Source organism: Rubritalea tangerina (genome assembly GCF_042683245.1).
Taxonomy (GTDB): Bacteria; Verrucomicrobiota; Verrucomicrobiia; order Verrucomicrobiales; family Akkermansiaceae; genus Rubritalea; species Rubritalea tangerina.
The window spans coordinates 57,672-115,342 of sequence record NZ_JBHUJB010000089.1 but is presented as its reverse complement, the minus strand read 5'-3'; the positions used below and the strand labels follow the sequence as shown (position 1 = coordinate 115,342).

Below are 57,671 nucleotides of genomic sequence, written 5' to 3'. Positions count from 1 at the left end.
TTCCCCTTCCACGGTGTAGCCGGCCTTAGCAAATGCCTCACGCGCTTTAGCTACTGAGAACCTCCTTGCGGTCACCTCCTCGTTGGTAAATTCCCCGAAGCCACGGCTGAAGCTCTCGAGTCGATCATAGTCAGCTCGAAACAGAGCATTGATCACCTTCTGCAGGTTCATCGCATACGCCAGCCCGACTCGCACATCCTTATTATCCATCGGTGCCTTAGTCACATTCGGATAGAAGCCCCATGGCACGCGCGGATAGATGTTATAGAACGTCGCTTTCTCAATGTAGCCCTTGAATACTGGCTCCATCTCAGTCTTCTCATACCAATACTCAGGTTGTGACACTGGAAAATAATCTAACTGCCCGATGCGGAATAACTCAAATGCCTTCGAGGTATCCTGTACCAGATGGTAAACAATTTTGTCTACGTTGTACCCGTATTTCAACTGCGGCAGGTCTGCAGCCCACCAGTCCTTCACACGGGATAAGGTGATTGAGCGCCCCTTCTTAATGTCTTCAGGATGCACCGTGTACGCCCCGGTCGTTGGCTCTACCTTCCATTGGTATCGCTGAACAAAGTCCGGCCCATACTCAGCATAAAAATGCGACGGCGAAGGCGTGATCGAAGCATAATAGGTCATCTTCGGCTTAGCCTCCGGCAAAGTCACTGACAACAAGTGGTCACCATAGGTCGTGAAGTTCGCAAATTGTTCACGAAGATAGACTTTATAAAATGGGTCTTTAACATTGTCGGAGAGACGCAAATACGCAAAGACCAAATAGTCCTGGGCCTTCACAGGGTGACCATCCGAATATGTCGCCTCCTCACGTAACTTGTAGTAAACCGTCCTACCATCTTCCGAAATCGCCCATTCCTTTGCGAGAATTCCAAATGGTTGCCCTGTGAGTGAATGCTCGCCCACCAAAGGCATTTCAATGTTATCGTAGATTTCTGATCGAAACGAATGATTTGAGCTTTTGCCAAAGCGGCGTGTCGTAGCGGGAAATGTTGTGATAAAATAATTCATCACCCCACCTTTCTTGGCCTTTGGATCACCCATTGCTGGGACATCATTTCCATTCTGCCAAACAAGATCACTGGGTAAATCTTCAGGCGTTTTGATAGAGAAGTATTCCCCAACTGACTGACGGAACAAGTAACGTTGCTTCTCACGTTTCAATGCCTCGATACTCGCTTCCAAACTCAACTTCTCATTCGCGTCACTAGCGTCAGCCAACTTTTGACTCTCCTCGCTGATTCGCTTATCTACCACCTTGAGTTGCTTCGCTAGCCATCCATCAATAAACTTGTTGTACCGTGGAACAAACTCCACAAACCCAAGCTTTCTCTCAAACTGAGCGTCTCCATTGTCACCGCAGCCACATAAAGTCAAAGCCCCTACAAGAGCGCTACACATCAATGTTAGTAATCGGATAGGCTGCTTCATCACTATTTATAGGTCGTAAATTTCTTCGGATCAAAGGCGTCGCGTACCGCTTCTCCCACAAAGGTCACCAATACCAAAATGGTCACCAACATCACAAATGCAGAACTCACAATCCATGGCGCTGATAACTTAGAAAGTCCATCATTTAGCAAACGCCCCCAGGTCGCGTAATTTTCCGGCAAGCCAAAGCCTAAGTAATCCAACGCTGTTAAGGACATAATAATGCCCGAAACCGAAAATGGCACCAATGTTACCAAAATCGCGACAGTGTTAGGCAGGATGTGCTTAAACACAATGCGAGAGGTTGATGCCCCTGACACGCGCGCTGCGGCCACGTAATCACGAGCCTTCTCTTTCAACGCCGCTGTCCGCATCAAATACGTCATCCCCATCCAACCAAAACAAACTAAAATCACGAGGATTATCCCCAAGCCCTTCAGTTTGACCGGTACTACCGAGCTGAAAATGATCACCACAAAAAGTTGTGGAATGTTTGAAAACATCTCAATAATTCGCTGCACGATCAAATCAAACTTCCCACCAAACAGCCCCATCAACAAACCAATCGTGACCCCCAAGCTGTAGATAATCGGCACGTAAATAACGGCAGCCTTAATGTTCACCTGCAAGCCACCATACAGATAGGCCAAGATATCATTACCACTCGAATTTGTTCCTAACCAATGCCCTTCCTTCGGTAAGGGTGGTGCAGGGTTATAATAAATCTTGCGCAATACTCCATCACTCAAACCCATGAATGCATCTAAGCTGACACCTTCCATGTTCAAGCTGTGAGTCACAAGCACGTCATCAGCATAGACAGCTGTGAAAACACGCTTCCCTTCAGTATCGCGCCCCTCAGCTTCCCCCTGACGTACTCCTTTACGGAATTTAAAACGAATATGCTCACGCGCGGCATCTGCATCAAAAACATAGGATGCTAGACCGTTGAATGGCTTACCGCTGCGATCGATGACTTTGCCATCGCGAATCTCCAAAGTGGTCATGTTTTGGGTGATCGTGTCCCCAGTCGGGTCGTATGGCACGAGTGGCATCAACACAAAGTTACCACTTCCTGCCTCAGCAAATTGCTTCTTAAGGTCGCGGTAGGAAGCTTCAGCATCCCTCGCGTCACCTTGCTGGCCAAAATCTTTACCGCTGTATATCTTGCGCTCAAAAGCAGGAAAATACCACTTCCCTTCGTAACTGACAAACAGGGCTCGCTTCCCAACTAGACTCTGATCCAAAGCTGCCAAGAGCACCAAGAGCATCAATAACAAAAATGATACATACCCACGGCGTACCGACTTGAATCGCTGGATCCTGCGTTGAACGATCGGCAAAGGCTTCGAGCCAGCTGGAAATTGCTTGAGCACTACGACTCCCAGTGCCAATGCTACCAGACAGAGTAACCACCCAAAATAGGGAAAAAGACCGTCAGAAACAAAATTGTTCTGCGCACTAATGCCAGTCATCGACAATCCCGGCATTTCACGTGCCGTATTGAATGGCCATCGAAGAGTGGGTAACTGCAATGCCAATGCCTCGCCAATCATAGCGAGTAGTGAAGCAACCACCAGAAACCACCCAAACTTTCGTATCATCATACCCTTCTTGCTCCTCTAGTTGAATTTGATGCGTGGATCCACTGTCGCCACAATAAAATCTGAAATAATGTTCCCCAACAACATCAGAAACGCACTGATCGTAAGCGTCCCCATCACCACATTGTAATCTTTGTCCGTAATCGCCTGAAACTGCAGCATCCCAAAACCTTGGATATCAAACACCTTCTCCACCAACATACTTCCACCCACAAATAATGTGATCAGACTCCCCAATGAGGTGGCTATCGGGATAAATGAATTCCTAAACGCGTGTCCTACTACCGCCTTGCGAAAACTCACCCCCTTCGCCATCGCCGTGCGCACATAGTCAGCAGACAAATTGTCCATCAGGTTGTTCTTCATCAACATCGTCAAATACGCAAACCCACTCACCACATAACATACCAATGGCAATAATGTGTGCCATGCCAAATCCTTGACCTGCCCCCAAAAACTATAGGTGTCAAAATCTGCACTCGTCAGACCCGATAGCGGAAACAACTCCAAGCGCGCTCCCAAATACACCAACATCACACCACCCAATGCAAATCCAGGAATCGAATACCCAATGAAAATTAAAATGGAGGTCACATTGTCAAAGAGACTCCGGTGACCAATCGCTTTCAACACCCCAAGCGGAATACACACCCCGTAAATGATAATCGTCGATAGCACACCGAAATAGAGCGCGATAGGCACCCGCTCTAAAATCATTGACCATACCGTATCCCCGTAACGGTCCGATCGCCCTAAATCCCCCTGTAAAACACCAGAGAGACGCTCCTTGTAAACCTGCGCTCGGAAGTTGTATTGCTTAGGATCAATCGTGCTCGGCTCTACTCCTTCACGACGTGCTTTGCGGGCAACCCGATCTTCCGGTGTCTCTACCCGTGCTGACCAACCCTCATTGGAAATCGGCTCCCCATTATCGATAAAGTACGCTTTCGTCACCGTAGCCCCCTCTCGATCCACTTGTACCTCACGTCCTGATCCCAACAAAACCATTCGTGCGGACACGTTAGGATCAAAGTCATCGCCTGAAATCCTCTCTTCACCCGCACCAGAAATATACTCGCGCTTGACCTTTAAACTCTCCCTCGGCACCACGCCTAACCATTGCAAATACGCAATAGGCAAGGGCTTGTCCCAGTTGTACTGCTCCTCCAAGGCCTCAATCTGCTCCTCGTTAAGCGAGCCACCTCCCTTGTTATCATTCGAACTACTATTGCCATCACCACCCGCAGAAACCTCCTGTAATGCCCGATCCATCGGCCCCCCGGGGACAAACCGCGTCACTGTAAACACAATCATCGTGATGCCCAACAACGTCGGAATCATCAGTAATAGGCGGCGAATAAAGTAGGCTTTCATGGACTAGGTTTTTCTCTCCAACGCCCTCCTGCGCTGAACTCGGCGTTTTTTATGACACAGAATTAGCGATAGCAAGAAGGGCTTTATTTAATTTGTGCTGATTTTTATGAAAAAAATGACTGCATCCACGTACTTTTTCCGACAACGTCCCTCTGCCATGCGAAGCCTCACCTTCACCATCACATCCCTTATCGCATTCCTGACCCTCACTAGCTGCCAGGATGAGACCCCTGTGGAAAGAGCTAATAAAAATGGAATCCTACTTCTAGGAAACAGTGATGAACCTAAAGGACTAGATCCACAACTAGTAAGTGGAGTCCTTGAAGGGAACATCATCAGAGCACTCTTTGAAGGGCTGTGTGTAGATCATCCCTCAAAGAACGCTGAAGCCCTTCCCGGCGTAGCTAAAAGTTGGGAAGCCAATGAAGACTTCACTCAATGGTCATTTCATATCCGTGAAAATGCCAAATGGTCAGACGGTAAAGCACTCACTGCAGATGATTTTGTATTTTCTTTTCATAGGATTCTCAGCCCAAACCTTGGTGCTAAATATGCCGAAATGCTCTACTATTTAGAGAATGCCAAGGAATATAACCAAAATCATAAAGGCCATATTTTCTTTAAGACAAATCCCAACACTGACATCAATTGGCAACTAGTTAAGGACTGTAATTTCCTAGGGGATGACACGATTGACATCTCCGAATTTGAAGAACAAATAGAAAACAATTTTGCAGAGCTTAGCAGCTCACAAAAATCCCAGTATGCCAGATTCAAAGGCCTCAACAATCTCGACCTCAACCACTTAGAGTCCATAAAAAATGGCTCAATCAATTTTCAATGGCCAGCATCAATCAACCCCGACACACAAAAGAAAATTCTTTCTCAATTCATCGACCATTATAAAAGGGGGGAACCAGACCTATGGGAGATGGCCAATGTCGGGGTATCAGCTGAATCTCCTCATCTATTGAAACTTCGCTTACGAGGACCAGTCCCGTTTCTACCTGAAATCACCAAACATTACACTTGGTTTCCAGTTCCCAAGCATGCCGTTCTAAAACACGGATCTATTGACACGCCTAACACAGGGTGGACCAGAGTCGGCAATATTGTATCTAACGGACCATTCAAGTTGCACAGCTGGCGATTCAACCATTCCATTGAGGTTACAAAAAATAACTTCTATTGGGATAAAGACACCGTAAAGCTCAACGGTATTCGCTACCTACCAGTTAAGAATACCTATACAGAAGCGCGTATGTTTTTTGACCAGCAGTTACATAAAACATATGGTCTAGCTCCTGAAATGATAAGCTATTCCAAAAAAGTATCTCCAGAGAATTTAAGACAAGAGCCCTATGTTGGAGTTTACTTCTTACGCCTCAACACAACTCGCAAGCCTCTGAATAATCCGCAAGTGCGTCTTGCCTTATCAGCAGCTATCGATAGTCAGCTCCTCATAGATAATCTACTACAAGGTGGACAGACTCCAGCACACGGCATCGTTCCTCAAACTGAAAAATATACCACGCCTAAGACTGTACAATTTGATCTGACCAAAGCCAAAGAACTACTATTGGAAGCTGGCTACCCAAATGGTGATGGCTTCACCAATGACCTCAAAATTCTTACCACCCCAAGAGAGACATCTGTGAGGCTAGCTGAAGCCCTACAGGCGATGTGGAAACAAAACCTCGGCATCAATGTCAGAATTGAGCAAAGAGAATGGGGAACCTTTTTAACCACTCAAGAAGACCTCGATTATGATATCGCTATTGGGGGGTGGATAGGCGACTTCCTCGACCCAACAACCTTCTTGGATATGTGGACAAAAGGTAATGGTAACAATAACACTGGATGGAGCAGCCAAATCTATGAAGATAAATTAAAACAAGCTGAAAGAACGGCTGATCCAAATCAACGGCTCGAGATTTTGAAAGAAGCTGAAGCTACAATTTTAGCTGAACGCCCCGTACTCCCCATCTATTGGTACACAACTAACTACCTCATACACCCTGCTGTTCAAGGATGGCAGCCACTACTATTAGATAATCACCCTTTCAAGTTTATTGAACTGAAGCAGTCCGATAGCAAATAACTCTTATCCCCCTGCTTTCATCGGCTCAAATTTTCACCCTTCACTTTTACTATGTTCCGCCTCATTCTCAGTAGGGCACTACAAGCTTTTGCTGTAGTATTCTTTCTATTCACATTAACATTTTTCGCTATTCGTGCCATCCCCGGTGATCCTCTATCAACCGATGATAAAAGTATGCCCGACCATGTGAAAGAGAAGATAGAAGCATACTATGGTTTAGACCAACCTCTCATCGTTCAATATGGTCGTTATGTAAAAAACGTAATCCAGGGCGATCTCGGCCTTTCTACATCAAAGCCTGGAAGAAGTGTTAATGAAATTATTGCCCAATCTCTTCCAGCTTCCATCCTTGTTGGTATAGGAGGAATTGCAGTCGCTATACTTGTTGGTATTCCGATGGGGGTACTAGCTGCTCTAAGAAAGAACTCATGGATTGATTATACATCTATGGCTATCGCCATGATTGGCATTTGTGTTCCGACCTTTGTTCTTGGACCACTCCTTCAATTATGGATAGCAGCGAAAACTGATTGGATCAATGTGGCTGGTTGGGACACGTTCGCCGACATCATACTTCCCTCAATCACACTTGGCATAGGTTCAGCAGCATACTTAGCTCGTCTCACACGTGGAGGAATGCTCGAAATACTATCTCAAGATTACATTCGCACAGCCAGAGCTAAAGGGGTACCCATGATACCCATTATCATAAAACATACTCTAAGAGGCGCTATGATGCCGGCTGTGACATTCCTAGGACCAGCCTTCGCTGCCATTATCACAGGCTCATTTATCGTTGAAACTATCTTTCAAATTCCTGGAATGGGCCAACATTTCGTCAACGCTGTCACCAGCAAAGATTATGCATTACTACAGGGTTTGGTGATTTTTTATGGCTTTTTAATGGCTGGAGCAAACCTCTTAGTCGATATTGCACTCGTTTTACTTAACCCACGTCTCCGCGAAGCTAACTAATTTTCACTATGGCTAAAGAACCATCTCCAACAATTATTGAAGGCAGCTCACTTTGGCACGACGCTTGGATTCGCCTTTCTAAAAACAAACTAGCCATAGTAAGCATGTGGATCGTTATCCTGATTGTCCTAGCATGCTTCATTGGTCCATTCATCTATGGCGTAGATCCAAACCATGGAGAGCTCTCTAACAAGCTACTTCCTCCTAGCGCCGAATATCCCCTTGGCACCGACCAAATTGGAAGAGACCTTCTAGCAAGAATACTCTACGGCGGTCAGATTTCACTCCTTGTAGCATTCGCGGCAACCGCTATATCCGTAACAATAGGTATCGCCTATGGTGCCATCTCAGGATACGTTGGAGGTAAAATGGATAACACAATGATGCGAATTGTTGACGGCCTATTGGCCCTTCCGTTCCTAATTATCGTGATTCTATTTCGCGAAGTAATTAGCGGACACATCGAGACGATGGGTAAATTTCTCATAAACGAACAAGGTTGGGACCGAGATTTTGTTCTTCGCTACCAGAACATCATTCCCCTTTTTATTGCTATTGGAGCATCTGGCTGGCTCACAATGAGCAGAATTGTCCGTACTCAAACGGCCTCTCTCACGCGTTTAGAATACGTTGAAGCCGCACGCTCCCTCGGGCTTGGCCATATTCGAATACTCTTCCAACACATTATTCCTAATACTCTTGGTCCTATAATCATTTTCACAACTCTCACTATACCCAGCTTCATACTATATGAAGCAGCACTCTCCTTTTTGGGGCTCGGAATCGAACCTCCTAACAGCTCTTGGGGAAAGCTTATTCAAGAGGGCGCAAACTATCTAGAAACAAACTTTACAGTCCTCTTATTCCCGGCACTAGTCTTCTCGATAACTCTATTCGCCTTCAACTTCCTTGGCGACGGCTTGCGTGATGCACTCGACCCCAAAGCTTCAAAGGACTAAGCTGAGGAAGCTAACAAACTAAAAAAGCGCAGAGGATGGCCCTCCGCGCTTTTTTTTATGAATACTATCGAGGCCAGTTAGAAACCTAGGGTCCAGCCTTAAGCCCCACTATTTAGCCACAGATTGCAATAACTGGAGCCTCTCTAAAGCCCGGCCAGAATCAATAAGTTCACGCGCCTGAGACACACCTGCAGCAATGTCTTCGGCAATGCCTGCACAGGCTAATCCCGCACCAGCATTCAACAAGACCATGTCACGCTTAGGCCCTAATTCCTCCCCTGAAAGAATCGCCACCAGAATCTTGGCATTTTCCTCAGCATCACCACCACGCAGAGCCTCTTCATCACACACATCCAACCCCAACTGATCGGGACTCACCTGCAGCTCATGCATAGACCCGCCTTCAACTGATTGATAAATGGCAGTCTCGCCCATCAAACTCATTTCATCCACTGGTCGACCGTCAGCCGTCTGACCACTCACAATCCAAGAAGACTTTCTCCCAAGCTTATTAAGAATCTCGCTGAACACTGGACCCAGCGCATGGTCACAAACTCCAATAAGTTGGCACTCAGGGCGCACGGGGTTAAGTAATGGCCCAATCAAATTAAAAATCGTGCGGATCCCTTCTTTCGCTAGTTCAGCGCGCACAGGAGCCACCGCCTTAAATGCAGGATGGTACATCTGGGCAAACAGAAAACCAACACCAGCCACATCCAAACACTTACGAAAAGTCTCAGGACTAATATCTAAACGCACTCCCAGAGCTTCTAGAACATCGGCGCCGCCACTTTTAGAGGTGATACCACGGTTGCCATGCTTCACCACTGTCGCACCACCAGCAGCAATCACAAACATGCTCGTAGTAGATACATTGAACAAGTTTAGCTTATCTCCACCCGTACCACAGACATCGATTGTCGGCCCACTAAAACGCATTTCAGCAGTACCTGGGTCGACCGCACGCTCCAAAAAACATTCCACGAATCCCGCAATTTCAGCAGGAGTCTCCCCTTTGCTCGCAAGCCCTTTGAGAAAGGAAATCTTCTTCGCTACATCAGCCTGCTCGTCTAGCAAATAATCAGCCGCCTGCGCAATCTGATCCATCGACAATTCCTGCCCCGATTCTACCGTCTGAATATGTGTGTCCATAATAAATGAAAAAAATGCCCCTAACCGAATGATATCCAGCTAGGGGCAATAAATGCTATTCGTCGAGAAAATTCACGCAGCAACCACTACCTCATGATCCCGACTCAATACCTTATTCGATCTCACTTACAGGAAGGTTCGCAACTTCTTCACGAACTGCTTCTGCAAGCGGAGTAGAAAGGTAACGCTCAGTGCTAGAACAACCGATGGTCACGATCTTCTTGCCCTTTGCCTCAGGGCGCTTTGCCACCTGAAGTGCCGCCCAAACATTCGCTCCAGTAGAAATACCTGCTGGAAGCCCTTCTTCCTGTGCAAGCTTCTGCGCTGTCGCAAATGCGTCTTCGTTAGTCACTGTGATAGTACCATCAACAATGTCGGTGTTGAGGTTCCCAGGAATGAATCCTGCTCCAATCCCTTGAATCTTATGTGGACCAGGCTGACCACCACCAATCACCGGTGAATTCTCAGGCTCTACAGCAATCGTAGTGAAGCCATCCTTACGGCTCTTGATCACTTCTGAAACACCTGTGATAGTGCCACCAGTACCAACACCCGCTACAAGGAAATCAACGTCACCCTCAAGTGCTTCCCAGATTTCCTCAGCTGTTGTCTCACGGTGAACCTGCGGGTTTGCTGGGTTATCAAACTGAGACGGACCAAATGCTGATGGGTCTTCTTCTAAAAGCTGCTTAGCCTTGGCAATCGCTCCACCCATCCCCTTAGGCCCAGGTGTCAATACAATCTCCGCACCCAAAAGACGTAGCAAAACACGACGCTCAAGTGACATTGTTTCAGGCATTGTTAGGATACACTTGTATCCCTTTGCACGCGCAACAAATGCGAGAGCAATACCTGTGTTACCAGAAGTTGGCTCGATGATCGTGCCGCCCGGCTTGAGTGAACCATCCTTTTCAGCCGCCTCAATCATCGACTTACCGATACGGTCCTTCACGCTGAAAAGCGGGTTGAAAAATTCACCCTTCACGTAGATCTCAGCATCGAGACCTTCAGTGATTTTATTCAGCTTAATCAATGGGGTATTCCCCACTGTCTCTACCATGTTTTGTGCTAAAATACCCATAGTGTTAGTGTGTTTAAAATTGAACGCGTTGACTCTCCCATCCAAACTGCCGTTTGACCAGTGGGAAATTAGAAAAATTGTGCCATCCGCCAGTTACATAAAAAAACGCCACTTCCCTCATGAAATGGCGCTCAGAGCTTATAATCTATCAGAAATATATTACTCTAGATCTGATAATCACTGCTGCCATTATCTAAATGCAATCCACATTCATACTTTTGGCCGCCATAGCGAGTTTCCTCAGCACTCATCCCTTCAGTTGCTGGCACGGTGGAATGCCAGTCACCCATAGTTACGTATCCTTCTGCTTCGAGAGGGTGCTTCGGCAACTCATGCATGTGATAGTACACATTCACTTGTGCATCGGCCCAGTCGAGAATCGGGTACGCCTTGATTGTCTTGTTCTGCTGTTCTGCAAAGGGACGATCCTGACGTGTACTGGATTGCGCACGGCGAAGACCAGAAAGCCAGATATCAGCACCGATGTCTTTGATCGCACGATCCATTGGCTCCACCTTGTTGATGATGCCGTACTTCTGGTTCCCCTCTTCACCTTGCTCCCAAAGCTTTCCGTAGAGCGCTTCTTGGCGCGCTGCAGTCATCTTTGGATTGTAGACACGGAGATCGATATCGAAACGCTCCATGAGAGTCTCGATGTACTTGTAGGTCTCAGGGAAAAGGTAGCCAGTGTCAACAAACGCAACTGGCATCTTCGGTGCGTTTTCACTGATCAAATGCAACATCACAGCCGCCTGCAAACCAAAGCTGGTAGACGCCATGACGCGGTCTCCATAGGTTTCATAAAGCCACTTGATGCGCTCGCCAGCCTTCTTAGCTCCGAGCTCAGTCGCGATAATTTCTGCATCTGTTAGTTTCTGTTCTGCTGCACTCATGATTAGTGATGTCTTTTGTCGAGGACGGCATCTTCAGTTTCCCAAAGATGCCGTATCGACGGTTCAAATAGTTGGGTGCTCAGCCACTTGGACTGAGCGGGTATCAATTAGGAAGGAAATGCTTCCGGCTTGATGTTCTTGTGGAAATCCAAACCGTTTACTGTCGCTTCAACGTAACCAGCACGGATCACAAAGTCACCGAAACGCTCACCGTCTTGGCGGTTCTTCGCGTAGTCTTCGATGATTGGTTTAAGAACTTCTTTCGCGTCCTTACCGAGGATGTCCTGACGGTAAAGCTTGTTGAGACGCTGGCCTGCGTGCCCACCACCGAGGTAGAGGTTGTAGCGGCCAGGACCACGACCAACGAAGCCGATCTCTGCGAGGAACGGACGGCCACAGCCGTTAGGACAACCAGTCATACGAATCGTGATCGCATCGTGACGAAGGCCACATTCTTCCACTACCTCTTCAAGCTCAGTGATAAGCTCTGGGAGGTAACGCTCAGCCTCAGCGAGTGCGAGCCCACATGTTGGAAGCGACACACAAGCGATGGAGAAGAGACGTAGCGCTGAACGCTCGTGACTCTTGAGAATGTTATACTTGTCGAGAATAGCTTCGATCTCAGCCTTCTGGTCAGCTGGGATGTTAGAAATTGCTAGGTTCTGGTTCGCTGTGAGACGAAACTCACCTTTGAGCACCTTAGCAATTTCACGAAGGCCAGTCTTCACTGGGAATGCCGGGGAATCCACCACGCGACCACCTTGAATGAAGAGGTTGAGGTGCCAGTTGCCAGTCTCGTCTTCGTGCCAGCCGAAGTTGTCACCATTTGTAGTAAACTCGTATGGACGCACAGGAGCGATCTCATAACCGAGGTACTCGTTGAGCTTCTCTACAAACCACTCTGTGCTGCGGCTGTCGATGGTGTACTTCACACGAGACATCTTACGGTCACAACGATTACCGAAGTCACGCTGCACGAGAATCACCTTCTCAGCCACATCCACCACCTGCTCTGGAGTACAGAAACCGATGATGTCTGCGAGACGTGGGTAAGTAGTTTCCACACCGTGAGTCATGCCCATACCACCACCAACTGCGATGTTGTAGCCGATGATCTTATCGCCATCTTGAATCGCGATGAAGGAAAGGTCGTTCGCGTGGATGTCACAGTCGTTTGACGGTGGGATCACGATCGCAATCTTGAACTTACGTGGAAGGTAAGTCTTGCCGTAGATTGGCTCTACCACTTCCTCGGAAGAGATCACCTTTTCCTGGTCGAGGAAAATTTCGTGATACGCGCCACCTTGTGGAAGGAGGTGCTCAGAAATGTCTTTTGCCTGCTGAACCATCTCAGCGTGAGACTTACTGAGGTGTGGGTTCGGGTTACACATGACGTTACGGTTCACATCGCCACATGCTGCGATACAGTCGAGAGCAACCTTGTCCATTTCCTGAACGGTGCGCTTGAGCTGGGACTTGATCACACCGTGAAGCTGGAATGCCTGACGAGTAGTGAGCTTAAGTGTGTTGTTAGCAAAGTTCTCAGAGATCCAGTCCATCTGGAGCCATTGCTTGGGTGTCACGACTCCACCCGGAAGGCGAACTCGCATGAGGAAGCTGTATGCTTTCTCGAGCTTGTGCTTACGGCGGTTTGCACGGAGGTCACGGTCGTCCTGAACGTAGCAACCATGGAATTTCACCATCTGTGCGGAACCTTCAGAGATACCGCCTGTTGAATCGTCAGCGAGTTCTTCAGCTAGGGTGCCACGAAGGTAGTTAGACTCCACCTTGAGGTATTCGTTTGCTGATAGTTTTTGTTCTTCGCTCATAAAATTTGTGTGAGTTGAGATTGGTAAAATGAGAGATTAGTAGACGTCACGCTGGTAACGCTTCTCCTTCTTAAGGGATTCGATGTACGCAGCTGCGTCATCGGCTGACTTGCCACCGTGCTGGGCAACGATATCGATCAGGGCTTGGTTCACGTCCTTCGCCATGCGTTCTGCGTCACCACAGACGTAGAAGTACGCACCAGCTTCGAGCCATTTGTAAATTTCTTCACCTTGCGCAAGCATCTTGTCCTGCACGTAAACTTTCTCTGGCTGGTCGCGAGAGAATGCTACGTCGAGCTTGCTGAGAGCGCCTGACTTGAGGTGGTCCTGAAGTTCAAGCTGGTAGAGGAAATCGTAAGTGTAGCGTTGGTCGCCGAAGAAGAGCCATGTTTCGCCCTTTGCTTCAGTTTCGCCACGCTCTTCGATGAAGGCACGGAATGGTGCGATACCCGTACCTGGACCAACCATGATCACTGGCTTGTTCGTGTCTTCAGGAAGACGGAAGTTCTTATTCTTGTGCACGTAAACCTGTACCTTCTCACCTGTCTTCGCTTCGTCAGCGATGTAAGTGGAAGCGACACCCTTGCGCTGCTTGCCGTGACCTTCATAACGCACTGCTGCGACAGTAAGGTGCACCTCACCTGGATGAGCCTTCGGGCTGGAAGCGATAGAGTAGAGACGTGGAGGAAGCTTACGAAGAATGCTCACAAGTGCCTGAGCGGAAAGCTTCTGCACTGGGAAGAGTTCGAGGAGATCAACGATCTCACGGCCCCATGCCCAATCTTTAAATTCAGCCTTCTTCTCGTCACTCACAAGCGTGCCGAGTTCGTCGGACTTGCAGAGTTCGAAGTACTTTTTCGCCACAGCGCGGGATAGCCCTGTGATATCGAGTTTGTAGGTAAGCGCTTCCTTGAGGTCACACTTGTCTTCGCCCTTAAGTTCAACCTGCTCAGAACCTGTAAGGCCTGATGCTGCGAGGAATGCTTCTACCACGTCAGCTGCGTTGACTGGCACTACAGCAAGAGCATCACCTGCTTCGTAGTCGAGACCGGAACCTTCGAGATCGAGCTCGAGGTGGATAGTTTCCTTAGCTGAACCTTCTCCATTGAGCACCAAGTTTTCAATCACTTCTGCCGGGAATGGATTCTTACGACCATACTCAACGGCTGGAGCTGCTCCGAAGGCTGCTAGGTCAATCTGCGGTGCAGCCCCTGTCTCAGCAGAACCTAAAGCAGCAAAAAGCGCATCCTTCCATGTCGCGTAGGCTTCATCAAAGTCCACGTCGCAATCAACGCGCTCCGCAACACGCTCCGCACCTAATTTCTCAAGCTGAACATCAAAATCTTTACCCGTCTGGCAGAACTTGTCGTAGGAGGTGTCCCCTAGCGCGCACACTGAAAACTTCACACCCTTAAGATTGACACCCGCTGTCATGAATTCTTTGTGGAATGACTCAATGGCCTCGGGTGGTTCACCGTCGCCCCAAGTGGAAACGATAAGACCAATGTGCTCAAACTTAGCGATGTCCTTGACGGAAATGTCAGCCAGATTCTTCATGACAGCTTTGAACCCCTTCTTCTTTGCTTCCTTCACTGTCTTATCAGCAAGGGACTCAGAGTTGCCGGATTCAGTACCGTAAAGAATCGTCAATGGCTTGCTTGCCGCTGGCGCAGCTGCCACTGAGCCACCCGCTGCAGGCGCAGCTAAAAAACCGCTGAGCCACGCGCGCTGCTCAGGCGAAAACGTCTTAACCAGCGCCTCGAGTGCCGCGCGCTGATTCTGGTCGAATGGTGCGTGAGATGGTATCATGATCGTGATAGAGTGGTAAATACCTTACAAAGTTGCTAAGTATTATTATGTTTACCGATGCGGGAGTAAACACCCGGATTTACGATCGCGCAAGCTCTTTTGGAAGAAACCATAAACAGGTGTAATATATCGGAGACTTTTGCCGTTACTTAGCGGCGATTGAAACGATCCAACCTTACACACCTAGTAAGAACGCTACCACACACCTATTATGAAGCTTAGTACCCAAATGGCCACCTTGGCGCTCTGCGTTTGCGCCGGATATTACCTTGCCCCCACCTTTATCAAACCTGTCCACCCTGAGCAGGTATCTGCCGAGTCCCCAACTCCAGCTAATGAACCCGGGCTTAAAGAAAGTGGGCCGCCCGCTACAAAGGAAGAGACGCCCTCCTCAAAACCTACACCTCAGCCGTCATCCATTGCCCTTCCTATAGCGTCCAAAAATGCGCCACCAGCAACCCAGCAACAAACTCTACCAACTAAAACTAAAGAGTCACAGCACCCCATCTACTACCCAGCGTATACATCAGACGCACTCGGCGCCGCTATCCCCCACTCACTACAAAAGGGGCAACGAATCAGCTCAGAGGTCCTTGCCGCCCACAGAAAGCAAGCACTCGCCACTGCTCCCGGCAAAAAAATCCTAGATAACCTCAAACATGGCCATGCCGCCATCATCCCACTCCAAGGGCTCAAAGGACGCTTCCTCCATATGACATTGTTAGATAACAACGTCATCAGCGGAGATACCATCGGTCGCTCACACATCTCTGGCATCTACTTTGCCAAAGCAAACGGAGAAATCCTCCCGCATCAAAACTACAGCTTCGCCACCGAGGGAAATCTTCACCCTTACTACGGGCAAGACCCCGCCTCCATGATGCTCAATGGCAACAACGGCCGCTTCTGGAGACCCGCCGATGGACGGAAGTTCCCCTACCACTTCAGTATCGACCTGAAAAAGCCTCAGGACGCCGACTTCCTCGTCATTGCTCGGAGAGAACCAACCGGCTGGTTACCATTCTTCAAACACTTTGAACTAGAACTCTCAGATTCTATCGACCCGAACCCCTCAGCAGCTCTCAAACTCAATGCCAACCACTATGTCACAAATCTCGCGGCGGAAGAACAGCTCAAAGGCAAACCACATATCGCCCTCTCCGATGCTCTCGGAGTTATCTCCCTTCGCCACTACGATGCCACCCTCATTAATGGCGTCCTCTCTTGGTCACTCTGGGCCGATAAAGAACTCCACTTTCACCCCGTCATCCGCTTCAAATCCCCAAATTCCAACCTCAACGCGACAGCCACCTTCAATTTCAAAAAATACAAGATCTCTGACGGACAATTCGCCACCCCACTCAAATCAACGCGTGCTACCCGCTACCAACTCACTATCCAAGCCCCTGAGGAAGCCCTCAGAGAAATCCTAGCGGTCGATCTCATCCCCACATCCCAGCTGGCAAACTACCAATCACAAACCACCCCCGCTCCAATCACACTTACCGAACCAGACCTCAGCAAAATCCATCCAGAAATTGTTAGGAAGATGGAAAAGGTCGCCGGCGGCCATTACGATATCCGCACCACTATCCCACAAAAAATAAAAAGTGGCCAAAATGGCTACCTCATCATCACCAGCGAAGAAAAACGCAAATCCCTCACTAGCCTCGATGCCTTCATCCGTCACAAACTAGCACGTGGCTTTGACATTCAAGTCATCACCGAAAAAGATTTTGGCGGCGGCACCGGGCAAGATGCCGCAAAAAATATCCGCGCTTGGCTCCAAAAGAATCACACCCAAAGAAACCTCCTCTATATCCTGTTCCTAGGAAACCCTCACCCAAAACTTGGTGACACCCCCTATAAGCTAGTCGGAGATAAACTCTGGCCCACAGACTACTACTACGTCGACCTCAGCGGAGATTGGGATAAAAACAATAATGGCATCTTTGCCGATGACGGTGACTACGGTGAAGGTGGAATCAATGGCGAACCTGATGTCTTTGTTGGTCGCATCCCATTTTACGGCGTGGACGCAGCCATCGGTAATGCCAAGCACGTCGATGCCATCTTAGAACGCGTAATCCGATACGAGAACCAAGCCGGTGACCTCGCCTGGCGCCACAACATTTACTATGCTGGAGACACCTTCGAGCGCACACAGAACTTCTACTACGAGTACCTCAGTCATAACGGAGCCCAGCTCACCCGCCACACGCACAGCCCCAACCTTATCTATAGCCCGGATATCGACCATTACCGTCAACACGAAACTATCCGCGAACAAAATGCCGGGAAGTATGGATTCGTCTACTACCAAGAGCACGGCTCCCCCTGGGGAATTGGAATGATGTCCACTGGCGGATCCGGGCAATTGTCAGATGAAGTGCCTGCTGTCTATGCCCTCGGTGGATGTGACGTGGCTAGCCCGGAATTTCCGGAAAATGTCTCATTCGCCCTCCTCCGTAATAACGGAGTCGCCGTCTACGCCGGGACCCGTTCAGTCTGGGCCTGTAAACAACACGGCTGGGCCAAACACACAAAGTACTACCCTCGCCTCTTCTTTGGCATGAGCACCGGTGAAACACTCTGGACCACCCGCGCCGACCAAACCCGAGGCACCACCATTGGCGGAACGAACTTCCTCATCAACCTCCTCGGTGACCCATCCATTGTGCCTATGCCAGAAACAACTGGTGAAACACTATCAGTCTCCCCCGCATTCCCTATCCGCCTCACAGCCATCCAGGGTGACCCATCCCTCCCCAGTGTTGATTATGAGGTGCAAAATAATGGACCCACCACCCAGCGCTACACCATCAAAACCGTCCCAGGACTCAAAGCTGATATAAAGTCATGTGAGCTCAAACCCGGTGACTTCAAACGCTTTAAACTCTCCATCGATGCTCCCGAAAAATTAAGTACTGGAAGCCACGAGTTCCTCATGCAAATCGCTTCCCCCTCTGAAAAAAAGCAGGTCACCTTGATCGCTGACATCATTGAAAAGTCACAAGTCTATGCCAATAACTTCGACAGCCCAGTCGGCTTTATCGATAAGGATAGAAAACCCGCCAAGATCCCAACGGAGCAATCCCTCACTAAAGGCGTCTCAGGCTCAGCCACCAACGTCACCCAATTCAAGGCCCAACTCAAGACTCCACACTGGGGCAATAGAAAAAGCTACACCGTCAGCTACTTCCAAAAAATTCAATCCCCTGGCAACTACGACCTGATGCGCACTGGGCCAATCTCATTCCTCCTTAATGACGGTAAAGTCAAAGTCTGGAAGCGGCCTGCCGGTTGGGTCTATGGACCAAACCCAGGTGCGAAAATCTACGACGGCCCAGCCTACACCCCCGACAAATGGCAACATGTTGCCGTCGTTTTCGACCGCCCAAATCAAACACTCACCATCTTCGTCGACGGCGAATCACGTAGCCACCAACTCAACTATGCTGATACGATTAGCTTCGATTCCAAACAATTCGAACTCACCCCCCGCAATGGTACGAGCTTCGCATTAGATGAACTCAGCGTCTATAACTACCCACTCAGCAATAGCGAGCTCGGCCTAGTACAACGACAAAATTTCGTAGCACCAACCATGCCCATCGAAAACACGAAGATTAATCCCTCTAACGTCGTGCTGAGCTGGAACAACTCCAGTAAACATAATGCAAAATTAGAAGTCAGTACCGACCCCAACTTCCGTAGAGTTCTCATTACAAAAAAAGCTAAGCAAGGAGCTAAGGTCAGTGGCCTGAAAAATAATACCCGCTACTATTGGCGTGTGAACCACCCAGTAGGTAGCAGCTTCCGCACATCATCTATCACCCGGAGCTTCACCACCGATAGCAATATCAAACCTCAGGACTTCACCATCAAAGAAATCAAACTACCAGCCTCACCCGTCGGAGTCTCCGGATATAACAAACGACTCAACCCATTCATCAATGGTGCTGATAGAGAGCTCGCACGTAAGCTGACATTCAGCAAAATGAGCGGCCCTGAATGGTTGCGTATCTACCCAGACGGCCTCCTATTCACAAACTACGGACCGACACCTGCAGATAAAGGAACAAACACCTTCAAAGTCAAAGTCACAGCCCCTGACGGCACCACTCAGGTCGCTGAGTTTAACATTGAAGTTCAATAAACTTCACCAACTCTCACTGAGTCCAGCGATCATAAACCGCTGGACTCACCTTCCACTAATAAGAGGCCTTGCGGTGCTCACTGGGCCTACAGCCTACCCACTTACTGAAGACATTCGAAAAGTGGAAGGCGGACCGATACCCTACCGCTTTCGCGATCACCTCAATCTTATCCTCTGTTGTCGCAAGCAAGGAACACGCCTTCTGCATGCGTAAAAATGTTAGATGCTGCACAGGACTACGCCCAAGTTGTTTTTTACAGAGCCTACGAAGATGTTCTTCACTTAAGCAAGCCAGCTGCGACAGACTTTGAAGCGTCCAGTCTTGCTCTAGATTTTGCTCTACCACATTCCATAACTTCCACAAACGGTTATCCGATTGGTGTGGCTGCGCAAAACTCATCACATAACCATGCATTAACTCGATCCAGTGGTGCGTCGCCGCCTGCCCCCCAACACTCTCGGTTTCTTCTATCAAACCCTGGATCGCCCTTGCCAGCGACCAACCATGAAATGATCCAACCACTGGCGAGATCTCTGAAACAATGGGATTACTCTCTTTAGATTCAATGTAGCGAACCCAACAAAACCTCCAAGGCTTACCTTCTATCTTCTTGAATGCATTCGTCACAAAGGGCGGTAATAAACAAGCCTGACCAACGCGTATCGTCTGCCACCTACCATCAGCTAAAACCTGCCCCTCCCCTTCCAAACACGCCATCATAAATGTCCCTGATTGCTCCACCCTCGAAACCTTCAAGCCTTCCCCAGCTTTAATTACAGCTGCGTGCAATATATTATATTTCCCCAATGCTTGGCATACCGGGGCCTCCTCCAGCCATTCCCTTGAGTCCGATTCCGATGCCCTAACCACACTAATCTGCGTCCCTGAGCCGAATTCCCGATAGTTGCGCGTTGGTTTGGAAGAAGCCATACTCGTGTAGTAAAACCAACAGGCAACCTAGCGTCAACCCGATAGATCAAATAGCTTCGACAGATCTTAATGTGTGTTTTACATAGTAAGATGTTGAATCTCACCGCTACCCACCATCGTATCTTCTGGTTTAAACTCACTCAAATTTAATAAACAACGCGCACACCCACCATGAATATTGCAGTACTAGGCACACTCGACTCGAAAGGTTTCGAACACGCATTTGTTGCCGACCTCATCAAAGCAAAAGGCCACACAGCCATTCTTATTGACCTCGGCACTGGCGGCCCAGCGCAGGTAACCCCAGACTTCACCCGCTTCGATGTCGCCCAGTCAAATAACACAGACCTACAAAGCCTTATCGACCGCCAAGATCGCGGCGAATGCGTTGTCGCGATGTCGGAAGCCGCACCACACTTTGTCTCGAAACTTGTCGAGGATGGAAAAATTGACGGCATCATCTCACTTGGTGGTGGTGGAGGAACGGCTCTGGGTACCTCAGTCATGCGAGCTCTCCCCATTGGTTTTCCTAAAGTGATGGTCTCCACTCTCGCTAGTGGCAACACCGCTCACTATGTCGGAAGTAAAGACATCGTGATGATTCCCTCCATCGTTGATGTCGCAGGCTTAAACCGCATCTCCAAAAAAATCTTCACCCAAGCCGCAGGTGCCATCTGCGGAATGGTTGAGTCAATCCAATCAAATGACTCAGATGCCAAACCTCTGATTGTCGCTAGCATGTTTGGTAACACTACCGATTGCATCAATCATGCTGCTAAGGTTCTAGAAAATGCGGGCTATGAAGTCCTCATCTTCCACGCCACGGGGATAGGAGGCAAAACAATGGAAAGCCTCATCGAGAGCGGCATGGTCGCTGGAGTCCTCGATATCACCACTACCGAATGGGCAGACGAGTTGTTAGGCGCCACACTCTCAGCTGGCCCCACTCGCATGGATGCCATGAGTAAAGCTAAAGTACCAACTGTAGTCGCTCCTGGTTGCCTCGATATGGCAAATTATGGCGAACGCGAATCCCTCCCCTCAGAACATGAGGGGCGCACGCTCTATATCCACAACCCTCAGGTCACTTTGCTGCGTACTAATGCCAATGAATGCGCTCAACTTGGAAAAATTCTCGCGCAAAAAGCCAATGCTAACCCCGCTCCGACTGCCATCCTCAACCCACTAAAAACAGTCAGTGTCATCTCAGCCGAAGGACAACCATTCTACGACCCTGAAGCGGACAAGGCCCTCTTCGAAGCTATCCATCAGCATGCCAAAGTCGAAGTCGTCGACTACGATGAAGAAATCAATAGCAAAACCTTTGCCGAAGCCGCAGCCAACAAATTACTCGAACTCATGGCTCAGAACCAAAGCTAGTACCACATACTTCGTTATTCAGAAGAGTCAGATGACAGTAAACTTTGTTCAGAAATCAAGACGCGATTTAGCAGTCCCACACGCGCGAGATGACTGAAGAGAAACGTTGATCTATAAACAAAGAGCCCGAGTCTACCCTTCTTTCGTGTAGCGCATTGCATCAAGCCGCCCACAATCAACATTTGTCTTTTTTGAGATGCGATTTGGTATCACAAACCTAGCAAACCACTTCACCCTCACAGAAATGCCGCCACTGAGAGTGTACCCAGTAGCGGCTTTTTCTTCCCCTCAAAACATTCCGGCGACGCAGCAATCTCATGCCACGCCGCCGAGTCCCAACAAATGCTGATACCCCAGCCTGTGCCATTCCACTAAACCTCCCCCCCCACTACCTGCTACCCGAAAGCGCCCCCAGACAAAGGCACACATAGTGGCTCTCACACATCGATATATGCATAAACCACATATCCACGCACGCAGTAAGCACGACAAAACCACCCTCACCAATAGGTAAAGGTGGTAAAATTTCGATCAGTATTTCTACTTGCGACGTCGCAAAATGAGCGCCATTCCGCCCAGCCCTAGCAATGCGCTTACTGAGGGCTCAGGGACAGCTGTGATAGTAAAAGCTGATACTGCAGCAGCTCCACTTCCAGGGGCCTTCTGAATCGTCAGAGTAAGGTTGGTTCCCTCAGAGCGAAGACCTCGCAGCCAGACAAAAGTATCACCTGTACCATCGTGGCTGTTGACCGCTGTGATCCCACTATTATCAGTTCCTAATGCACCATACAGAGTATCAGTATTGGTCGTATTCGCCACAAATGCATGACCAATAAACACATCATAGCTAAGGTTATCATCTAAGCCAGTAAGACGAATCTCAGCAGTACCATTAGAACCACGACCAAACCAGTCAGTGAGGTTTGAATCGTTGAAATTGCTGGTCTGACCAGACACCTCAGCTTCCGTAGCCGCGTCATTATTGCCGAACTCGAAACCTGTAGCTAATACAGTCACACCAACGTCATCAACCACAACACCATTGCGATCTAACACATTGCCTGCAGTAATGGTTTCACCTGCACCATTAGTCAGAGAATTAATGGTTTCCACCACATTATTTGAGGCTGTGGGGCCGAGGTCAAATCCCATGCTCGTGCCAGCCACTAATGTCGCAGCACTGGAGCCCTGAGTTAATATCCCTGTCATGGCTAACGCCATTGAGAGTTTCTTTTTCATCGTTGTATTGTTTTTTATTGGGGTATCAATTTCGCGTGTGAATACCACTCTGGCACCCAAGGGGCACGCGAACTTGCAACCCTCTCTTTATAAAGACTTAAATCCCCATAGTCCATATACAGACTCGAACCACAACATACACATTATCCACATTCTCAGAAAACGCTCAGAATTCTATTCGTGTGGATTACACATATATCCTTGTTGAATAAACGTTGCGCAATTTGCCGATTTTTAAGGTATAAATAAAAGATCTTACTGTTCCACAGGACACCTAACACAACTATGAAAAAGATTACCATCGCACTCCTGGGTCTCGCATGCTCCTACGGCAATAGCCTCTACGCTAAGAAAACCCATTCCGGACGTACTCAAGCCAACAGCCCAGAACAAGAACTCGCCAGCTTCGAAGTCCAAGATGGCTTCGTCGTTGAATTAGTGGCTTCTGAAGCCAATGGTGTCGTCAACCCCATCGATATCTCATTTGATGATGCGGGTCGCCTCTGGACCCAAACAGCCCGTATGTACCCGATGGATCCCGTCAAGGACATCAAGTGGAACCAACTACTTCGCCTCATGGATAATCCTGCCGAACAGGAAAAAAATCCTGAATTCAAACGCATCAAAGACCTCTACCAAGGTAAAACCAAAGGAGAAGATGCCATCCTCGTACTCACAGGAATCTACCCTGGCCAAAAGGTAAAAACCCACACATTCGCCAGTGGCCTCGCCATCCCTCAATCCATTCTACCTTATAAGAATGGCGCCTTCGTCGCTCAAGGCTCTGAGTTCTTCTATCTCAAGGACACCAATAATGATGGGAAATCAGATAAGCGCATCCCAGTCCTCACTGGCTTTGGCTTTACCGACACCCACACCATGGCCCATTGCCTTGTTCGCGGCCCCGGTGGCTGGCTCCACTTCACCCAAGGCGCCCTCAATAAAGGTGAAATCACAGCAGTCCGATCCGGCAACTCCATCCGCATGGACTACTCTAAAAATGCGAAAGTCTCACTCGATGGTAACAAAATTGAACTCATCAATGCAGGCTTACAGAATATTTGGGGCTACACCCTCCAAGCTAACGGACAATGGTTCGGTACAGAAGCCAATGACATGGGCTGGTCCGTCGTCCCAATGGAAGAACAAACAGCTTACAAAGGCATCGGCGGAGAACGCATTCGTTCATACCAACCATGGCTCCCAGCATTGCACAGCTTCCGCGTCGGAGGCACCGGAATCTCTGGCCTCGCATTCTCAGAAGACGGAGCCTCAGGATTCCCAGAACAATGGAAAGATGTCGCCATCATGGCCGACCCCATCACGTCTGAGCTAGTCTGTGTGCGGATCCGCAGAAACAAAGATGGCTCCGTCTCAGCCGAGCACCTCAAACCACTCCTCAAGTCTAAAGACGACTGGTTCCGCCCCGTCCACCTCGAATTCGGTCCAGATGGATGCCTCTACGTGGTCGATTGGTACAATAAAATTGTCTCCCACAACGAACTTCCAACTACCCACCCAGATCGTGATAAATCACATGGCCGCATCTGGCGCATCCGCCATAAATCACAAAAGCCACGCCCCATCCCCAACCTCATCAAAACCAAAACAGCTGACCTTCCTAAGCACTTAGAAGCTGAAATCCTCTGGGAAAAACGCGCCGCCTGGCACCAAATTGCCGACCGTTCAAAGGATGAAACTAAAACTCTCATCCCCAGCCTCATCAAACTCGCTGGTGATAATACTAAAGATGCTACCACCCGCATCCACGCTCTTTGGTCACTCGAGTCCATCCAACATTTTGATGAGCCCCTCATCTCAGCTCTACTCAAATCCGACGAACCTGAACTAAAAAGAGAAGCTGTCCGCTCACTCGCACGCTTCGGTCTCACCCCTGCTAAAGTAGCCAGCCTCATCAATGGCTTCGAAGAAGATCCTGATGCCATGATCCGCTCTCAAGCGCTACGCACACTCGCCGACCTCGGAAAAGCTGATCACGCCACTATCAAAATGCTGGTAAATGCCTGTAAGCGTGAACTCGCTGGCGACAATCTCGGAGGCCCCTATGAACGCAAATTCAAACGCTTCCTCGCACGCAAAGCCCTCGAGCAATACCCGAGCGAACTCGAAAGCTTCCTCGCCACCGATGAAGGTGCAAGCATGCCCCCTACTAACTTACTGTGGGCCACTCAGGCCCTACCAGATGGTGGTAAAAAAGCCTTCCTCGCTATTTGGGCTAAAATCAAAGCAAAACCGATGAATGACTCCACCTTCGTCGTACTCGCAAGCCTAGCAGGTCAGAAAGCCATTGCCACTGAGCTCATCCCAATGTTTGCAAACCCGAAGAATGCGCAGACCTATGTCGAACTTGCTCTCAAGAATCAGGCAGATGTCCAGTCCGACGCCTTTGCCCAGCTCATCAGCCATTCACTCGAGCACCTCCTCAAAAGCTCCGAGCCCAAAACACAACTCAAAGCATTGGAGGCTATGCTCACACTACGTGTGACCCCACTCGCTCCAAAAGCTGCTGAACTCTACCGCTCAAGCAAAGAGAGTGCCGTAAAACTCGCTGCGCTCAAAGCTCTCGATCTCGACCGCGCTAAATTCGCAGATCTTTTCATCCAAATCATCAATGACAAAGAGGCATCTACTGACCACCTTCGCCAAGCCATCTATTCACTTGGCCGTTCACCCAATGGCAAGCAACGCAATCAAAACCGTGATCTCATTGCTGCGATGATCAAGCAAAACCCAAGTCGCAAAATGGCAATCCTCGAGACCCAAGCGCAATCCGACCACGGCCTCTACCAATTACGTGAACTCATCGACGCAGGCGTTCTCACAGACGAAGATATTGATTACAACACTGCTGACCGCATGCACTTCGCACTCAAACACCAGAATAGCCCTACAGTCCAACGAGTCCTTGATAAGGCCACCAAAAAACATCTGGCCGCTCAAAAAACAGCGAAAGAACGCATCCCTAAACTCATCCAACTCGCAGAGAAAAAAGGAGGCAACCCAGCCTCCGGCAAGGCCATCTTCACTGGAATGTGCCTCAGCTGCCACCAAGTTGGTGATGAAGGCACTGGTATCGGCCCCGCTCTAGATGGCTCAGCCAAACGCGACCCCGAAGCTCTTCTCACAGCTATCTTCCTCCCTGACGAAGCCGCTGAGGGTGCCTACGTCCTCTTTCGAGTACTCGAAAAAGACGGGACCATTCACGAAGGACTCAAGGTCAAGTCAGATGGCGCAGGAGTCACTGTTGCTTTCCAAGGTGGTGAAAAACGCTTCATCCCACGCAACCAAGTAAACCGTGAAGAACATGCCGGCTCTCGTTCCTTCATGCCTTCAGGACTCTTCGACGCCCTGCCCGACCCAATCCTCGAAGACATCATGGCCCACGTACGCACCCTTAAGTAAGTGGCCGACAATCTTGTAGCTTGAAAGCTCAGAAGATTGTTGAGAGTAGTATCGGTATGTTCCGCACAACACTACTCCTAACATCCTCGCTAGGCTGCGCCTCACTACTAGCTGAGATCACCACCCCGTCGTTCATTTCAGACGGGATGGTACTCCAACAAAAAACAAAAGCTAAACTGTGGGGCAAAGCCACTCCCAATCAATCACTCAGTGCCAAACTCGGCTCCCAAACCCTAACGACGAATGTCGACAAAAATGGTGACTGGTCTCTCACCTTCGAAAACCTCAAAGCTTCAACCTCACCACAAACCCTCACCCTGAGTTCAGGTGATGATGAAAAAATCATCAATGACGTGCTCGTCGGCGAAGTATGGATCGCCAGTGGCCAGTCAAACATGGAATGGACCATGGCTAAAACTGATGGCGCTCAAGAGGCTAAAACCGCCAATGATCCCCTGCTCCGAGTGTATGTCTCGTCAAATAAAGCGATTGGCACTCCACAATATGACCTCAAAGGAAATTGGAAAGCCACTGCTCCCGAAAATACACCCAGCTTCACCGCTGTAGGTTACCAATTTGCAAAAAAACTTCGCTCCGAACTACAAGTCCCTGTCGGCATCATCGAGACTGCTTGGGGCGGCAAACCTGTCGAAGCATTCACCTCCGCCGAAGCAATCGCTCAACTACCAGCAGCCAAAGCTCTCGCCGAAAACAAAGCCAAACAAATGGCTAACTATCAAAAAGCTATGGCTAAACGCCCCAGTGACGCAAAAGGTAAAGCCCCAGCGAACCCTGGCAACAACCCAAACCTCCACTCTAACATTTACAACGGACACATCGCCCCGCTCGTAGGCTACGGCATCCGTGGAGCCATTTGGTACCAAGGCGAATCAAATGCCCGCCCCAACACCGCCCCCCTCTACGCTGACCTCCAAGCTGGCATGATCCAAGACTGGCGAACACGCTGGGGCCACGAGTTCCCATTCTATTACGTACAACTCGCCAATTTCGCAAAATGGAGAAACGGCCTCAATTGGGTCATCGTCCAAGACCAACAACGCAGAATGCTGCAATCCGTTAAGCATACCGGCATGGCTGTCACCAATGACATAGGTGACCCGAAAGATATCCACCCTAAAAATAAAACAGATGTGGGTAAAAGACTCGCACGCTGGGCACTTCATAACGACTACGGAAAAACAAACCTCGTAGTCTCTGGCCCACTCTTTGCCTCGGCAAAAACAACGAGCAACAGTATCGAAATCTCCTTCGACCACGCAGAAGGACTCACCACACGTGACAAACACGCACCAAAGACCTTCGAAATCGCAGGTGCTGACGGAAAATGGGCACCCGCAAATGCAAAGATCCAAGGCAACAAAGTAATCCTGACCTCTGACACTATCTCAAAGCCAATCCACGCACGCTATGCTTGGTCTAACAACCCTACTGAAGCAAACCTCGTAAACAAGGAAGGGCTTCCAACCAGCTGCTTCACCACGCAGTAAAACAGCTCCTACATCAAATTTAGAAGAAGCTCTCAGCCACTGAGAGCTTCTTTTTTATTCGCGATGCAACGGCCATTTTGCTACATCTTCTCCCTTCCCAATAGAATAGCTATGATACGAAATACCGCGCTCATCTCCGCACTTATCTGCTCCCCACTTTTAGCAGCTCCAACCGTTGCAGTTTACGACCTAGACGCACCAGTCACAGAAAGTGGTACTCAAGCGTCCAACCCATTCCTTCTCGACAGCCCAGAACGCCCACTGACCCACTTCGATATTATTCGTAGCCTCAATCAAGCTCTCACTGACGATGAAGTACCCGCCGTGGTTCTCGATATCGATGGCGCCCAACTTTCTCTCGCCCAAGCTCAAGAAATCAGAGCCCTCCTCCAACAACTTCGCGCCGCAAATAAAGATGTCTGGGTGTACACCGAATACCTCACTCCGATATCTGCACTCATCGGAAGTGCTGCAAACCACATGACACTCATGCCCGCCGGCGATGTGCAACTTCAAGGGCTCTACGGAGAGTCCCTCTACTTCAAAAACCTCCTCGATAAAGTCGGAGTCAAAGTCGAAGTCGTCCATATCGGTGACTTTAAATCAGCAGGAGAAACATTCTACCGAGAAAGCCCCAGTGAATACGCAAAAAAACAAGAAGACGCCCTCCTAGACTCCGTCTTCTCCCAAATCGTCGAACAAATATCCGAAGGCCGCAAGATCCCGCCAGCAAAGATGAAAGAAATCATCGACCTCGGCTCAATTACCCCACAACAAGCACTCGAATTTAAACTCGTAGACCACCTCGAGTACCGCACTAACTTCATCAATAATCTCAGGGAACTCCACGAGGATGAGACAAAATTCGATGACAGCTATGCCCTTCCAGACCTCAATGGCCCAGAAATCACCGGCTTTTTTGACATGATGAAAATACTCATGAGTGCTGGAAAGGAAAAAAAACTGAACTCTCCCTACATCGCCGTTGTCCCCCTCGAAGGTACAATCACCGACGAATCGATCGCCAAAGCGCGCCTAGAGATCCTCAAAGCAACCAGAAACACACACTGCAAAGGACTTGTCCTTCGCGTGAATTCACCCGGCGGATCCGCACTTGCGAGTGACGTGCTCTGGGAAGCTACCTCCCAATTCAAAAAAACAAAACGCCCATTCGTCGTTTCAATGGGTGGAGTCGCTGCCAGTGGCGGTTACTACATCTCCGCTGCTGCTGACGAAATCTATGCCGAGCCTGGAACCATCACTGGCTCTATCGGAGTGGTTGGCATGAAACTCGTCATGGGTGACGCTCTCGATAAGTTAGGTATCAATGTCCACGCCTCAAAACGTGGTAAACACGCAGACATCCTCAATTCCACCCGCCCCTATACCGACCAAGAACGAGCCATGATCAAACAATCCATGCTCGAGGTCTACGCGAACTTTAAACAAAGAATCGTCGATGGCAGAGGTGATAAACTCAAAGGCCAACTCGAAAAACTCGCGGGCGGTCGCGTCTACTCAGGCGCTGATGCCAAATCTGTCGGACTCGTCGACAAACTAGGCGGCTTACAAGACGCCATCTCACGTACAGTCGAGCTCTCAGAAGCGAAAGATGCCAAAATCCTCATGCTCCCGGAGCCCAAAAACCCTTTTGATGGCCTCTTTGCTGTGCCCGAAAAAGATGAACATGAATTCATAAGCGCCGCACCCACCCGAAGCCTTCAAAGTATCTCACTTTCTAGCAGCGATCTCCTCACAAAAGAACTTCGCCAGATGCTGCCACTCTCACTTAGCCAGCAACTGCACGAATTCTCAAAACAACTCAAGTCTATCCAAAAAGACCAAATCCAATTGCTCAGCCCAGCACTTCCAAAACTCTAGAGCCAACCCACAGCATGCCCAAACCCCATGGGCCCCACTTTTGGCGAATCTTGAAATAGCGCATTCCCACCCTCAATCCGATGGTGGGAATTTTTTATCTCCTCCATGCGTCACACATACATGAGACTTCTCATTCTGTGCACCACTCTCCTATCCTCTCTGGCCTTGATCGGCTGTCACGCCAGCCCCCCATCCTACCCAGAAGAGCTTGGCCCCGCTAAATTCCATAGAGACCTCACTCAGGCCACCCAACTTTCAAAACAATCTAACAAACCCATCTTTGCACTCTTCCAAGAAGTTCCCGGGTGAGCTGGATGCAAAAAATTTGGTCGTGAGGTCATGGCCCATCCCATCATCGTCGATGCCGTAGAGCACAGTTTTATCCCCCTGCTTGTCATCAATAACCAAGCTAGCGACAAAAAAACTCTCCAAAAATTCAATGAACCCGCTTGGAATTATCAAGTTGTTAGATTCCTCGACTCCCAAGCTCAAGACATCCTACCGCGCAAAGACAAAATTTGGTCACTCGAGAAACTTGTCCCAAGAATGGTCGCAGCACTCAACAAATCCAAACAACCAATCCCTCCCAATCTAACCCTCCTTGCCCAAGAGCTCGATACCAACAACCACGGAATCGCCGCTTTTTCTCAACATTGCTTCTGGATTGGTGAAGCAAAACTCGGAGCAATCAAGGGCGTCATCACCACCGAAGCAGGCTGGATTGGTTCAAATGAAGTCACCCTCGTGCGTTATCACAAACCCACAATCAAACTCAAATCGCTCATCAACCAAGCCCAGAACCTCCACTGCGCTAACCACATTTATCTCCCAAAATCACCCCCATCACTCACAAATACCAATTCCGCCTACCGCGAGCTCAACCTACATACCTACAAAAAAGCCAAGAACTCTGACCAAAAACGCCAACTCAAAGGCACCCCCTACAGCAAACTCTCACTCACCCCCGCCCAATCAACCAAGCTAAACGCCTATGCGCGTACCAATCAAAAAGCGGCCCACTCTTTTCTAACTCACGAACAAAAAAACTCCCTCTAACTCTAACTTGTACACAATTTCTACACGCACTTGTCATTCATTTCCGAGCTGCTATGCCCATGAATATGTCTGAGTGGCAAAACCCATATAGTGTCGGAACATCAATGCAATCCCTCTCTGGTGGATCTATCCGCGACGACCTCTCCTCACGGCATGGCACCTTCAAGGACATACGCCTCATTACGCATCTCGCAGTCGCGTGTCTCTCTGTGGAAATACTTTTAGCTGCAATCTCAACCGGCTTTAACATCACAGCTATCCTCGCTGAGCACAATGGCTCACTTGACCAACTTTACTGGGATGAACAAGGTAACGATAGCATCTTCAGCCATTCATGGGACTATCTCGCTGACACCACCCTCTATGCCTATTGGATTGGACTCTTTGTTTACCTCATGTGGGTATACAAAACTCAGCGCAACACTTGGGCTCTGAGCCCAGATACTGACCGCCCAAGCTACACACCAGCATGGGCCGCAGTCTACTATCTACTACCTATCGTGTGCCTCTTTAGACCATATCTAATAATGAAAGATGTATGGCATAGAAGTGCTTCCACCACCCACTCTATCATTAACATATGGTGGACACTCTGGATCATCTCCATACCGGTATCCGCCATTGCCACCCACTTACTTGATTCTGAAGATTCGGCCTTTCTCACAGCTCTGACATGGAGCTCTATTGATGACCTTATCATCATCACCTCAGTTGCTATTCAGATACGTATCATCAAACAGATCACTCGGAATCAAAGGCTTCTCGCCGAAGGCTCAGATTCTCTGACACTCAATCATTGATATTCACCCCTCCCTTGCTAGATATCAGCCATGCGCACACTCATTAAGCACGCTCTCCACAGTGCCCACGCTATCGACCCGATCACCGTCAAAGGCTGGGTACGCACCCGTCGCGACTCCAAAGACTTTTCCTTCATCGAACTCAACGATGGCTCTTCTCTCTCTAACCTCCAATGTATCTGTGATGCTGACATACCTGGCTACAATGATATCCATAAAATGACCACTGGAGCCGCCATCGCAATCTCCGGGAAACTCGTCGAATCACCAGGTAAAGGTCAAACTTGGGAACTCCAAGCCAGTGCCATTGAACTCATCGGTGATGCCCCAAGTGACTTCCCTCTCCAAAAAAAGGGTCACACCCCAGAATTCCTTCGCTCAATCTCCCACCTGCGCCCAAGAGCAAACCTCTACGGCGCCGTTTTCCGCATGCGCTCTCGCCTCTCGCGCGCCATCCACCGCTTCTTTGATGAGCGTGACTTCACCTACGTCCACACCCCCATTATTACAGCCTCAGATTGTGAAGGTGCCGGTGAAATGTTCAGAGTCACTACCCAGTCAGATGACAAAAATCCCGAGCAGGACTTTTTTGGTAAAAATACCTTCCTCACTGTCTCAGGACAACTCGAAGGTGAAGCCTTTGCCACTGCATTGTCTAACATATACACCTTTGGCCCAACATTCCGCGCAGAAAACTCACACACCTCTCGGCACGCTGCCGAGTTTTGGATGGTCGAACCAGAAATGGCATTCTGCGACCTCGAAGGCGATATGGACCTCGCCGAAGAATTTGTAAAATACCTCGTCGAAGATGCCTTGGAAAATAACGAAGGTGACCTTCAGATCTTCAATAAGTTTGTCGACAAGGGACTCATTGAAAGACTCAAATTCGTCGCCGAGCGACCATTCCAGCGCGTCAGCTACACTGAAGCCGTCGAGATACTTCGAGCTTCTGGACAGAAATTTGAGTACCCAGTAGAGTGGGGCGTGAATCTCCAGTCTGAGCACGAACGCTATCTAACCGAAGAGCACTTCAAGTGCCCTACGACAGTCTATAACTACCCCAAAGCGGTGAAGCCGTTCTACATGCGTACCAATGATGACGGTAAAACCGTCACTGCTATGGACCTTCTCGTACCTGGTATCGGAGAAATCATTGGCGGAGCCCAGAGGGAAGAACGTCTCGAAGTCCTCCAAGCAAATATGCTCGAACATGGCCTCAGTGACGAAGACTATTGGTGGTACCTTGATCTACGCAAATATGGTACCTGCCCACACGCAGGCTTTGGCCTAGGCTTCGAGCGCATGCTCATGTTTATCACAGGAATGAAAAATATCCGTGACGTCATTCCCTTCTCCCGTACCCCCGGGCACTGTGAGTTCTAACAAACTTCTTCAGCCTATTCAAATAAGCGCCCCCCACTCACCGCAATCCCAACTTAGACTGCGACACAGAAGCCCACTGAGACCTAATCACACTCTCTACCCGGCTTCTTCCCTGTCTCGTCTAAAAGAATCTTGAGCGCTCCGCCAGATATATAGGCCTCCCTTACCAAAGCCACTAAGGACACCCCCATCAAAAGCAATGCGACCCCAAAAAAGAACGTTCCTTGCTGCACACAGTCTAACAGCATGAGCCCCATTGACACCACGCACAATGATAGGCTCAGCGCACCACTCACCTGCATCCACCGAATCAACTTCAACCGCCGTCTCAAGTTCGTGATTTGAGCAAGTAAGGCTGAATCACAATGTTCAGGCGACTGAATCCAATCCGTGTGTAATTTCCGAATCAATGCTGATAGCGCCAAAAATCGATTAGTGTAGCTCAAAAAAAGTAAGCTCACGGCAGGAAACAATAATGCAGGTGTTGATAGATCAATGGTCATCGTCTCTCCTTACTTAGATGTCTTGAAACCAATTTCCAACAATTGCTCCCATTTGTCAAAATGTGAGCACGACCAGCGCTTCCCAGCCAACTCCTCTAACGGCTCGCCAGCCTAAGCTACTGGCATGTGGGGCGCACGGGGATACCGTGTTCAGAAAAATAATCTTTCGCTTCCCCTACTGTGTGTTGGCCAAAGTGGAAAATACTCGCTGCCAAAACCGCATCGGCTTTCCCCTCTTCCAGAACATCAACCATGTGCTGGAGATTGCCAGCCCCACCACTCGCTATCACAGGAATCCCAACAGCTTCACTGACCGCAGCTGTGAGCTCAATATCATAGCCATCCTTAGTCCCGTCAGCATCCATACTTGTCAGAAGGATTTCTCCAGCACCGCGATTATAAACTTCCTTAGCCCACTCAACAGCATCAATGCCCATAGGCTTACGACCACCATGAGTATAAATCCCCCACTTTCCAGGTCCCTCCTTCTTGGCGTCAATCGCACAAACAATACATTGACTTCCAAATGCTGCAGCCCCCTCGTCAATCAATTGAGGATTGATGATGGCAGCCGTGTTGACTCCCACTTTGTCTGCACCAGCTAACAGCATCTCGCGCATATCCTCAACTTTACGAATGCCCCCCCCTACCGTCAGAGGAATAAAGCAATGCTCAGCTGTCCGGCGAACCACATCCACCATCGTATCGCGTCCATCCGAAGATGCCGTGATATCTAGAAAAACTAACTCATCAGCCTCCTGCTCATTATACGCAATGGCACATTCCACAGGATCTCCCGCGTCACGAAGGTCCACAAAATTCGTCCCCTTCACTACGCGACCATTCGTCACATCCAAACATGGTATTATCCGCTTTGCGAGCATGCCGCGACTTAACGCACGATTCCCTACTTGGTCAATGCGATATCACTCCCCATCCACCACGACCTGACTCTTGAGCTCGACCTTCCATCTCAGATAACCTCTCCAATTGCTCACCAGTAGAACTCCCATCCGGCATCACTGAGGGCTTCGTGTGAATCCTCGCTAGCCCCTTGGCCACCAAAATTTCGTGAAGATAATAGCTTCCCCCCTCGTACTCCACCACCACAAACGCATACTTCCTCTGTGGGCCATAAACATTCTCCCACCTAGTCACGACTCTAAAACTTCCTTCAGACAATAATTCGCGAACAAATCCCTTCGCGGATTGACCCAGCGCACATGTTTGCTCACGACTCAACCCACCAAAGTAGCGGCCTTGATCGTCGAGCCTTTTGCCATTCGTTTCCCCATTCGCATATTCTTTGTACTTACTCTCTGGAGCATCCACATAGTAGAGGCGAAACTCAGTAACCTCACCGCCATGCCGGACACGAAAACTATCCCCATCATTACCTCGACTCTCAATCCATTCACATGACTCAAGTGACGTATACGGGCCAAAGTCGTCACCCACCTCCGAAAATAACCTAGTATCTTCGACTCCTTCCCATCTAGCAGAATCTCTCTTCGGTGAATACCACGCCACCACCAATATAGTAATGACGATTAGCGCTGTGCTAAGCCGCTTCATCTCACAGCTCTATAGTCCCTTGAACCCTTTGTAGGCTTTGTATGTCCCAGTAGGCACTGCTTGCTTACCACTTTCTTTCTTCAATGTGCGGTACTTCTTAATAAATGCCGTTGGGTCAGCCCAATGCGTGAGATTCTTATCCACACTCGTCCGATGCATCCCAATCTTTAAATTGTGACGGATCTCAAAATGTAAATGGGCCATGTACATCCCCCGGTTATTCCCCATCGTAGCGATCTGTTGGCCACGTTTCACTTTGTCCCCCACCTTCACTAACATCTTGCGGTTGTGCCCGTACAAGGAATCAACATACTTCACCTGCCCAGATTGAGGGTCACGGTATGCATGGCGTAAAATAATCACACGCCCCCAACCACCTCGGATATCATAAGCAAAGGTCACCACACCATTCGCAATCGCATAAATGGGATCGTGTAAATCCGTATCTCCCCCACCCAAACCATTCCAGTCCTCACCAAAATGCACCGGTGAACGCAAGCGCAACCCGCGCGCCTTGTAATACCCCTTCGCATCCGGCTTGCCGACTGGGTAGTCGAACCCATCTGCCAATTCCACGCTCACCCTTCCCGCATACGAAAAGTCAAAACAAAGAAAATAAGCAATAAATGTCAGTAGGGGTAAAAGCTTCATAAATAAGAGCGGAACTATGCCGCTAACGAGAAATAAAGCATACCACTAACACCTGCGGCAAAACAATAGTAAGAAAAATACTCCAGCTTCCCCTTCTTCACAGCTCCCATCACCAAATAAATTGCCAGTAAGCCCACCACCGCTGCCGCTCCAGCTCCCGCCAAATAAGGAGTCGTAAAACACGCTTCGAATGCCTTCCCCAAGGACCCCGTCTGCTCAATCTTATCCTTCATTGTCAAAACAAACCCACCTGCTATGGCCGGAATCGACATCAAAAATGAAAATTCTGCTGCTTTTTCAGCCTTCACCCCACTCACTAAACCCGCCGCGATCGTCGATCCAGACCGTGAGATACCTGGTAAAATCGCAAATGCCTGACCAATCCCCATCATCAATGCCCCCCTCGTTCCTACCTCACTCACACCTCCACGTACCAAACGCGGAACAAAAAGCACCAAACCCGTCACTATCAATAAACCCGATACCAATACTGGGTTTCCTGGAGCCGCATCAAAAAAATCTTTAAACAGTAATGCAGCAATCACTGCAGGTACCGTGGCCAATCCCAAATACAATATCTTCATGCGCTCCGCCCCCATTTCCTTGGTGTAGAGAGATTGTACTAACTTCCATAAACTCTTCCGGAAAAATAATAAAACGCTCACCAATGTCCCCACATGTAAGATGATTTCAAATGCCAAATCCGGATGGTGCTCCCCCCCAACTTCCCTAATCCCCAATAAATATTGAGTCAAAACAATGTGTCCGCTCGAAGAGATCGGCAAAAATTCCGCTAATCCTTGAACAATTCCTACAATAACAGCTTTCCAAATCTCCATAGATGATTCCCTCAGGGTCGTGACGAAGACTATGGACTCACCTCCGGACATCAAGTGAATTGATAGAAAACCCACAGCAAAATCACACCCTCCCACCCTGAGCTCCCCCCATATTCACCATTGCTAAGATGCCTATTTCCCTCTACGCACAGCCCTGTGCTAGCGATCAAGAAATTACGCGTCGAGTTCGGCCCCAGAGTCCTCTTCAAAGACCTCTCGTTTTCCGTCATGGAAAAAGAACGTATCTCCTTTGCCGGACATAACGGCGCGGGTAAATCCACCTTGATGAAATGTATCGGTGGTGTCATCGAAGCGAACGAAGGCGAAATCACCAAACCACGTGGCTGTAAAATCGGCTACCTCCCACAAGAAGGAATCCACATCCACGGCATCTCACTCTGGGATGAAACAGAATCCGCATTCGGCGAAGCTAAAGAACTTCAAACCACTATCGATAAACTCTCCGAAGAACTCCAAAATCTCGATTCTTCCTCCCAAACCTATATCGACCACCTCCATAGAATCGGTGAGCTCGAACTCAAACTCGAGCACTTTGACCCAAGCCGTATGAAGCCCCGCATCGAGTCAGTGCTCACCGGCCTCGGCTTCAAACGCTCAGACTTCGAACGTGACTGTGGGGAATTTTCTGGTGGCTGGCAAATGCGTATCGCCATGGCCAAACTCTTCCTCCAAGAGCCTGAGGTCCTCCTCCTCGACGAACCTACCAACCACCTCGATATCGACTCGCAAACCTGGATGGAGCAATACCTCTTCAACTACCCAGGTGCCATCATCATCATCTCCCACGACCTCGCACTCCTCGATGCCCTCACCACACGCACGATCGCCTTCGCTCACGGCCGTGCAGAAGAATATGCCGGAAACTATTCCTTCTACCTGAAAGAATCAAAACTCCGTAAAGAAATCCTCCTCAAACAATACGAGTCGCAACAACGCGAAATCGAAAAAACAAAACAATTTATCGACCGCTTCAGAGCCAAAGCATCCAAAGCCTCTCAAGCACAATCCCGCCTCAAACAACTCGAAAAAATGGAGCTCATCGAAATCGAACAAGACGATGCAGTCATGAGCTTCACCTTCCCCACTCCCCCACCATCCACCCAACTCGTCGCACAACTCGACTCCGCCTCCAAAGCCTACGGCTCCAATACCATCTTCTCAAACTTTAACTTCAAAGTAGAAAAAGGTGCTCGCATCGCCATCGTCGGACCCAATGGCGCCGGAAAATCAACATTCTGTAGACTCATCACCGGCCAAGAATCACCAGATTCCGGCTCCTTCGAACTCGGCCCAAAATCCGCCATCTCCTTCTTCTCACAAAACCACGCCGATGAACTCGACCCCAATAAAACAGTCCTAGAAACTTGCGAAGAAGCCGCCTCACGAGAAAATGCACCCCTTGTTAGAAATATCCTTGGTTGCTTCCTCTTCCGCGGAGATGATGTCTTTAAAAAAGTTGGCGTCCTCTCTGGCGGTGAACGCTCACGTGTCGCACTCGTACGTATGCTCATCCAGCCCGCTAACTTCCTCATCCTTGATGAACCTACAAACCACCTGGACGTCCAATCTCAAGAAGTCCTCCAAACAGCCCTTAACGAATACCCCGGTTCCTACCTTATCGTCTCGCACAACCGATCCTTCCTCGACCCCATCGTCACCAAAACTCTCGAGTTTAGACCCGGTGAACACCCGCAACTCTACCACGGAAATGTCAGCTACTACCTCGATAAAAAAGAAGAGGAAAAAAATGCTGCCAAAAATCTAACCTCCGCCACTAACACGAGCGCTGCCACTTCCAACCAGACTCCCTCAAAGCTCTCTCGCAAAGAACAACGAAAGATCGAGGCCGAACAAAGACAAAAACGCAATAAAGTCCTCAAGCCCCTCCAACAAGAATTCGAGAAAGTCGAACAATCTATCGCTGAGTTCGAGGCCGCACAAACTACCCTCACCCAACACATGTCCTCCACTGAGGTGGCCTCCGACCCTAACAAAATGCAGGAAGCCAGTAATGCCTACCAAAACCTATCAGAGAAGTTAGAGAATGCCTACACGCGATGGTCTGAGCTAAGTGAAGAAATCGAGCAGTTAGAGGCCACTCTCACCATTACAAACTAAAGCGCATTTTCTAGCAGAGGATCCTTGAATATTCGACCTTCTTGTGTATCCTAATGGCGAATGGTTCATTGAATTATCCCAGTATTCCTCCAACACGGGTGAGCCAATACAGCAACTAACTTTTCTAGCCATTCGAGCTAAACATACGAACAAAATAATATCATGGATTACGCAACCCCAAACCCAAATGCCCTCAGAGACGAGGAAGAAACCACAACACCAACTGTTCCTGCAAGCAAGGCCACTGAATTGCGCCAAGCTGCCGCGGAGAAGGCACGCGTCGCTGCTCAAGGCGTTCAGAATAAAGCAACCCAACTCAAAAACGCAGCCTCAGAAAAGGCTCAGCAGTTTAAGAGTTATGCCGGTGATAAAGCTGTCGCCTTGAAAGAAGAAGCCAGCCAAAAAGCTCATGAAGTCAAGCTGGCTGCTGCTGATAAATATGAACAGGGAAAAGCAAAGGCCAAAGACGTGCATGCGAGCTCTGAAGAATACGTGCGCCAGCACCCAACCAAGTGCGTACTCGGCGCTTTTGGCGTCGGTCTACTCATTGGATTATTGGCTCGCCGTCGCTAGTCAAAACCAGTAATTAAGACTCACAACCAACTGACCGGCTCCTCCCCGCATGGTGAGAGCCGGTTTTTTCACATTTGCCCCATATCCTATGTCTGATGACACCCCTCCAAAGCACGAGTTTACTCTCAAGGACACTCTCGAATACCTCAAGGACTCGGGAGCTGACTACATGCGTGCTAAAGCCGAGCTGGCTTCCATTGAAGCTAAAGAAGCCGCCGAAGAAAGCGCCAAACGCGCCGCCATTGGTGCCAAACTCGCCTTTGCTGGCCTCTTTAGCTACATCCTTCTGCTCGTCACTCTCATTGGCGCATGCACCAATCTACTCGAAGGCAAGATGATGGTCATTGGTGAACAACACATTGGTACTTGGCCAATCGTAACCTTCGGCTTCTTCCTTATCCACCTACTCTGCGTCTTTATCTTCCTTGATAAACTGAAAACTGCGAGCAAGAAGGTCCTCTTCGAACACACTGTGGCTGAACTTGAAAAAGACAAAAAATGGCTAGAACAAATCAAAGCGAACAACGAAAACTAGAGCTTGTCGCCCAGCTAGAAGATGCACGCACCTCCATGCTCGGTGCCAAATTGCTTCTCGATGAACAATTGGCCGATAAGAAGGCTTCCCTTACCGAAGCTCTCAATGTCCCCAAACGCGTCAAAAAAGCGTTCATGGAACAACCCATAAAAAGCTTCAGTGTCGCTCTCGCCAGTGGACTCGGCGCTTCGATTTTCTTCAAAAAGAAACCTAAGAAGCAAAATACCGAAAAAGTTGCCAAAGCTTCAGTCCTCACTGGCCTCTTCCTTGCAGTGCTTAAACCTATCCTCCAGAGGCTCGCACTCCAATACTCACAACAATGGCTCGCTCAAAGAGCGAACCATAAACAGCACGATCGCTACCAGCTCGATCAAGTCCAGTAACAGATGACCATACGCCGCCTGCTGATTCGCCTCCGCGTTCTTATCACTCTGATCATAGCGTCGGGAGTGGTTGCAGGTATCGCGAGTCTCATCTATTTACACGAAAAAGGCTTCAGTGACGCGGCTGGTGACCGTGTCGCTGAAGAAATGGAGCGCTACGGAATCTACGCTGAATTCGACAACCTCAGCTTCCACCTCATCAATGGCCTGACCGCCAACAATGTCCGCCTCTTCAGAAGTATCGAACGCAATGTCCAAATTGCTGAGCTCCCAGCACTCGCCATCCATGTCGATAAAACAAAGCTCATGCGCGGCAACCTCAAGATCAACACGATCTCATTGACCGACGCCCAACTCGCCATCCCACTCGTCCGAGGCGAAGCCCAAAGCCCAGTGATCAACATCTCCGATGTCTCCGGGTCAATTGACCTACCTGGCGCTCAATCACTCAGCACCACCGACCTCACCGGACTCTATGAAGGCATCCGCGTGACCATTAGCTGTAATATTTGGAGAGATGCACCTAAAGAAGATTTTGTGCCCGACCCAGAATCAAAATCCCGCCGAATAGCACAATATTCCCAATTCCTCGAACAACTCCAAAATTGGAACTGGCCAAGTGATTCCCCACCCGAGCTGAAAATCTTTATCGAAGGCAACCTCTCAAACCCCAATAAAGTCGATTTCGACTTCCTCGTCCAAGCCAAAGAACTCGATTACAAAGACTATAAAATGCAAGACATCGAGCTCGAGGGGGACTGGAACCAAAACCTCATCACGCTCGATAACCTAGCATTCTCTCATCAAGGCGAACGTTGCCAGCTCGTCGCCGACTTTGACCTCCAACAAAAAAATGGCCGCGTCAAAATTGACTCCACACTCCACATCCAAAACTTTGCCAAAAAAGTCTTTAACAAAAGAATCATGGAGCGATTCAGCTCCGCCGGCAAAACCCACATCATCGCCTCCGGAAAATTCCAGCTCCCCAACGAACAACAACCCAAACTTGACCTCCAACTCACTGGCAACATCTCAGGTAGCGACTTCAGCTTCAACGGTGCATCCGTCAATGACCTCACAACAGAGTTCTCTTGGAATAATGGAGACCTCTATCTCGATAAACTCCATGTCATCCACCCGAATGGCAAACTCCATGGCCGTATCATCATCAAAGACCAACGGGTGCGCTACAAAATGGTCTCCAGTCTCCCAGCTCGCGACTATTTCCCATTCATCAGGTCAGAACCGCTCAAGCGTGAACTCTCCAAACTCAATTTCACCTCAAAATCCTACATCGATGTGCACGCCAGCGGACGCATGAATCTCGAGGACAAAACCGACTGGGAGTCACACGGCCATGCCGAGTTGCGCCATTTTTCACACAATGGCGTCCCCGTGAGCTACGCCCAAGGGAAATACCGCCTCGATCGAACCACCGCCACCTTCACTGACCTCACAGCCACATTTGACTACAGTGACTACGCAATGCGTAAGGCGTACAATGGCCCAAAATCTGGCACCCTTACCGCCAAATCCTTCCACTTCGATTGGCCTAAACGCAGCACCGAAATCAAGACCATCAGAGGCACTGCTTGGCCAGCCCCAGTCTTGAGGCTCTTTGCACCTAAAATTGCCGATCACCTCGAGAACTACAAATTCCACCTCCCCCCCACAGTCAGTTGCTCTGGTCTAGTGAGCTGGGCCAAGGGCTCAGCCAATAAAATGCGCCTCGTCGTCGGCTTCACTAGCACCGGACTCACCGAATTCAATTTCCTTAAGAAAAATATCGGCCTGACAAATATCAAAGGGCAAGTCACCGTCCTGCCCGATAAAGTCCAAATCAATAAACTCAGCAGCAGAGTCTTCGGTGGCAATGCCTCGGGCTACATTCACGTCACCCCATCAGATTCTTCCTACTCCGGGCGCTTCCAGTGGGATAAACTCAGACTGAAGTCCATCAGCAGTACTTACGGGTTCAAAGGCCTCAATCAAGGATCCCTCACCGGCTCATTCACTTTCAGAGGTAAAGGCAGTGCTATCAAAACCCTCAACGGACACGGAAACCTTGCACTCTCCAATGGTGATCTCTTCGCAGTCCCACTCTTCGGTCCACTCTCATCGTTGATCGATAGTGTCGTCAACCCACTTGCTAACCAACAACTGCTTCACGAACGCGCCCGGGACTTCTCATGCAATTTTTCTGCTAAAAATGGCATCTTCTACAGTAACGACCTCACCTCCATGACCCCCAGCACAACCTTCACAGGGGAAGGCTGGATCGATCTCAATAAAGAACTCCTCGATATCACCATTCGGATGAACTTCCGCGGACTAATGGGCCTCGCTGAAGTACCCATGAAAGTGATAGAGCTTCCCTTCCAAGCCCTCAAAACAGTCCTGACTGGTAAAGAAGTCAAGGGCCTCAGACAATTCCGCGGCTCCGGCAAAATCAGTAGCCCGAATTGGCAATTCACCCCCTTCCAACCACCGCGCGATGGTAAAAACGACCCGATTTTCCGCAAACCTCCACGCGCACAGGTCGTCAAGTAATGCCCCATACCTCAATGGCGGCCCCAAAAAGTCTGCCAACACGGAAACTATTCCTTGGATTTTTACGATAAGCCACGACTATAGAGCTTCGTACACTATTTGGTGGTGTTAATCTATTCACACCCTCAAAATCGTGTATACTGCTAGCAAAGCTCTTTACAATGCCAGACCAGAAGAAAACCCATTCACAAGCTTTACCTGACTCACTCCGTAAGCAGCTGAGACAATTTCGTGGACGCGTATGGCGCATCAAAGTTCTCGAGGCTGTCCTAGCCGGCCTCTTCGGACTCTTGCTTTCCTACATCCTCGTCTACGCCTGTGACAGACTCTTCCCAACACCTGGCTGGCTTCGCCTCCTGATACTAGCTCTCGGAGTATCCCTATCAGCTATCTTTGCCCCCCTCTGGATCAACCGCTGGGTCTTTAAACACCGTCGTGAAAGCGAACTCGCCCACCTCATCGCTAAGCAATACCCGCGCCTCGGTGATCGTCTGCTGGGTGTCGTAGAACTCGAAAACCAAGACGCCAATGACACCTCACTCTCGCCCCGACTCCGAGAGGCTGCCATGCAAGAAGTGGCTTCTGAGGTCAAAGATCGCGACCTTCACAACGCCCTCCCCAAATCTTGGCACAAAAAGTGGAGCCTCGCCGTCCTTGCCATCGCTGGACTTATTCTGCTTGCCTACACGCTCACCCCAAAAGCCTCCTACAATGCCATGCAACGCTGGCTGATGCCATTGGCTGAAATCGAACGCTACACCGAAACGAAGATTGATTTCTCAAACCTCCCACAACCCTACCATGTAGCCCATGGTGAACCCTTCACCGTCGAGTTAAAATTAACCGAAGACTCAAACACTCCCGCACAAGCAAAAGCACGTGAAGGAGTCAAACCCTGGACCTTCAGCTCGCTCAACCAAAGGTCATACAACTTCGATTTCCCTCAAATTCTCAAAAAACAAGAAGTCGAACTCAGAGTGGGTGATGCCTTCGTCACTCTCGAGGTCACTCCCATCATGCGCCCCACCCTCGAGGAAATCACCGCCAAGGTCAGCTATCCTGACTACCTCCAAAAAGATGATGAACGCATCGATATCACCTCGGGCCAAGCCACAATCGTTGAAGGCAGTGAAGTCACCATCATCGCACGCGCTAATCGCGAGCTCCAACATGCCCAAGCTTCTCTCCTCGACCCTAGCAAGAATGCCAAATCCCGAATTGCCCACCAAGTCCAAGGCTCCACCTTCTCTCTTTCCCCACTCACTATCGAACAGGACAAGACCCAACTTGAACTCAATTGGACGGACGCCTTCACTCTCAACAACCTCGTCCCCACACAACTCAGCATTGAGAAACAGGTTGACTCCCCACCATCTGCCTACCTCCAAAATATCGCCAATGAAGTCTACGTCCTAGCTGACGGGGCCATCGAATTCGACGTCATCGCCGACGACGACTTCGGCATCAAACTAGCCGGTCTCGAATGGGTCGGTTCCTTCACTAAACCTTCACCACACACTCCAGCGCGTGGCTCTCTCGACCTCATCCAAGGGTCTCCCACCCTTCGAAACGCCTCTGAACCTATGATCTTCGCTTTCAAGGCATATGATATCCGACCGCAGAAACTCATCATGCGTGCCTGGGCCCAAGACTACCATAAAGACCACAAGCGATCCTATTCCGCCCCCATCACCGTCTACGTCCTCACCAAAGAAGAACACCGTGAGCTCATCGAACAAAAAACCCAGTCGGCTATCAATAAACTCGAAGACCTCATGCGTGCTGAACAAGACGCCCTCGACGAAAATAGACGCCTCGAAAGAAAAGACGGTCAAGAACTTCAAAATCAAGAAAATCGCGAAAAGCTCGCAGACCAAGCCCAGCGCGAAAACGAAAATGCTGACGCGATGGATGAGCTCGCCAAGGAAATGCAAGATATCTTCAAGGAAGCGAGCAAGAATGGTGAGATCGATCCCTCCACCATGAAAAAACTCGCCGAGTCCGCACTCGAAATGAAGCAAATGGCGGAACAACAAATGCCAGACATTTCAAAGAAACTCAACGACGCACAAAGTCCAGAGAACACCCCCGAGCGCAGTAAGCAAGACGTCCAAGAGGCAGTTGAAAAACAAAGTGAGCTCCTAAAACAAATGGAAGAAACCATCGCTAAGGCCAACGAAGCGAATAAGCAGCTCGAAGCAGGAACCTTCGTCAACCGACTCCGAAAAGCAGCCTCCGACCAAGAAGAACTCGCCAACTCCATTATTGAAATCACAACCAAAGAGGTGGTCGGAGGTGAGTTTGATGACGTCGACCCACGTGAGCAACGCTCGCTCATTAATTTCTATGCCATGCAAGAGCAAACCAGCTCCGACCTCCGCTGGATCCAAGAAGATCTCGGGCATTTCTTCTCACGCACTCAACAACAAGAACACAAAGACTTACTCGATAAAATGGCGGATTCAAACATCGATGCCGACATGGAACGCTTACTCCATAACATCGAACAAAACCACAATAACATCAGCCTCAACCAAGCCAAAAATCATGCCGAAATTCTTAGAAATTGGGCCAGCGAACTCCAAGACGCAAACGCCAAACAACAAGGCGGCGGTGGCGGCGGCGGTGGTGGCGGATCCAACTCTGAAGACCGTGATATCGAGTTCATGATCAAGGTGCTAGAACTCGTCCAAAAACAACAAAACATCCGAGGCACTAACCGTTCACTCGAACAAAAACGCCGCCTTCTCGACAAATCACAGTCGCAGCCAGCACCTACCCCCCCAGCACCTGAACCCAACATTTACCAATGAGATTCCTCATCTATCTTTCTGCTCTCTCTATCTCCACATGCTACGCTGAGTCTGAATTCCAGCGCATGTATAAGCGCGAACATGGTAAAAACGCCCAAGAAACCCCAGAGCAAATCATCGAAAATCACGCAAAAGGTGCTGAAAAAATTGCCCGCGAACAAGATGAACTCTCCGCTGATGTCCAAGAACTCATTCAAGGGGAAACCAATGGCAAAGTAATCCAGTTCCTCTCTGAAGCTGAAGAGCTAATGGCCGAAGCCACAGACCGCCTCGAAGAAAAAGACACTTCAGCTGCAACTATCGCTGTAGAAACAGAGGTCATCGAAAAAATTGCAGCCGCTGCAAACCAGAAACAACAGTCGTCTTCCAGTAAAGGCCAACAACAATCATCAGCCCTAATGGAGATGATGAAACAAATGATGGGACAGGGCCAAGAAGCTCAATCTGGCCAAGAAGGACAAGAAGGCCAGCAACCAGGTTCCTCTGCAGGAGAAGGACAAGAAGCTGACTCAGATTCCGCAAACCAACGCACTACCGAAAAAAGCGATGGCATGACCAGCACCCGTAAACTCCCTAAAAAATCTGGTAGCGCCGGAACTACCCTACCCAAAGAATTCCAAAAAGCCCTCGACGCCTACAACCGCGGACTCGATTCACAATAATCTCATGAAGCGCTTCATCGCCATTGCCCTCACCGGTCTCAGCCTTACCTCTCTCGCTCCCGCTCAAAGTATCGAGCGACGCCAAGAGGACCCCATCCCAGCAAAGGTCGAAACCATGTACACGCGCGGGCTGAAGTACCTCGCCAGCTCACAAGCTGCAAATGGCTCGTGGGAAGATAATTCTGGCAGCTACCCAGGTGTCGTTGGCCTCGCCACCCTCGCATTCCTCGCCCACGGCGAAGACCCCAACCACGGTCCCTACGCTAAAAATATCCAGCGCACCATCGATTACCTCATCAAATCCCAACGCGCCGACAACGGCTACATCGGTACGAGCATGTACAACCACGGCTTCGCCACCCTCGCTCTGGCCGAAGCCTACGGCGTCGTCGATGACCCAAGAATTGAAAAAGCGCTCGAAAAAGCAGTCGATTTGATTCTCTCAGCACAAAAGCGCAACCCAAAGGGCGCTTGGCGCTACAGTCCAGACAGTAAAGATGCCGACACTACGATTTCAGGCTGCCAAATCGTCGCTCTACTCGCCGCAAGAAATGCTGGTGTCGCAGTCCCAGATGCCGCCATCGAACGCGCCCTAAAATACATGGCCTCCTGTCGCGACACAGCCGGAGCATACGGCTACACATCACGTGGTGGCGGCAAGGTCACACTCACTGCCATCGGCTCACTTTGTTATTCCCTCGCCAAACAAAAAGACGCCAAAGGCTTCCAAAGCTCACTAGACTACCTCAAAAAAAATCTCGAATACAGAGACACCCACTACACCTACTACTTCGAGTACTATATGTCACAAGCCCTCTTTCAGGCTGACGAAGAAACGTGGAAACTCTGGAATGCTCAGAACATCCGCCTCATGGCCGCCACCCAACAGCAAAGTGGCGCATGGCTCGGTAACCGCGGCCCTTCATACAGCACAGCCAGTGCCCTGCTCTCCCTAGCTCTCAATTACCGCTACCTACCCATCTACGAAAAATGAAAGTTCAAGCACTCAGCCTCCTCTCCCTCTCGCTCGCTTGCCACCTCGCTCCTGCGAACGAAGATATTATCAACTTCAAAAATAACGATACCCTGCACGGAACTTTCCTTGGCTTCAAAGATAACCATACCATCCAATGGGAATCACCCGAATCCGATAACCCGATCGATTTTAAAACTGACGCACTCCGCAAAATCATCTTCCAAAAAGGGCTACCTCGTAAACCCTTCACCCACACCAGCTCTATCACACTTGCTAACGGAGACATCCTTCCCTGCTCAATAGTATCCATCGACTCCGAAGCTGTAGCCATCCATGCCGACTACTTAGGCGAACTCACCATCCCTCGGAATCAAATCCGCTCGTGTGACCTCAACCCTCTTGGCCAACAAATCCTCTACCAAGGACCATTCCAAGCCGATGAATGGCGCGTCGTTACCCCTCCCGATACCAATGACGCTGCCATTGAGGAACAAGCAGACTCTACCGTCAGCAACTGGGAATTCGCTAACTTCAGCTGGTACAATCGTGGCCAACAAGGCTCACTTATACTCAATGATGTCAAACTTCCCTCCTCCTATCGTGTGCTGTTCAAATTGGAATCAGCCCGAGCCACAAATGTCTCTCTGATCTTCGGCGCCGACTTCAAGAAGCCCGTTCTCGACGACAAAGAAGGCAATTCCAGAAGAAGTTCAGCCGACCGTATCACCTCCCAATTTGGTTCCTGCTTTGCGTTGAGACTGAGCTCCGGATCCACCTCACTCTCCATGTACAATGTCTCAGATGACGGTGAATCAAGTTACACCTATCTCAAACCCGTAAATGGTCGCTCAAGCTACAGGTCTCAGTCTAACTCACTAAGCTCAATCATCGAACTAAGAGTCGATACCCATAAACAATCCATTGCAAGCTTCCGCAATGGACAACTCATGCATATCTGGTCACTCAAAGATATGGCTCCGATCCCTAACGGTAGCGCCATCGGCTTCAATAGCCTCAGTGGAGGAGATATGTACCTCACACGGATCTCTGATTTCACAATCGCCCCCTGGAATGGAGTCATGGAATCTCCACTAAGCCTCGAATCCAATGAACATGATGTCGTCATGATCAATAATGGCACCGACCGATTCTCTGGATCCATCATCCAGCTCGACGCCGAGCAACTCACTCTCGACGGCAACTACACAAAGCTCAATATCCCACGTCAAGACCTCCAATCACTCAACTTTAACCTCAACACACTCAACGATAGCACGCCTAACCCAAAAAACTCTGCCCAGTTCCACATGGGAACTTCAGGTAAAATTACGGCTACCCCAACTAACACAAACTCAGACTCCATCCACCTGTCCCACCCAATCCTCGGAGAGCTTAAACTCAACTTTAACTACCTCACTGCCATTACCTATGATGCTCAGTCATCATTGTTAGACCAGTGGAACACAAAACTCAAATAGTAGTGAATCTCCCACACTCCATATACAAAATATCAACCAGCTGCCTCCTTGCACTAAATTGCGCGAGTCTGCAGGCTGAATCACGCGTTCATCTAACGGACGATGACCGCATCAGCGGCAAGCTTCTTAAAATTGACTCCGAAGGTAATGCTCACGTCCAGTCACCACATTCTTCAGCCCCTCTCATCGTCGTTTCACCCACGATAGAATCCATCGATTTTGACTCCCCAGTCGCACCTCTCAAAGACCGTGATGAACAACTAGAACTCCTCAACGGAGATACCTTGCCGTGCACTTTCGATTCCATGGATCAGGACTCAGTAGCCATCACCACTTGGTTCAGCGGGGACATCCAAGTCCCCAAAAATGCCATCCAATCCATCCTCTTTAAAGCCCTACCAAAAATCTACTCCGGCCCTGATGCCTCAGATTCCTGGGACTGGAATCACAATTGGAAAGTATTACCCAAACAAATCCTCTGTAACGGCAAAGGCGAAATCTCTAAAAATTTTGATACCCCACAAAACTTTATTCTCGATTGCCAAGTCCATTGGCAATCTGAACGCCCACGTTTCCGTATCACCTTCTGTGCGGATGCTGCCGAACTCAGCAAAGTACAAGATTCTTACTTCCTAGAATTTAATTCTAACAACCTCTTGTTGGTGCGCGCCAGCAGCACTCAAGCTCGCGCCACACTCGGTGAATACCCTATCAAACTGCGTGATCGCGAACACAACCACCTCTCCATAGGTATCCGCGTCAACAGACAACTCCGCTCCATCGAGCTCCTCCTGGATGGCGAAAAAATTAACTCCTATTTCGACCCATCATTCAACATCCCTAGCGGTTCATTTGTAAATATTGAGTCCAACCTGCAAAACGCCAACGAGTCGTTGATGCTGTCCCACCTCGAAGTCTCCAAATGGAATGGAGCCCCACATGACGATAGAGACAGACCACGTAAAGAGCTCGACCACGACCTTATCGTCACTTCCTCCGGCGATCGATACTCAGGTAACATACTGAGCAAAAAACCAAAATCAGATGCCATTAACTTCAGTAATGCCTATGACCCCACTCCTTTCCCTGTCCCCACCGAACAATTGCAATCCATTCACTTCTCTAACCAATTGTTTTCGTTGTTAGAATCACCCGCCAGCTACACCCTAAGCCTTCAAGGTGGAGGAACCCTCTCAGTCTCCCAACTGACCTTCTCCAATGACAAAGTGCAAGCCGTCCACCCCATTTTAGGCACCCTAACTCTGAAGCCTCAGTCATTAAAACAACTCCGCACGATCCAACACTCACATGATTAGCATCCGCCTAGCTTCCATCTTCACCCTCTGCACAAGCCTCATACTACCAGCCTATGCAGAAACCTCCGCGCGCGTCCACTTTGCGGATGGGGATATCATTTCAGGGAACGTCATTGGCTTGAATGACGACATCATGCTCTTCAAAAGTAAGAAATTCTCCAACTCTGCTGCCCCACTCAAGACCTCATCCATTCTGAATGTCGAATTGTTCCAACAAGAATCTGATTCGCCCTCTAGCCCTGCCCTCCCCGATCACCTCGCTGAGGTTAAGTTAGAGGACAGATATGGGTACGAAGGCGAATATGGCGTACTCAAAGGCCAACTCATTCAAATCTCAGACGATTCCGTCACCCTCAATACCTCATACGCCGGAGAACTCAATATCGACCGAAGCCTCATCAACCAAATCTCTATCCACTCTACTGGATCAGGGCTCTACACCGGTCCTAACTCACTCGATGAATGGACACAACACGGCTCCAGAGAAGCCTGGAAATATTCCGATAACGCATTGATCGGTGGCAACGCTCGTGGGTCGCTATCACGTGATGTAAACCTGCCCAATCAAGGCCACATGAGCTTTGAGATCGATTGGCAAACCAATATCGGTCTCACTCTCCTTTTGTTCACCGACACCGTTGAATCGAGCACTCCTAACAACTATTATGAACTTAGGATCCAATCAAATTACATCACCATGTCCAAGCGCATCAAAGGACAAAGCTCACCCCATCTTGATCGCAACCAAAATAGAAATGTCGATTATCCAACAGAAAAAGCGAAGTACGACCTCTACATGGACAAAGACAAAGGTAAGTTTGATATCTACGTCAACGGCAAACGCATCAACACCTTCACTGATCACACTCCCACTCCAGATAAGCTAGGAACCGGCCTCTACCTGCGTAAAGATAACGACCACCGCTTAAGACTCTCAGAAATGCGCCTCGAAAAATGGACTGGAGCCCTCCCGACACAAAAAGATGAAGACGCCTTCAGAGACCTCAAGGGTGAAGGCCAAAAACTCATGCTCGCCAATGGGGATGCCATTATCGGTAAGATTGGTGCCATCGAAGACGGGATCCTCAATATCGAAACCATACACACACCACTCAAAGTCCCACTCGCCAAAATTCGAGACCTCAACCTCCCAATGGCTCAAGAGAACCACCCACGCTCGCTCTCCGGCGACATCAAAGCATACTACCGCGACGGTGGCTGGATCACCATCAATGTCGAATCCATCGATGAAAAAGCCATTCATGGTAGCAACGAAGCCATTGGTAAGCATAGCTTCCAACTCAGTGCCTTTAAAAAACTCGAGCTCAACGTTTATAACCGAGAGTTCAATAAAATGCGTAAGGAAATTCAGTGGTAATACCACTTCGCGATTTATGGGATTAGGACTGAGAATGGCTCTAAGTCCCCCTCAAGCTATCGCTCCCCTGCACACGCTTCTTTAAATCGCTGGTACGCATCTAAAGCCACTTGCCTGCCAACAGCAACATCGATGATAGGTTCTGGGTATGTCTTGCCTAACTCTACTCCAGCATTTTCTAACACATCAGCCGGAGCCTCCCACGGTCGATTGAGATATTTCATCGGCAACTTCGCTAGCTCTGGAACATAGCGCCTCACGTAGTCCCCGTGACTATCGAACTTCTCAGCTTGAGTGATTGGATTAAAGACACGAAAATACGGTGCAGCGTCAGCACCGCATCCTGCACTCCATTGCCAGCCCATGGTATTATTTGCTAGGTCAGCATCCACAAGGGTATCCCAAAACCATCGGGCCCCATACATCCAATCCTGCTGTAAATGTTTTACTAAAAAACAAGCTACCAACATACGGGCTCGATTGTGCATCCAGCCAGTCTGCCAAAGCTGACGCATGGCCGCATCGATGATAGGTATCCCCGTTCTCCCCTCCTGCCAGGCTTGCACAACCTCGCCATCCCCCTTCCATGCAAAAAGCTTCCATTCCTCACGTAAGGGAGAAGAAACGGTATGAGGAAAATGATACATTAGATGATAACTAAAATCTCTCCAGTACAGCTGGCGTAAGTAGCCACTATGGACCTCTTCTGAGGCATTCTCGGCCACTATCCGGTGCCAAACCTCTTGTGGACTCAGCTGCCCCCACGCCAGATAGGGACCCAGCCTCGATGTCCCCTCCACTCCCATGAGATCCCGTTGCTCTCCGTACGCCATTGCTTTTCCCCCAGCGAGATCAGATAGAATACGCTCGCCCACCTCTCGACGAGCATCCCAAATTGCGTAAAACTCTCGGTCCCAATCAATTCTTGGCAGTAAATCAAAATCTTCTAACGCATCGCCTCCCTCTGCCATAACCCACCGAACCTTGCTCAAATCATACTCGTATAGACTTCGCACCTCATGAGTCCGGCACATTTTCCAGTAAGGAGTGAAAACCTTGTACGGCCCACCAGATTTACTCTCAATACTAAATGGTTCATTTAAGACGTTCCCTTCAAAGCTCTTCACTTCACACCCCAAATCCCTCAGCTCTCGCTTCAATACAGTGTCGCGCTCAATCGCTTCAGGCTCATAACACCGACACCAATAAACAAGATCTATACCGTGTTCCTCAATAATCTCTTCAAGGCTGGATCGAACATCCCCACCTCCCTCTTTCATCAACAACCTCCCTCCTGCATCACTCACTGAGCTTGATAAACTCTCAAGGGCGTAATGAAGCCACCACTTGCTGGCACCACCTACTGGCCAATCACCTCCTTCTTCGTAAAGAAAGACAGGCAGAATCTCATACCCCTCCTCAATGGCCTTTGCCAGCGCTGGATGGTCAGTAAGACGGAGATCCTTCCGAAACCATAGTAGGCATTTTTTTCTCATCTCCTAATCAAGAATTACTTGAGGTTTCGCCCTCATCACTACTTTGCTCCTCCTCAGTCTCCTTTGCTGCATCACCCTGCCCCTCCTCAGATGATTGCTCCACATCTTTACTCGCTAATAAATCTTCCCACTCGTGCAATGCATAGCCGTCTCCTAAACCTCCAATTTCCTCTAACAACTCACTGCAGCGTGCATGCCACTTGGCATAGTCTGGTGCGGAAGCTGGTGTGTCTCTTGAATTACTAAATACCAAATAACTCACCGTTACATCTGACACTGGACGGCTATAAGAACTCGCCCGCTCATTAATTTCCTTTGCTAAACGTAGTGAGCCTTCACCTACTTTGAAGGTCGGACCACCATCCCCAACAATGGCTGGGTATACTTTATCCTCAAATATCACTACAGCATAATCCCCCACACGCGCAGCATGAGCATCACTGCGGTTCGTTATCACATTCACCGGCATCACGATAAATGGATCATACTCAGCAATTAGATAACTCCTAGATTTCATGTCCTCAACACCTCTTTCTAACATTTTAAGCCGTGACTTAAGCCAAGCCCTCCTATCTGCACTCGTCTTCTTGTCAGCAATCTCGCGCTTCGCATTACCAATCCGCTTCTTCCATCCAGCTAACATTGGATTAGGCGTCTTCGTCGTCTTCTTCCATCCGTAACTCGTAAATGGCTGATAGTAAGTCGAGTTTACAATCTTATCTGGCATCTCAGCTAAGCGATCACCATCAGACCCGTCAGATACCACATCCATATCCCCCTGCAAAAATAACATCTTTCGCCCAGTCTCCTCATGCGTTAAATTTAATATCGTCTCACAATCGTAAAAGTTATGCTTGGTTGAAAGCTCGTTGAGCTTCAAGACTTCACGCTCAAGCCGCTTCACTTTATTCTCATAGAGAGTGTAGTAAAAATCAGATACCTTCGCACCATCTAACAAGCTTTCCAACCCGGGCAAGATATGCCCTAACTTCCCATTCACCCCCTCAAGCTCATTCATACTGGTGGACGCCTGTGGCATCTTTACTTTCAGACGATACTCCGCAACATAGCTCTCTTTTTGCTTTCTCTCCTCCGATGCAAGCCCACCCTTTTGAGTTTCAAAGGCATAATCAAAATAAAAACCTTTCGACATACGAACCATATCACCCTTTGTCCCTACAAAATGTTCTTTCGGAACATAGGCTTTATCTAACATGATCGGATCCCCCTCTTCCACAACAGAGTCCACCTCTTCTTCTTGCCTTAGCTCTTCAGCCTCTGGCCCTGCCTCTTGAGGCTCCTCTTCGACATAAATAACCTCCTTGACTACGGGCTCCTCTGGTACATATGCCATACGATCCGCTTCCCGTTTCGCTAGAATCAATTCCTTAGCATAATCTTTCAGTTTCAGAGGAACATCAGTAAACGGCACAACTACAGCAAACAGTACGAGCAAAAAAAAGGAAGCTCTCAGCCATGGAACTCCTCCCGACCTCTTGCGCCCCTCATTGAGTAGTGTTTCTTTGGACTCTCTCATACTTGCACTAAACTGCCACAGTCTCACATTTGGTAAACCCAAAAGCTCACCCATTATCGAGAATTTATAGCCCACACTCTTGATGCCACTCCCAATTATTACTATAGCTCTAGCAGAATGAATACCGTCGAGCTCCTCCAATCTCTAATTCGCATCCCGAGCGTCAATCCTGATAACGATCCTGGCACCGACAAAGTCGGCGAAAATGCCATTTCGGAATTCCTCGCAGACTTACTCAGCTCACACGGCTTCGACGTCACACTCGAAGAAGTTTTCCCGGGTAGACCCAACCTCATTGCTCGCTGCCCTGGCCCCAACGATCGACCGAGAATCTTTCTCGGCCCCCACAGCGATACAGTTGGCGTCAGTGGAATGATCTTCGATCCTTTCTGTGGCGAAATCAAAGATGGATGCGTGCTAGGCCGTGGTGCCTCCGATACTAAAGGCCCCATGGCTGCCATGCTTTCCGCACTCATCGAAAATAAAGATCTACTAGCAGAACTCCCAATTGCCATCGATTTCGTCTCCTTCATGGCCGAAGAGTCATCGCAGCACGGCTCCAAACACTTCGCAGAATGGCACGCCGAAGAATACATCTTCGGAATCGCCGGTGAACCCACTTCCTTGGACATCGTCTACACCACAAAAGGTTCACTGTGGATGACACTCGCAGCCAGTGGTCTAGCAGCGCATGCTTCACAACCAGAACGTGGATCAAATGCTATCATGAGCCTCGCCCGCTCACTTGACCATATGAACCGCAAACTCACTAATCGACTCGCTACTTTCACCCACTCAGTTCTCGGGCATTCATCATTCAATGTCGGCACCATCAAAGGCGGAACTCGCCCAAATATTGTCCCAGATTATGCCGAAGCCGAAATTGACATCCGCTCCACCCCTTCACTCTACGCAGAAGGTGGTGCCGAGGCTCTCGTCCGAGATTTCATCAAGGAACAAAACCTCCCTCTAGAAGTGGTCTCAGCCCATGAAAACCCTCCCATGGAAACAGCCACTCATGACCCAATCATCCAACAACTCCTCAAAGCCAACCCTCAATCTAAACTCGTTGGAGCCCCCTGGTTTTCAGATGCTGCCCACCTCTCCAATGCTGGCATCCCCTCAATCTGCCTCGGCCCAGGCTCGATCAACCAAGCTCATACCAAAGACGAATACATCAAAATCTCCGACCTCGAAGCAGGACACCACTACTTCTCCAACTTCATTCAATCCTTCAAATCCCACCCACTCAGCTAAAACATCCCACTCACATCCCTAAAACAAAAAAAGCCCTGAGCCGCATCTGCAGCTCAGGGCTTTCGCTTAAATACTTACCTGAAGTTTAGGTCATGGATTTCTTCCAAGTACCTACAATCCCCAGTCCAGCAAGAACACCAACAGCAATCGTTGTGTATCCAGCTCCACTTTGTCCATAAAGTACCATACCTACCCCTAATAGGACTCCGTATACGAGAATACAGCCTAAGATCATGTTGATGATACCAAGCCCAATCTTCACTGGCTCATGGTCAGCTTGAATTGGCTCACCTGCCTCCTCAGCTTCACGAATCACTTTGCGCCAGCCTAATCCACCTGGATTCACTCTAGCTACAAAACTGCGTAATACTGAAGTTTCAGTCGGCTTAGTTGCCAAAGTAACAATGATCCATGCTGGAGTTGTGATTCCAACAATCCAGAGTGTTGCCTCCCACCCCTCAAATTGCCAGCCAGCTTGAGCCTTACCAATCTCAATGGTAACCGCACATACAAATGAAACAATCATCGCTGTGATCTCACTCCAAGCGTTGATTCTCCACCAGAACCATCGGAGGATGAACAATAAGCCTGTTCCCGCACCAATGTTGATAATGATACCAAATACCTGCAACGCACTCTGTAGTTGTAGCGCAAATAATGCAGTCAAAAGCATCATCACCACTGTCGATACACGACCGACTCGTACCAGTTCCTTCTCTGATGCGTCCTTGTTGATGAAACGCTTCCAGAAATCATTCACTACGTAGGATGAACCCCAGTTCAAGTGCGTCGAAATCGTCGACATATAGGCTGCAATCAAAGAGGTTAGCACCAAACCAAACCAACCAGCTGGTAGGTAATTGAGCATCGCAGAATAGGCTAAGTCGTGGTCCAACTTGTCATTCGGCACAGTCTTTTCATCGAAGCCCGCACGAAGTGATGCCAAACCCTTAGAGGTGAAAGTGAGATCCTCTACCAAAGCCTTATCCTCCTCAGACACAGCCTCTGGGTTAGTTTGGATTTGCTCAACAATAGCAACAACCTCCGGCGAGGCTAATTGATCTGCTGCAGCCTCACGCTCCTTGATCGTCCCCATGGGGAATACGACCATAGAGGCTAGTGCCACAATGATCCATGGCCATGGACGAGCTGCGTAATGAGCAACCTGGAAGAATAATGTCGCGCCAACAGCATGCTTCTCATTTTTAGCAGCAAGCATACGCTGGGCCAAATAACCGCCACCACCTGGCTCTGCACCAGGATACCATGCTGCCCACCACTGCACTGCCAACGGCAAAATGAAGAGACCCATAACAGCATTGCGTACATCCGCATTGCTCATATCAAAAGATTGAGGCACTAAACTGAGCTTGTCTCTCACAGCTTCATGGCTGAAGAGATCTCCTACACTCTGAACTCCTGCCTTCTCCATGTCTGGATTGTGAATGGCAAAATAAGCTGCTGCAAATGCCCCTACCATCGCCATGATGAAGAGACAGAAATCAGTTAAGATCACCCCCTTGAAACCTCCCATCGAAGAGAATACTACGGTGACTGTCATAGCGAGAGCCACTGATTGGAGCGGAGACCACCCCAACATAACTCCACCAATCTTGATGGCTGCCAATGACACACCTGCCATCACTGTGATATTGAAAATCACACCCAAATATAATGCTCGAAACCCCCTCAAAAAGGCAGCTTCCTTACCAGAATACCGCATTTCATAGTACTCAACATCCGTCATCACATTACTGCGACGCCAGAGCTTCGCATAAAGGAAAACTGTCAGCATCCCAGTCAAAACAAAGGCCCACCACATCCAGTTAGACCAGACCCCGTTCACACGAACAATGTTAGTCACAAAGTTAGGAGTGTCGGTAGAGAAAGTAGTCGCTACCATCGAAAAACCAAGTAACCACCACGGCATACTCTTGCCTGAGAGGAAGAACTCCCCCGAGGACTTGCCTGCTTGTCTAGATACAAAAACACCGATACCAAGCGCCAGAACGAAAAACGAT

General features: G+C 49.2%; 42 protein-coding genes (2 of these 42 cut by a window edge). 24 read left to right on the top strand and 18 right to left on the bottom strand.

Annotated features, from left to right (window positions below):
- The 3 genes in view from ACFSW8_RS17570 to ACFSW8_RS17560 are tightly spaced (at most 15 nt apart) and all read right to left on the bottom strand, a layout consistent with a single transcriptional unit that may run on beyond the window.
- Positions 1 to 1,449: the 5' portion of an ABC transporter substrate-binding protein gene (locus ACFSW8_RS17570; RefSeq protein WP_377091530.1), read on the bottom strand. It extends 687 nt beyond the left edge of the window; 1,449 of the gene's 2,136 nt are visible here — the first part of the coding sequence; the start codon lies at positions 1,447 to 1,449; its stop codon lies off the left edge, out of view.
- Between the two features lie 2 nt (positions 1,450 to 1,451).
- Positions 1,452 to 3,056 (bottom strand): ABC transporter permease subunit, encoded by a 1,605-nt coding sequence (locus ACFSW8_RS17565; RefSeq protein ID WP_377089853.1) that lies wholly within the window; start codon positions 3,054 to 3,056, stop codon positions 1,452 to 1,454.
- 15 nt (positions 3,057 to 3,071) lie between these two features.
- Positions 3,072 to 4,427 carry an ABC transporter permease subunit gene (locus ACFSW8_RS17560; protein WP_377089852.1) on the bottom strand — a complete coding sequence of 452 codons (1,356 nt, stop codon included), beginning with the start codon at positions 4,425 to 4,427 and terminating at the stop codon, positions 3,072 to 3,074.
- 157 nt (positions 4,428 to 4,584) lie between these two features.
- Here ACFSW8_RS17560 and ACFSW8_RS17555 point away from each other — a divergent pair, with 157 nt between their 5' ends.
- Genes ACFSW8_RS17555 through ACFSW8_RS17545 form a run of 3 tightly spaced genes read left to right on the top strand, consistent with a single transcriptional unit; the run spans position 4,585 to position 8,462 of the window.
- The gene (locus ACFSW8_RS17555; RefSeq protein WP_377178905.1) at positions 4,585 to 6,528 is read left to right on the top strand and encodes a peptide ABC transporter substrate-binding protein; all 1,944 of its coding nucleotides are present in this window, start codon (positions 4,585 to 4,587) and stop codon (positions 6,526 to 6,528) included.
- Between the two features lie 51 nt (positions 6,529 to 6,579).
- Entirely contained in the window at positions 6,580 to 7,503 is a 924-nt protein-coding gene (locus tag ACFSW8_RS17550) for an ABC transporter permease (RefSeq protein WP_377178903.1), read from the top strand.
- An 8-nt stretch (positions 7,504 to 7,511) separates the two neighbouring features.
- A complete protein-coding gene (locus tag ACFSW8_RS17545) occupies positions 7,512 to 8,462 on the top strand; it encodes an ABC transporter permease (protein ID WP_377178901.1) in 951 nt (316 codons plus the stop codon).
- 108 nt (positions 8,463 to 8,570) lie between these two features.
- Here the strand turns inward: ACFSW8_RS17545 and trpD are convergent, their stop codons facing one another.
- The 5 genes from trpD to ACFSW8_RS17520 form a co-directional block, all read right to left on the bottom strand.
- Positions 8,571 to 9,614, bottom strand: coding sequence for an anthranilate phosphoribosyltransferase (gene trpD / locus ACFSW8_RS17540; protein ID WP_377089850.1), 1,044 nt, complete (start codon positions 9,612 to 9,614; stop codon positions 8,571 to 8,573).
- 112 nt (positions 9,615 to 9,726) lie between these two features.
- The gene (gene cysK / locus ACFSW8_RS17535; protein WP_377089849.1) at positions 9,727 to 10,695 is read right to left on the bottom strand and encodes a cysteine synthase A; all 969 of its coding nucleotides are present in this window, start codon (positions 10,693 to 10,695) and stop codon (positions 9,727 to 9,729) included.
- Positions 10,696 to 10,859: 164 nt separating this feature from the next.
- A complete protein-coding gene (locus tag ACFSW8_RS17530) occupies positions 10,860 to 11,588 on the bottom strand; it encodes a phosphoadenylyl-sulfate reductase (RefSeq protein ID WP_377089848.1) in 729 nt (242 codons plus the stop codon).
- 107 nt (positions 11,589 to 11,695) lie between these two features.
- On the bottom strand, positions 11,696 to 13,417 hold the full coding sequence (locus ACFSW8_RS17525; protein ID WP_377089846.1) for an NADPH-dependent assimilatory sulfite reductase hemoprotein subunit: 1,722 nt from the start codon (positions 13,415 to 13,417) through the stop codon (positions 11,696 to 11,698).
- Between the two features lie 36 nt (positions 13,418 to 13,453).
- Complete coding sequence (locus ACFSW8_RS17520) at positions 13,454 to 15,226, bottom strand: assimilatory sulfite reductase (NADPH) flavoprotein subunit (protein WP_377089845.1); 1,773 nt, start codon at positions 15,224 to 15,226, stop codon at positions 13,454 to 13,456.
- Between the two features lie 211 nt (positions 15,227 to 15,437).
- Here ACFSW8_RS17520 and ACFSW8_RS17515 point away from each other — a divergent pair, with 211 nt between their 5' ends.
- Complete coding sequence (locus ACFSW8_RS17515) at positions 15,438 to 19,385, top strand: C25 family cysteine peptidase (RefSeq protein WP_377089842.1); 3,948 nt, start codon at positions 15,438 to 15,440, stop codon at positions 19,383 to 19,385.
- Positions 19,386 to 19,440: 55 nt separating this feature from the next.
- Here ACFSW8_RS17515 and ACFSW8_RS17510 read toward each other — a convergent pair whose 3' ends face one another.
- Positions 19,441 to 20,316 (bottom strand): AraC family transcriptional regulator, encoded by an 876-nt coding sequence (locus ACFSW8_RS17510; RefSeq protein ID WP_377178899.1) that lies wholly within the window; start codon positions 20,314 to 20,316, stop codon positions 19,441 to 19,443.
- A gap of 171 nt (positions 20,317 to 20,487) precedes the next feature.
- Between ACFSW8_RS17510 and ACFSW8_RS17505 the strand changes: the two genes are divergently transcribed.
- Positions 20,488 to 21,696 carry a Tm-1-like ATP-binding domain-containing protein gene (locus ACFSW8_RS17505; RefSeq protein ID WP_377089840.1) on the top strand — a complete coding sequence of 403 codons (1,209 nt, stop codon included), beginning with the start codon at positions 20,488 to 20,490 and terminating at the stop codon, positions 21,694 to 21,696.
- A gap of 540 nt (positions 21,697 to 22,236) precedes the next feature.
- Here ACFSW8_RS17505 and ACFSW8_RS17500 read toward each other — a convergent pair.
- Complete coding sequence (locus tag ACFSW8_RS17500; protein WP_377178897.1) at positions 22,237 to 22,935, bottom strand: PEP-CTERM sorting domain-containing protein; 699 nt, start codon at positions 22,933 to 22,935, stop codon at positions 22,237 to 22,239.
- Between the two features lie 285 nt (positions 22,936 to 23,220).
- Between ACFSW8_RS17500 and ACFSW8_RS17495 the strand changes: the two genes are divergently transcribed.
- The 7 genes from ACFSW8_RS17495 to asnS all read left to right on the top strand — a co-directional run bounded on the left by ACFSW8_RS17495 (position 23,221) and on the right by asnS (position 32,989).
- On the top strand, positions 23,221 to 26,358 hold the full coding sequence (locus ACFSW8_RS17495; protein ID WP_377089835.1) for a PVC-type heme-binding CxxCH protein: 3,138 nt from the start codon (positions 23,221 to 23,223) through the stop codon (positions 26,356 to 26,358).
- 56 nt (positions 26,359 to 26,414) lie between these two features.
- Complete coding sequence (locus ACFSW8_RS17490) at positions 26,415 to 27,866, top strand: sialate O-acetylesterase (RefSeq protein WP_377178895.1); 1,452 nt, start codon at positions 26,415 to 26,417, stop codon at positions 27,864 to 27,866.
- Positions 27,867 to 27,977: 111 nt separating this feature from the next.
- A complete protein-coding gene (gene sppA, locus ACFSW8_RS17485; protein ID WP_377178893.1) occupies positions 27,978 to 29,747 on the top strand; it encodes a signal peptide peptidase SppA in 1,770 nt (589 codons plus the stop codon).
- Positions 29,748 to 29,867: 120 nt separating this feature from the next.
- Positions 29,868 to 30,056 carry a hypothetical protein gene (locus ACFSW8_RS17480; protein WP_377089832.1) on the top strand — a complete coding sequence of 63 codons (189 nt, stop codon included), beginning with the start codon at positions 29,868 to 29,870 and terminating at the stop codon, positions 30,054 to 30,056.
- Between the two features lie 30 nt (positions 30,057 to 30,086).
- On the top strand, positions 30,087 to 30,803 hold the full coding sequence (locus tag ACFSW8_RS17475; RefSeq protein WP_377089831.1) for a thioredoxin family (seleno)protein: 717 nt from the start codon (positions 30,087 to 30,089) through the stop codon (positions 30,801 to 30,803).
- A 65-nt stretch (positions 30,804 to 30,868) separates the two neighbouring features.
- A complete protein-coding gene (locus ACFSW8_RS17470) occupies positions 30,869 to 31,603 on the top strand; it encodes a DUF4328 domain-containing protein (RefSeq protein WP_377089830.1) in 735 nt (244 codons plus the stop codon).
- A 30-nt stretch (positions 31,604 to 31,633) separates the two neighbouring features.
- Positions 31,634 to 32,989: an asparagine--tRNA ligase gene (gene asnS / locus ACFSW8_RS17465; protein WP_377089829.1), complete on the top strand. Its 1,356-nt coding sequence runs from the start codon at positions 31,634 to 31,636 to the stop codon at positions 32,987 to 32,989.
- 83 nt (positions 32,990 to 33,072) lie between these two features.
- Here the strand turns inward: asnS and ACFSW8_RS17460 are convergent, their stop codons facing one another.
- The 5 genes from ACFSW8_RS17460 to ACFSW8_RS17440 all read right to left on the bottom strand — a co-directional run bounded on the left by ACFSW8_RS17460 (position 33,073) and on the right by ACFSW8_RS17440 (position 36,557).
- The gene (locus tag ACFSW8_RS17460) at positions 33,073 to 33,492 is read right to left on the bottom strand and encodes a DUF2721 domain-containing protein (RefSeq protein WP_377089828.1); all 420 of its coding nucleotides are present in this window, start codon (positions 33,490 to 33,492) and stop codon (positions 33,073 to 33,075) included.
- 116 nt (positions 33,493 to 33,608) lie between these two features.
- Positions 33,609 to 34,376 (bottom strand): imidazole glycerol phosphate synthase subunit HisF, encoded by a 768-nt coding sequence (gene hisF, locus ACFSW8_RS17455; protein ID WP_377089825.1) that lies wholly within the window; start codon positions 34,374 to 34,376, stop codon positions 33,609 to 33,611.
- 31 nt (positions 34,377 to 34,407) lie between these two features.
- Complete coding sequence (locus tag ACFSW8_RS17450; protein ID WP_377089824.1) at positions 34,408 to 35,067, bottom strand: thermonuclease family protein; 660 nt, start codon at positions 35,065 to 35,067, stop codon at positions 34,408 to 34,410.
- A 9-nt stretch (positions 35,068 to 35,076) separates the two neighbouring features.
- Positions 35,077 to 35,718 carry a murein hydrolase activator EnvC family protein gene (locus tag ACFSW8_RS17445; RefSeq protein WP_377089823.1) on the bottom strand — a complete coding sequence of 214 codons (642 nt, stop codon included), beginning with the start codon at positions 35,716 to 35,718 and terminating at the stop codon, positions 35,077 to 35,079.
- A gap of 14 nt (positions 35,719 to 35,732) precedes the next feature.
- Complete coding sequence (locus ACFSW8_RS17440) at positions 35,733 to 36,557, bottom strand: undecaprenyl-diphosphate phosphatase (protein WP_377178891.1); 825 nt, start codon at positions 36,555 to 36,557, stop codon at positions 35,733 to 35,735.
- 156 nt (positions 36,558 to 36,713) lie between these two features.
- Between ACFSW8_RS17440 and ACFSW8_RS17435 the strand changes: the two genes are divergently transcribed.
- The 11 genes from ACFSW8_RS17435 to ACFSW8_RS17385 all read left to right on the top strand — a co-directional run bounded on the left by ACFSW8_RS17435 (position 36,714) and on the right by ACFSW8_RS17385 (position 51,360).
- Positions 36,714 to 38,696: an ABC-F family ATP-binding cassette domain-containing protein gene (locus tag ACFSW8_RS17435; RefSeq protein WP_377089821.1), complete on the top strand. Its 1,983-nt coding sequence runs from the start codon at positions 36,714 to 36,716 to the stop codon at positions 38,694 to 38,696.
- A 162-nt stretch (positions 38,697 to 38,858) separates the two neighbouring features.
- Positions 38,859 to 39,269 (top strand): ElaB/YgaM/YqjD family protein, encoded by a 411-nt coding sequence (locus ACFSW8_RS17430; RefSeq protein WP_377089819.1) that lies wholly within the window; start codon positions 38,859 to 38,861, stop codon positions 39,267 to 39,269.
- 88 nt (positions 39,270 to 39,357) lie between these two features.
- The gene (locus tag ACFSW8_RS17425; RefSeq protein WP_377089818.1) at positions 39,358 to 39,804 is read left to right on the top strand and encodes a phage holin family protein; all 447 of its coding nucleotides are present in this window, start codon (positions 39,358 to 39,360) and stop codon (positions 39,802 to 39,804) included.
- A complete protein-coding gene (locus ACFSW8_RS17420; protein ID WP_377089817.1) occupies positions 39,768 to 40,187 on the top strand; it encodes a hypothetical protein in 420 nt (139 codons plus the stop codon). Before ACFSW8_RS17425 ends, ACFSW8_RS17420 begins: the two co-directional genes overlap by 37 nt.
- A 3-nt stretch (positions 40,188 to 40,190) precedes the next feature.
- The gene (locus ACFSW8_RS17415; protein WP_377089816.1) at positions 40,191 to 42,737 is read left to right on the top strand and encodes an AsmA-like C-terminal region-containing protein; all 2,547 of its coding nucleotides are present in this window, start codon (positions 40,191 to 40,193) and stop codon (positions 42,735 to 42,737) included.
- 161 nt (positions 42,738 to 42,898) lie between these two features.
- A complete protein-coding gene (locus ACFSW8_RS17410; protein ID WP_377089814.1) occupies positions 42,899 to 45,550 on the top strand; it encodes a GtrA domain-containing protein in 2,652 nt (883 codons plus the stop codon).
- The gene (locus tag ACFSW8_RS17405) at positions 45,547 to 46,212 is read left to right on the top strand and encodes a hypothetical protein (RefSeq protein ID WP_377089813.1); all 666 of its coding nucleotides are present in this window, start codon (positions 45,547 to 45,549) and stop codon (positions 46,210 to 46,212) included. Before ACFSW8_RS17410 ends, ACFSW8_RS17405 begins: the two co-directional genes overlap by 4 nt.
- 4 nt (positions 46,213 to 46,216) lie before the next feature.
- Positions 46,217 to 47,206 (top strand): prenyltransferase/squalene oxidase repeat-containing protein, encoded by a 990-nt coding sequence (locus ACFSW8_RS17400; RefSeq protein WP_377089812.1) that lies wholly within the window; start codon positions 46,217 to 46,219, stop codon positions 47,204 to 47,206.
- On the top strand, positions 47,203 to 48,666 hold the full coding sequence (locus tag ACFSW8_RS17395; protein ID WP_377089811.1) for a hypothetical protein: 1,464 nt from the start codon (positions 47,203 to 47,205) through the stop codon (positions 48,664 to 48,666). Before ACFSW8_RS17400 ends, ACFSW8_RS17395 begins: the two co-directional genes overlap by 4 nt.
- Before the next feature lie 2 nt (positions 48,667 to 48,668).
- Entirely contained in the window at positions 48,669 to 49,982 is a 1,314-nt protein-coding gene (locus ACFSW8_RS17390; RefSeq protein ID WP_377178889.1) for a hypothetical protein, read from the top strand.
- On the top strand, positions 49,975 to 51,360 hold the full coding sequence (locus tag ACFSW8_RS17385; protein WP_377089809.1) for a hypothetical protein: 1,386 nt from the start codon (positions 49,975 to 49,977) through the stop codon (positions 51,358 to 51,360). Before ACFSW8_RS17390 ends, ACFSW8_RS17385 begins: the two co-directional genes overlap by 8 nt.
- Positions 51,361 to 51,416: 56 nt before the next feature.
- Here the strand turns inward: ACFSW8_RS17385 and ACFSW8_RS17380 are convergent, their stop codons facing one another.
- Together ACFSW8_RS17380 and ACFSW8_RS17375 are read right to left on the bottom strand one after the other, a co-directional pair.
- Positions 51,417 to 52,856 (bottom strand): cryptochrome/photolyase family protein, encoded by a 1,440-nt coding sequence (locus tag ACFSW8_RS17380; RefSeq protein WP_377089808.1) that lies wholly within the window; start codon positions 52,854 to 52,856, stop codon positions 51,417 to 51,419.
- A 7-nt stretch (positions 52,857 to 52,863) separates the two neighbouring features.
- Complete coding sequence (locus ACFSW8_RS17375; RefSeq protein ID WP_377178887.1) at positions 52,864 to 54,393, bottom strand: glycoside hydrolase family 75 protein; 1,530 nt, start codon at positions 54,391 to 54,393, stop codon at positions 52,864 to 52,866.
- 117 nt (positions 54,394 to 54,510) lie between these two features.
- On the opposite strand from ACFSW8_RS17375, the gene ACFSW8_RS17370 reads away from it, so the two are divergent.
- Positions 54,511 to 55,650 carry a M20 family metallopeptidase gene (locus ACFSW8_RS17370; RefSeq protein WP_377089806.1) on the top strand — a complete coding sequence of 380 codons (1,140 nt, stop codon included), beginning with the start codon at positions 54,511 to 54,513 and terminating at the stop codon, positions 55,648 to 55,650.
- A gap of 85 nt (positions 55,651 to 55,735) precedes the next feature.
- Here the strand turns inward: ACFSW8_RS17370 and ACFSW8_RS17365 are convergent, their stop codons facing one another.
- Positions 55,736 to 57,671, bottom strand: the 3' portion of a protein-coding gene (locus tag ACFSW8_RS17365; protein ID WP_377091524.1) for a sodium:solute symporter family protein. The gene runs 56 nt beyond the window's last position; only the last 1,936 of its 1,992 coding nucleotides appear in the window; its start codon lies beyond the right edge, outside the window; it ends in the stop codon at positions 55,736 to 55,738.

Coding starts and splice junctions, on each gene's coding strand:
- sppA (WP_377178893.1), top strand. CDS start 27,978: ATGATACGAAATACCGCGCTCATCTCCGCACTTATCTGCTCCCCACTT.
- ACFSW8_RS17475 (WP_377089831.1), top strand. CDS start 30,087: ATGGCCCATCCCATCATCGTCGATGCCGTAGAGCACAGTTTTATCCCC.
- ACFSW8_RS17480 (WP_377089832.1), top strand. CDS start 29,868: ATGAGACTTCTCATTCTGTGCACCACTCTCCTATCCTCTCTGGCCTTG.
- asnS (WP_377089829.1), top strand. CDS start 31,634: ATGCGCACACTCATTAAGCACGCTCTCCACAGTGCCCACGCTATCGAC.
- ACFSW8_RS17375 (WP_377178887.1), bottom strand. CDS start 54,393: ATGAGAGAGTCCAAAGAAACACTACTCAATGAGGGGCGCAAGAGGTCG.
- ACFSW8_RS17510 (WP_377178899.1), bottom strand. CDS start 20,316: ATGGCTTCTTCCAAACCAACGCGCAACTATCGGGAATTCGGCTCAGGG.
- ACFSW8_RS17565 (WP_377089853.1), bottom strand. CDS start 3,056: ATGATGATACGAAAGTTTGGGTGGTTTCTGGTGGTTGCTTCACTACTC.
- ACFSW8_RS17490 (WP_377178895.1), top strand. CDS start 26,415: ATGTTCCGCACAACACTACTCCTAACATCCTCGCTAGGCTGCGCCTCA.
- ACFSW8_RS17500 (WP_377178897.1), bottom strand. CDS start 22,935: ATGAAAAAGAAACTCTCAATGGCGTTAGCCATGACAGGGATATTAACT.
- ACFSW8_RS17445 (WP_377089823.1), bottom strand. CDS start 35,718: ATGAAGCTTTTACCCCTACTGACATTTATTGCTTATTTTCTTTGTTTT.
- ACFSW8_RS17415 (WP_377089816.1), top strand. CDS start 40,191: ATGACCATACGCCGCCTGCTGATTCGCCTCCGCGTTCTTATCACTCTG.
- ACFSW8_RS17470 (WP_377089830.1), top strand. CDS start 30,869: ATGTCTGAGTGGCAAAACCCATATAGTGTCGGAACATCAATGCAATCC.
- ACFSW8_RS17405 (WP_377089813.1), top strand. CDS start 45,547: ATGAGATTCCTCATCTATCTTTCTGCTCTCTCTATCTCCACATGCTAC.
- ACFSW8_RS17525 (WP_377089846.1), bottom strand. CDS start 13,417: ATGAGCGAAGAACAAAAACTATCAGCAAACGAATACCTCAAGGTGGAG.
- ACFSW8_RS17555 (WP_377178905.1), top strand. CDS start 4,585: ATGCGAAGCCTCACCTTCACCATCACATCCCTTATCGCATTCCTGACC.
- hisF (WP_377089825.1), bottom strand. CDS start 34,376: ATGCTCGCAAAGCGGATAATACCATGTTTGGATGTGACGAATGGTCGC.
- ACFSW8_RS17440 (WP_377178891.1), bottom strand. CDS start 36,557: ATGGAGATTTGGAAAGCTGTTATTGTAGGAATTGTTCAAGGATTAGCG.
- ACFSW8_RS17515 (WP_377089842.1), top strand. CDS start 15,438: ATGAAGCTTAGTACCCAAATGGCCACCTTGGCGCTCTGCGTTTGCGCC.
- ACFSW8_RS17425 (WP_377089818.1), top strand. CDS start 39,358: ATGTCTGATGACACCCCTCCAAAGCACGAGTTTACTCTCAAGGACACT.
- ACFSW8_RS17385 (WP_377089809.1), top strand. CDS start 49,975: ATGATTAGCATCCGCCTAGCTTCCATCTTCACCCTCTGCACAAGCCTC.
- ACFSW8_RS17460 (WP_377089828.1), bottom strand. CDS start 33,492: ATGACCATTGATCTATCAACACCTGCATTATTGTTTCCTGCCGTGAGC.
- ACFSW8_RS17560 (WP_377089852.1), bottom strand. CDS start 4,427: ATGAAAGCCTACTTTATTCGCCGCCTATTACTGATGATTCCGACGTTG.
- ACFSW8_RS17380 (WP_377089808.1), bottom strand. CDS start 52,856: ATGAGAAAAAAATGCCTACTATGGTTTCGGAAGGATCTCCGTCTTACT.
- ACFSW8_RS17370 (WP_377089806.1), top strand. CDS start 54,511: ATGAATACCGTCGAGCTCCTCCAATCTCTAATTCGCATCCCGAGCGTC.
- ACFSW8_RS17400 (WP_377089812.1), top strand. CDS start 46,217: ATGAAGCGCTTCATCGCCATTGCCCTCACCGGTCTCAGCCTTACCTCT.
- ACFSW8_RS17550 (WP_377178903.1), top strand. CDS start 6,580: ATGTTCCGCCTCATTCTCAGTAGGGCACTACAAGCTTTTGCTGTAGTA.
- ACFSW8_RS17395 (WP_377089811.1), top strand. CDS start 47,203: ATGAAAGTTCAAGCACTCAGCCTCCTCTCCCTCTCGCTCGCTTGCCAC.
- trpD (WP_377089850.1), bottom strand. CDS start 9,614: ATGGACACACATATTCAGACGGTAGAATCGGGGCAGGAATTGTCGATG.
- ACFSW8_RS17495 (WP_377089835.1), top strand. CDS start 23,221: ATGAAAAAGATTACCATCGCACTCCTGGGTCTCGCATGCTCCTACGGC.
- ACFSW8_RS17520 (WP_377089845.1), bottom strand. CDS start 15,226: ATGATACCATCTCACGCACCATTCGACCAGAATCAGCGCGCGGCACTC.
- ACFSW8_RS17450 (WP_377089824.1), bottom strand. CDS start 35,067: ATGAAGCGGCTTAGCACAGCGCTAATCGTCATTACTATATTGGTGGTG.
- cysK (WP_377089849.1), bottom strand. CDS start 10,695: ATGGGTATTTTAGCACAAAACATGGTAGAGACAGTGGGGAATACCCCA.
- ACFSW8_RS17420 (WP_377089817.1), top strand. CDS start 39,768: ATGGCTAGAACAAATCAAAGCGAACAACGAAAACTAGAGCTTGTCGCC.
- ACFSW8_RS17530 (WP_377089848.1), bottom strand. CDS start 11,588: ATGAGTGCAGCAGAACAGAAACTAACAGATGCAGAAATTATCGCGACT.
- ACFSW8_RS17545 (WP_377178901.1), top strand. CDS start 7,512: ATGGCTAAAGAACCATCTCCAACAATTATTGAAGGCAGCTCACTTTGG.
- ACFSW8_RS17410 (WP_377089814.1), top strand. CDS start 42,899: ATGCCAGACCAGAAGAAAACCCATTCACAAGCTTTACCTGACTCACTC.
- ACFSW8_RS17505 (WP_377089840.1), top strand. CDS start 20,488: ATGAATATTGCAGTACTAGGCACACTCGACTCGAAAGGTTTCGAACAC.
- ACFSW8_RS17430 (WP_377089819.1), top strand. CDS start 38,859: ATGGATTACGCAACCCCAAACCCAAATGCCCTCAGAGACGAGGAAGAA.